Below are 56,696 nucleotides of genomic sequence, written 5' to 3' on the forward strand. Positions count from 1 at the left end.
TGCAGGAGCAGTGGCAATGAAGCGTGCCGGTCAGATTGCTCTTATGCCGTTCCCCTACACAAACCTCGCGAACAACAAGAAACGGCCGGTGTTATTGCTTCGGAAACTTAGCCAGAAAGAACGATCATGGACAGGCACAACATAGCCTGGCACAACAAGCCTGACTGCAGATGCAGAAGGTTGGGTCGGGGCTCAAAGCCTCCCTTTACAAGGGGGTGAACCTGCCTCGCTTAGTATTCACAAAGACCTACGGGAGCACCCCACACCAAACGGTCAGGTTGTTCTTTGGATTTCTAACCGACCAGACAACGCCATTGAGGTTGGTCGTTTCCAGGCTAATGAAATTGAGGGCGATACGTCGAAGTATCAGGTGCGCACCGAGGAATATCTGGAACGCAGTGGCGACTATATTAGCCAGCATGGTATTCCTACAGATGGCTGGTAGTTAGTTTTAAAAACGACGAGTCTCCCGGCCAAGCCTGACACCATAATTCCAAACTCATCAATCCGGTTGCTCTATTCCCCTAGACCAACGAAAACATCAGGCACGGCTTAGTGGCCGCGATTAAAGAATGATTCGAAGCTTAAAACACAAGGGCTTGGCCAAGTTCTTCAAGTCCGGCAGCACCGTAGGGATTCAGGCTGTTCACGCGAAGAGGCTTCGGCTTATTTTCGGTTGCACGAATTGTCCGGCAATCGCGCCGGGTCTGGTCGGTGACACTTAGTGGTAACTGGTGAGTAACTTTCCGTTTTGAAGAAGGTGATGCTGAGATAGTTAATTATGAAGATGGAAAACCAATCATTGCATAATCATCATGGACAGGCACAGCCTTAGCCAAACGCCTATAGTTGCCTGATTTTTGGTATCATGCGAAACCTAAGGCGAAACAGTACTCACTCGGGCGTTTATATGTATCCAGCTGCTGATCTTCACTGGTCAATGCGACCAAATCGCGATAGGGCGTTAATGCTTGCTCATCGTGAGGTGTCAGTTTTTGTTTATGATGCCGTTCAGCTTGAAGGACTCAACTTTACGCTACCCGAAGTGCAAACGCTGATGCAGGGAATCACCGTTGGTGGGCACCGGCTCAGTGACCAGAAAATCGCTACTAATCAGGCGGATACCTGGAAAGAGCTGTTCCGGTTGGTCAGGGAGCAGAAGTTTAAGTTAACACAAAGCTGCGCTTGTGATTTGCATCGTATTGCGGGCAAGGAGGAGGCGCTGGAGTGGGGCCGTTTTCGTTCCGGCGGCGTGCTAATCGCGGGAACAGATTATGAGCCACCGGCTGCCGGCCAGCTTGGTGGTCTTTTTGCGGGCATGGTCAGCAAGCTTTCGGACTTTGAGGATGTTTATGACCAGGCCATTCATTTATTTTTGACCACGGCTCGCTGTCAATTTTTTTACGACGTAAACAAGCGTATGGGCCGCTTTATGATGAATGGGCATCTGCTGAACTGCGGGTACCCTGCCATTAATATTCCGGCATCGCGCCAACTTGAGTTTAATGAACTGATGCTCGAGTTCTACAGTTCGGGTGACCAGGAAAAAATGAACCGGTTTGTGCGTAGTTGCATGGACGAGCGCGTTGTCCGGATTATGAAGGAATAATAGGTAGAAGATCATGGACAGGCACAGCTTGGTTTGCTGGGTGCAGCCTTTGCTTTCTTGCCCAGCGCTCTTCCATCAATCATCCCTCAATAAGCCTTTCCAGGGGCCGCCAAGACTTTCAGGTGAATCCCAATATACTGAGGCGGGGGCTTATGGATAACGGCTACCTGGAGTTACCTATAACTTCTCGGCTTACTGATCAACAAGGAACGTTATACAACTCAAGCCTCCCTATCGCTTGCGGGCGTGTGATTTACCGCTCATTGAATCTCCATATTTGGCCAGACAGAAAGTTAAGCGTCTGTTAAATTTAGTAATGATACCTTAGCTGAACGACTAGCAGAGCGTCTTCCGTGACCTTGTAGACCATGCGATCTTCTTCATTGATTCGGCGAGACCAATAGCCAGCCAGACTATGCTTTAGGGGCTCTGGTTTACCAATACCTTCGAATGGTTCGCGCTTGGTTTCCTTAACCAACTTGTTGATTCGGTTAAGAGCCTTTTTGTCGGTTTTTTGCCAGTACAGATAGTCTTCCCAGGCATTCTCGGAGAAGATGAGTTTCATTCAAGAAGTTCCTTTTCCTGCCCGCCGCCTTGCTCCAATTCTGCAACGGATTCCAATAATCGGCGGGCATTCTTCGGTGCACGCAGAAGATAAGCGGTCTCTTGTAGTGCTTCGTAGTCTTCAAGTGAGATCATGACCACGGATTGGGATTTGCTCCGGGTAATAATGATTGGCGAACGGTCTTCACAGACCTGATCCATGGTTTTTGCTAAATTGGTTCTGGCAGCTGTGTAGCTAATTGCATCCATAATATCGCTCCTGTACAGGGTGTTGGTGTTGTACAACATACCGTACATGTAAAGATTTGACAATCAGCTGCACAGCAACCGATTTTACGCCGCTCTGGGGCTCCAGACCAGCGCGTGAGTTAGGCGTTAAATTCTCCATTGGCCAGGGGAGAGCTGTTCCTCGTTTATTATAGGTTATGGACAGGCACGCTTAATCATGGGCACGCTTAATCATGTGGGATTCTCTTACGTCTGCGCCAAGGCTCGCCGCCGCGCAGGATTGATGCACAAGAAGTGTGCGCATATAATGTAAGCGTCGTTTCCCATGAGGACTGAACCCATGCACGCTGCTGAAGTTATCAAATCCATACGAAAGCCAACGAACCTATCCATAGATAGTGCTCTTCTCAAAGAGGCGAAAGTCCTGGGGATCAATGTCTCACGGTCCGCAGAGGTGGGGATCGCGGAGGCTGTGAAAGTTCATAAGCAGGAGAAGTGGCTGAAAGAAAATGCCAGAGCCCTGGCAAGCTCGAACGCATACGTTGAAGCTAATGGTTTGCCTCTCGCGCAACACCGTCAGTTCTGATGGCTCGTTTCGATGTCTTTGAAAATAAGGGTGGGGCTGGCTATCTGCTGGACGTTCAATCAGACCTCCTCAAAGGCCTGAACACTCGAGTTGTCGTGCCGCTTTTGCCTAAATCTTCGGCGCCGTTCCCCGCCCAGAGGCTGAATCCTGTATTTAACATTGAGGGTCAAGAAGTAGTAATGGCCACTCAGTACATGGCTGCTGTGCCCGAAGACGAATTGCGTTCTGGCGTTAGTAGTCTTACTGAGCAGCAGGATGAAATTTCGGGGGCGTTGGATATGCTGTTTTTGGGCTTTTGATACAAGAAATGACATGGACCAGCACTCGCCTGACAACATCGATAGAAACGATTTGGCTATTTATCTCGTTGTTTCTTCAGGAATAGCACAATAGCTGGCGGCAGGTGAGCCACGCCGATGGCTACCAGGAAGGCTGCCACGCCACCTCCTTCCTCCCCGCCCATATAAACACCGGCTACTGCCCACCCAAAGGCAATAGCTACCAGCCCAACCAGGACGTGGCCCAGCCAGCGTTGCGATGGGGTGGGGGTCTGCCGTGCCAGCTGCCAGTGGGCGTAGCCCGTAACCGCAATGACGATAAGCAGTAATACCAGCGTAAAAACAATACGCATGGGCTCCTCCATTCGGTGGTTACCGCATAATTTTCCTTCATCGAAAACTTCATTTGCACACCGGCCAGTGAAAACTTGTTGGCCATGGAGGCAGTCTTGAATTCAATGGCTCGGGCTTTGCCGTGGGTGCTCAAAACACTAGCAGGCACTTGTTCTGGCTCCATTGGCTCAGCGATCAAAGCGCCGGGTAAGTCCCCGCCAAGATACGACAGGATGTGAAACTCGTTATCAACGTGAACTTTGAGCCCTTTAGCAATCAGCTCTCTCAGAGCTCCCTCCGGAAGCAAGTTAGATAATACGGGGTGCAGCCTTTGATTTCTTGCCCAAGGCTCTTCCATCAATGCTTTTGCGCGCGAAAACGCTGGGTGAGTAATCAAGCTAAATGTGGGGCGGTTTGTGTCGTTAGTGAATTCTTCCGCAAAGCTCAGCACGTTTCGGCCGTTTTGAAATCCTGCCAGATAGCCCACCAACCTGTCATGCAAGGTTAATTTGAGTACGTTCATTTCGTCCATGCGGCGATTATCCATCAATCATCCCTCAATAAGCCCTTCCAGGGATCGTCAGACAAGCTTTTATTGGCACCTTCTCTGGTTGGGTCATTAGTCTGATCTGATGCTTTTTGCTCCAGCACGGCAATCACCGCACCAAGCTTGTCTTTGGGGATAAGCATGAGTTCGCTGCTGAGCGCCTGCGCTATGAGCTCCAAAGTGTCCAGTCTGGGGTTCCCTTTGGATTCCAGGCGCTGATATTGCTGGCGAGATATGCCGGCTCGCAACATCATGTCGCTCTGCTTTAGGTCGAGTGCCAGTCGTCGTTTTTTAAGTTGTTGAAGTACAGATGTCATAACTGTCAACTCTCTTGTTGCTTTTTTTATTGAGAGAAACATATTAGATGCTTTTTTGGTATAAGGCAATAAATGTGTTGCTTGTGTTCGAAATGGAGCAGTGTGGAGTAATCATAGACAGGCACAGCATATGGCCTTCTGCAAGCCGTGGCGGAATGGTTTCATGGCGGGTGAGTTCAAGGTTCCTGATGATTTCGATCGGATTCTGGTTGCTCAAGCAGAATCCGAGGGTTTTCTAGTACTCACTGCCGATGAACTGGTGGCCCGTTATCCAGGCCCTGTTCGGCGAGTGTGATGGAGCAACTAAGCCACGGACTCGGCTTACTGATCAACAAGGAACGTTATGCAACTTAAGCCTCCCTATCGCTTGCGGGCGAGTGATTTACCGCTCATTGAATCTCCATATTTTGCCAGCAGGAAAGTTAAGCGCCTGCTAAATTCTCCATCAGCCAGTGCTCGATTAGATACCAGCCAGATCGGTGGCATGGCAGGCCACTCTGATCCCCATAGCGTGATTGCTCGTGTGGCCAGGGGAGAGTTGTTTCTTGTTTATGATGATCTTCAGAATACAGAGCTGCTTTTGCCAGTGGTGGCCTGGCAAGCTGATGATAGCTTTCCATCACGCGGCTATTGGCGGTTTAATGGAGATTCTGTTTCACGTTTCAGTAGTATAAAAACCGCAGTTGATGCGCTGAACAGTCGCCAGATAACCCCACGCAATTTGTCGTTCGCTAGTGCTGTTGGTCGTCTTGATGCGAATAATCTGGATATGGAAATTCGGCATCATGAAGCTGAAAAAAAGAGGCACGCTGAATCAGGTGCCGACTCAAGGCCGAACCTGTCATTAGGTGCCGGCACACATATTGCGCTTTTATCGTCACCTGCTGAGCCAGCCGCGCCTGCGCCTCTAAATGTCGTGGCAGGGCTTTTTTTAGATGGCACTCTGAATAACGTTGATAATATTCAGGCTTATCGTAAACGAGTAGAGAGTGAGTGCTTGGCGCATTTACGTGATCGCCCAGAAAAGTTGAAAGAGTGCCTAGCCAGGCTGCGGCTAGTGATGGGCGAAAGCTATGCAGGCGAACCGACGAATGTGGTTAAATTATTCGACCTATATCAGGACGGCAATAGTTCTGAAGGAGCGGAAAAAACGATCACTCTTAAAGCCTATGAGCCTGGCGCTGGCACTCAATCCGGGGCTTCGGATTCATTGGAGGGAGTGGCTACCGGTTTGGGTGATAGCGGTGTGCCAGCACAGGTGAAAAGGCTTTTTTCGAAATTGGCTATCCAATTATTAGATTTGAACGCAAATCGTGCCTCCCGTGAGCTCACCATCGATCTTTTTGGCTTTAGCCGCGGGGCTGCGGCAGCCCGACATGCCGCCAACGAAATACTGAAAGGCCCTGAAGGCATGCTGGGGCAAGTCCTTGGAAGTTTTCAGGTCGGTTGGCCGCAGGCAGTTAATATCCGGTTTCTTGGGCTGTTTGATACGGTGGCCGGTATTGTTAACGTTTCAAATCTAGACATTTCACCCAGTAATGATCGCAACAGCCCGGTACAACTCTATGTTGATCAAAATCGAATTGAGCACACTGTACATTTCGTTGCTCGACACGAAAAGCGTGAAAATTTTGCGCTCAACAGTTTAAGAGGTGCCGATGGAGGCCTGCCTTCCAACGCCAGAGAAATCGCGCTGCCTGGTGCGCATTCTGATATTGGTGGCGGCTATCATGACCTGCAAACAGAAGATGTATTACTGTATCCGAGCTTGGATATCAGGGGTTCCAATGTAGGTTGGCCACAACAGACTATGGAATGGGACAATCTGAAAACGCTGAAGCAGCGTGTCGAATTGGAACGCTGGATTGGCAGTCACAGCTTACCGTTGCCCGGTGGAGCCTCCCCAGCTCTTGCCATAGAAGAAAGCCGCTCGGAGCACCCCTCACCGGACGGGACGGTGACGCTGTCGCTACGAATGGTACGGCAAATTAGAGGAGAGTATTCGCGAGTGGCGTTATGGCTTATGCATGCGCTTGCTGAAAATGCAGGTCTTCCGCTAGACAATATTGACGAAGACACAAGCGAATTGCATTTGCCTGCTGAGCTCAAGCCTATTTACGAGAGTTTTATGAAACAAATCAAGGCTGGGAGTGACGCCCCATCTTTAGGCTTTGATCAAAGTGATCTAATACGGCAGCGTTACATTCATCACTCCGATCACTACAACTTGTTGGAAGGGCTTGCGCTTGATCAAATTACCAAGTTTGAGTTTCCTTTTGACAGCTTAGCTCCATTCCGACCGGCTTCCTCCCGTGAACGCACAATTCATTTTAACTTGGTCCACGAGTAGCACCATGCGAGTTTTATCAATCTTACTATTGACCTCTCTGTTACTTACTGGTTGCAGTGCTGTTTCTTCAGAAAAAGAAGATGTTGTGAAATGGCATTTTCAGCTGGCCACACCCAAGCATTATAACGTTTGGGTGGAGCACCTGGAGCTTGAGCGATCGGGTGTCCGGCACTGGTCTCACCCTGCTGGCTCTTTAGGCTGTTGTTGGAAAGGGCCTGATGGCCCACGAGGAATAACCGGGGGTATGCAGCCGTTTCCTAACTTTATTGGAATTCAGTGGTTTTCATTTGCGGAGCAAGCGTTCTATCAGCGGCTGATTTCGATTCCTGATGATTGGCAGGATCTCATGCGCGCTCCGGCACGCTATGTTACGTCACTTGGTGAGTTTTCAGGCCCGCGTAACATCCTGACCTTGGGGTTGGCGCCGGGTGGAGAAATTGTGGTTTGGATAAAAAACCAAATCGGCAATGAAATAGAAATTGCTCGCCTTCAGGCCAATGAAATTGAAGGCGAGGCCTTTCGCTATAAAACCCGCACGAAAGATTATTTGAATAAGCATGGCGACTATCTAACGGAGCAGGGCATTCAGTTAGATGGATGGTGATGGTTTTTAGAGAAACTATGGTTGAGCTCGTCAGTGGGGAAGGCGAAGTGATACCCACTAACATTGTTGGCTGTTTGATTACCGGCGATGATCCCTTGCTGAGAGTTCGGCGGGGGGCTGCAGGTAGATATAGACGATTTGTTAGTGGAGTAGATCAATCTTGACCATAGCTACCCACCCCAAAATCACACCCCATCCGTCGCCCGCCCCTCTATCAACGGCGAGCGGCTACCCCCTTCCGCATCCATCTGAACACTAATCCTCGGCGCCGCAACGTCAATGTATCTTGCTTCCATGTTGCGTTTCAGCAGCAGGTTAAAGGCTCTGGAAACATCCCACTGATACTCCGGTTTCGTTCGCATCCGCATGCGCAACACTGGGCAGCCTTCTTCAAATGAATGTATGCCCTGCATTTCAAGCGGTGACCAGATAAGCCACCGCATATCCGGCTGTGTGCGCAGTTCCTCAGCGGTCTCTGTCATCAGGAGAATGGCGTCATCAATGGGCAGTTCACGGGGAATCCGGATTTTGAGCAGTGCGATGCCAAATTGGCGAGACATGTTGTGAATAGAGCTGATTTTGCTGAAGGTAATGTGGTGAACAATCCCTTCCAGATCCCGCAAGCGCACCGTGCGCAGGTTGAAGCCTTCTACGGTTCCCATGAAACCGTTGATTTCTACAAAGTCGCCAACGGACATAGAGTCTTCAACCACAATGAATAAGCCTGTAATCAAATCCTGAACAAGCGTCTGGGCGCCAAAGCCGACCGCTAGCCCGATAATGCCCGCACCTGCCAATAATGGGGTTACGTCGACACCCAGGGTGGATAGGCCAACCAATGAGGCAATAATCAGGATGGTTATCAGCAGGGTGTTTCGGGCAATGGGCAGAATAGTTTGTGCTCTCGCCGGGTTTATCCTCTTCTTGCGATCGCCACCGCGCATGGCTCTTTCTAGAAGCTCATCCACAAATATCCAGGTTAGGTTGGCAAGAAGCCCGGTAAGCATCACGCCGATGAGGCTGCCAGCCAGGCCTTTGCTGATCGGCGTTTTTCCTGCCAGGCCTAGAAGCGACAAATCCCATATCTGCAAGATCAGCTCAAAAAATACCAGCCATGCGGTCGTCTGTATTAAGCGGTAGCCAAATTTCACAAGCCTGCGACTGAAATTGCTAAGAGCCTGGTGGCTTGGGCGGTTTTCTTGAATGCCAATCAACCCTTGCAAGGCAAGAGTCAGGGCCAGCAGTAACGCGCAGATCATGGCTTTGCCTAACGCGGCATCGGCCTCCCCACCATTTACAAAAACAGCCACCACAGAGGCGCTGATCGCCAGCAGCATTGGTATGTGCCAAAGCCTGGCGAGCAGGGCGGTCACTTCCCGCCATACGCCTTGGTTCGCACGCTGTTTGTAAGGGCGGTTACGAATCAGGTGAGTAACCGGGCGTCGGTTTCGAACAATCAGGAAAAAGCTCAGAAGGGCGGCGATTACGCTGAAGACAAGAGCCAGCGCACTGGCCAGTTCCGAACCTAGCTGCGACGTGAGCTCGGTGGTGCCCAGTGCGTCCTCAAGGGCGAAGAGTACGCCGATTATGAACAGAGGAAGCAGCATTCGCCGGCGCAAGATCATCACGGCCGTTAGCCGGTGGCCGCTGGAGAAAATCGAAATCATTACATCAAACAGTGACGTCAGTGCCCGAGCGCTCAAGGCCGCGTAGGCCAGGATAAGTATGGTGGTTTGCCCACCTTCAGACATACCAAAGGTGGGTAACCCCATCAGCAGAGCGGTAAAGGTAATTAGCCAAGGCAAAATCCGCCGCACAAAGTGAGCGATTAGCATCCATGGCCTGGCATGCCGTGGCATTTGCAGTGGCCAGCCCTGCCATGCAAAAAATAAGCGGGCCAAGCGGGTAAGGCCATAAACGGCCGCCATCCACGCTATAAGCCCGGCAATGGTCTCCGCGAGCACGCGAAACGATGCGCTGTCTAGTAGCTTTTCGGCGGCGCTGTAGGCATTGCGAAAGTTTGTTTTCCACTTACCCAGTGGAGTGTCTGCAGAGCTGTTTGCGTTAGCGGTTTCATCGAAGAACACCGCAAGGGCACCCAGTAGCCCTTCGCCACCGGAAGCCCTTTGTGCGGCTTGTGAGGATTCTGCCTGCAACCCTTGCTGAATGGATTTGAGTTGCTTTACCAGAGATTCCCGGCTCTCATCGTCTTGCAGGGCCTGAATGGTTATCTCAAGAGACGCCCCCAGCTCCTCTGGCGACGCTTCTTCTTTTTCTGCCGGCCCTGAAAACCCGGGTATACCGGGTAGGGATAAGGGCTGGCCTTGGGCAGTGCCAACGGCTGAGAACAGCAAGGCAAAGCCAAAAAGCAGTGCGATCAACTTCAAATCTTAACCTCTTCAAACAAATCTGGCACCTGAGCGTCCCATCCAAACTTCTCGTTAATCCGCTTGCGCATTATATCACTGGCCAGCGCCTCGCCGTGGGTAACATACACTTTCTGTGGCTCAAGTGCTCCCTGCTCAAGCCACTGCAGCAGTTCATTATAGTCGCCGTGGGCGGAGAGAGAGCTCATATTGTGTATCTCGGCTTCAACTGGCCAGTACTCCCCGTGAATTTTTATAGACTCTACGCCTGCAACTAGCCTGTCGCCCCGGGTTCCCGGTGCCTGAAAGCCTGCGAACACAACGCTATTCCTGTTGTTTGGCAGCAGAGTTTTCAAATGGTGCAGAACCCGACCACCGCTGGCCATGCCACTGGCAGAGACAATCACACAGGGGGTGCGCACAGAATCCAGCTTGATGGATTCATCCACGGTGCGAACGAATTTGGTATGGCTGTCGATCACCTCACACTGGCTGGCACTCAGCTTGTGCTCTTTATGATGCTTACAAAAAATCTCTGTGGCTTTGATGGCCATGGGGCTATTGAGGTATACAGGGAGTTTGGGGATGCGCCCTTCCTTCATGATCTTGTGAATCACATAGAGCAGCATCTGCGCGCGGCCAACGGCAAAAGCGGGCATCAATACAATACCGCCGCGGCCTGCGGTGCGGGTGATAATCTCTGCCAGCTCGGTCTCCGGGTCGGTTTCCTCGTGCAGTCTGTCGCCGTAAGTGGATTCGCACACAAGCACATCGGCTTTTTTGATCGGCTCTGGCGGGCGCATGATGGGGTCGCTCTGCCGGCCTACATCACCGCTGAACACAACCGTGCGGTCATCGGCCTTATGGTGAACGTGCACGCAAGCGGAGCCCAGAATGTGCCCTGCAGGGGTAAAGGTCACTTCAAAGCCTTTCACCGGCTCAAAGGTTTCGTGGTAGTGCAACGATTCAAAGTGTTCCAAGGCTTCCCAGGCATCCTTCACACTGAAAAGGGGCTCCGGGTGTTCGTGTTTCGAGAATTTCTTGCGGAAGGCGTACCTGGCATCTTCTTCCTGCAGATGGCCTGCATCCGGAAGCAGCACCTTGCACAAATCGTGGGTGCCATGGGTGCAGTAAATCTTGCCTTTAAAGCCGTTTTTCACCAGCGCCGGCAAGTAGCCGGTGTGGTCTATGTGAGCGTGGGTAAGAACCACCGCATCGATGGTGCTGGGGTCTACAGGAAACTTCGCCCAGTTCCTGCGGCGCAAGGTTTTAACGCCCTGGTACATGCCGCAATCAACCAATACGCGGTGTTTGTCATCGGATAATAGATAGCGCGAGCCGGTTACCGTGCCGGTGCCGCCGAGGAAGCGAAGTTTCATATACGAGCACCTTTTGAGTGATTAACTTTTGAGTATTAGGTCGGAGGGCAACCACTTTTGCTTTGGAAGTCTATATCGAATCGCGACGCCAAGCTTGCAAGCCGCTTGTCTAGGGTCCATAGCCTAGCTTCAGGTGTGATTAAGGTAGACGCCAACAGTGCGATATCCACCAAACAACAGCCTAGTCCATAAAGCTGATCCCGCTCAATTAACGCCCTTACTTCATCCAGATTTGCCTGGGTTGCAGGCTGAAGTAAGCCGATATCGGCTAGGGTTTGAGTGCGCGGCGCAGGTAGTGTGCCGCAGGCAAGTTCGGCAACGATCATAGGGTGGGTGAGCGCTCTGTCAGAGAGCAATAGTTCGGTGAGCTCTGTATTGCGGTTGCGGAAGTGATCAACCCAAACGGAGGTATCAACCAGTACGTTCACGGCGTTGGGGTATTGTCAGGGCGGCGAGGGATAGCCGGCATGTCGATCTCAGAACCACCCAAGGCCGCCAAGCGTTTGGCAGCGCGAACTCTTACAAACATCTTAATCGCTTCCCGAAACAGTTCTGCTTTATCCATGCCAGGATCAGCCATGTCTAGAGCCTGCTGGTATAGCTTTTCGTCGATAGTTACGGTGGTGCGCATGGTTTTGTCTGTATCCTTATTGATGATTAAGTGCATCATTTATAGCATCAGCTTGATGCGTGTTCAATAGGTGTTATGGACAGGCACGGCCTAGCTGTGGTGCTTGCCAGTGCCTGGAGCATTTATAGGCAGACACTCTCTTGGTGTAGTAGTCAGCTAATCCTGAAGAAGTGCCTCCTATTTTGAAGTGGTGATCAGATTAGCGAGGTATCATTACCATTTATTTGTTGGAACACCGTGTTGTTTCAGGTAAGCGCCGCTCTCCTCCAAGTATTCTGGCATCAGCGGTGCGTAATCTTCTGGATTGCCTTCGATTTCGTTAGCCTGCAGTCGGGCGATTTCTATTTCGTTACCGATTTGGTTTTTTATCCAAACCACAATTTCCCCTCCCGGAGCTAGGCCTAAAGCCAAAATATTACGCGGCCCGTAAAACTCACCAAGTGAAGTCACATAGCGAGCTGGCGCCCGCATGAGTTCCTGCCACTCATCAGGAATGATTATTAACCGCTGATAAAACTTTTGCTCTGCAAAAGAAAACCACTGAATGCCAATAAAATTAGGAAATGGCTCCATGCCCCCGGTTATACCACGAGGACCATTAGGCCCCTTCCAGCAACAACCTAAAGATCCGGCAGGGTGATACCAGTGACGAACACCTGACCTTTCAAATTCTATGTTTTCTACCCACACGTCATAATGTGCTGGCGTGGCGATTTGAAAATACCAATCCACAGGTCTTTCTTTTTCTGAAGACAACGAGCTGCAGCCGCAAAGAAAAAGAGAGACCAAGGCTGATAGTGACAAGGTTTTCATGGTCTGACTTAGGCTCTCGGTTAGGATAAATGATCCGTTCACGTGAGAAGGTTGGATTGGGATCAGATTTGCGAGGTATCATTACCACCCATCTGTTGGAACACCGTGTTGTTTCAGGTAAGCGCCGCTCTCCTCCAAGTATTCTGGCATCAGCGGTGCGTAATCTTCTGGATTGCCTTCGATTTCGTTGGCCTGCAGCCGGGCGATCTCTATTTCGTTACCGATTTGGTTCATGATCCAGACCACAATTTCCCCTCCAGGCGCAAGACCAAAGGTAAGGGTATTTCGTGGAGCAAAAAACTCACCAAGTGATGTCTCGTAACGAGCGGGTGCTCGCATGAGATCCTGCCATTCTGCAGGGACGATAATTAATCGTTGATAAAACTTTTGCTCTGCAAAAGAAAACCACTGAATGCCGATAAAGTTAGGGAATGGTTCCATTCGACCAGCAATTCCCCTTGGCCCTGTTGGGCCTGTCCAGCAACAGCCCATGCTGCCAGCGGGATGATACCAGTGACGAACGCCAGACCGCTCAAACTCCAAGTGTTCCACCCACACGTCATAATGTGCGGGCGTTGCTAGTTGAAAGCGCCAAGTGACGTCATCCTCTTTTTCTGAGGAAAATGAACTGCAGCCGAAAAGTAGCAAAGAGACTAAGATTGATAGTGATAAATTTTGCATCGTATTACTCAGGCTCTCGGTTAGGATAAGCGGTTCGTTCACGTGAGGAAAATGACCGGAATGGAGCCAGGCTATCAAAAGGGAATTCAAGCTTTGTGATTTGATTAAACAACAGCCCTTCAAGCAAGTTGTAATGATCGGAGTGATGCGTGTAGCGCTGCTTAACTACGCTTGCAAGTGGTGAAGGCAGTTCTGGGCAGTCATTCATGTTAACGGTTACTTCGTTACGAAAATGCAGATATGCGGGGTTAAGATTTTCGGGAATATCGAGCCCTTTATTTACTGGAATTTGCTTTAGGGGCACTCCAGCATTTCCAGCCAGCAAATACATTAACCGCAGTGCAATGCGCGAATATTCCCCTTTAATCTGTCGTGTCATCCTCAGCGATAACGTAACTTTTCCATCCGGCGAGGGGTGTGCTGAACGCTTTTCTTCAAGAGCAAGAGTTGGAGGGCTTCCATTGGGTAGCGGCAAGCTATATTCGCCAATCCAGCCTTCAGATTTGATTTGCTTTTCCAATGCTTTCAAGTTGTCCCATTCCATAGTCTGGTGGGGCCAGCGTGTGCTGGATCCGCGGATGTCCAGGCTTGGATGAAGTAATACGTCTTCTGTTTGCACATCGTGATAACCGCCGCCAATATCGGAATGTGCACCTGGCAAGGTAATTTCTCTGAAGTTTGAAGGCAGACTTCCATCCGTATTTTTAATGCTGTCCAACGCAAAGTTAGCACGCTTTTCATGCTGCGCGACCAGGTGTGCCGCATGCTCAATCTTATTCGGGTCAACATAGAGTTGCACTGGACTGTTACGGTTGTTGCCGGGGGAAAAATCTAAAGTAGACAAGTTAACGATACCGGCAACCGTATCAAATAGCCCAAGAAAGCGGATACTTATTGATTGTGGCCATCCAACCTGTTGAGCTGCAAGAGCTTGCCCCAATTGACCTGCTTGGCCTTTCAGTATTTCATTAGCAGCGTGCCGAGCCGCTGCGGCGCCACGACTAAAACCGAATAAATCTATAGTGAGTTGATAAGTGGGGCTGCGGGAAATGGCTAGCATTATCTGGCTGGCTATTTCAGAAAAAATCCGCTGCACTTGCGCAGGAACGCCCGTATCGCCAAGGCCTGTCGCCATCCCCTCTAAAGAGTCTGAAGCTCCCGTTTTAGTGCCCGCACCAGGTTCATAAGCTTTGAGGATTACCGTGCTATCAGTACCTTTTGGAATATTGCGCTCTTGATATAAATCGAACAGTTTAACAACGTTCGTCGGCCCATTTGCATAACTCTCACCTAGCATCAACCGCAATTTTGTCTGGCACTCTTTCAGTTTTTCGGGATTGTCATGCAATGGTGCCACACACTCATCGTCCACCCGTTTAAGGTATGCCTGAACGTTGTCAACGTTATTCAAAGTGCCATCTAGAAAAAGCCCGGTCACGACTTTTAAAGGTGTAGGTGCAGACGGTTTGGTGGGTGAAGGTATAGGCGCAATATGGGTAACGATACCCAATGGTTGGTTCAGTTTTGAACCGGCTTCAGATTCTGCATATCGCTTCTGTTCAGCTTGGAAGTGCCGGATTTCCATATCCAGATTATTAAAACAAGCATGGACAGGCATAGCCTAGAAACAAGCATGCAGGGCGAGAGTTAGGGCCAGCAGTAACGCGGAAATCATGGCTTTGTCCAGAGCTGCATCAGCCTCCCCACCATTGACAAACACCGCAACCACCGAAGCGCTGATCGCCAGCAGCATCGGGATATGCCAAAGCCGGGCGAGCAGGGCAGTTACTTCTCGCCCTACACCTTGGTCCATGCGTTGTGTGTAGGGTCGGTTGCGAATCAGGTGAGTCACCGGGCGTCGGTTCCGAATAATCAGAAAAAAGCTCAGAAGGGCGGCGATTATGCTAAAGATTAAAGCCAGCGCGCTGGCGAGCAGTTTTTCCGCCGCGCTGTAGGCATTGCGAAAATGTGTTTTCCACTTGCTCAGCGGGGTATCTGTAGCACCGCTTGCGTTGGCTGTCTCATCAAAGAAAATCGCCAAGGCGCCCAGCAACCCCTTGCCACCGGAAGCCTTCTTTGCGGCTTTTGACGATTCCGCCTGTAGCCCCTGTTGAATCGACTTGAGTTGCTTTACCAGGGATTCCCGGCTCCTCGGGCGACGCTTCTTTCTTCTCTGCCGGCCCCGAAAACCCGGGTATGCCTGGAAGCGATAAGGGTTGGCCTTGGGCCGTGCCAATTGCTGAAAACAGCAAGGCAAAGCCAAAAAGCAATGCGGCTGCTCTCAAACCCCACTCGAGCAAAGCGGTAAGTTGCTGTCGGTTTAACCATTTCCGGCCCGAAAGTCTATACCAAATTGCGACCGAAAGTCCCCATAAGTCCAGTCCAGAATTCTTTGGCTGACAAAATGTTACTATTGCCCCCAGCGCGCAAAGAAGTTGTCTACACAAGGATGCAACGCATGCACTACAGCACAATGCTCCCCGATGTAATCAGAATAGCGGACGAAGCCAGTGAAAAGGTGCTTCATATCTACCAATCTGATTTCAAAGTGAGCTACAAGGAAGACGAATCGCCCATTACAGCGGCGGATGTGGCCAGCCATGAGGTCATTGTAAGAGGCCTGCGCAATATCAGCCAGGATATTCCTGTTCTCTCGGAAGAGGGCGCCCAAGCCCCTTGGGAGGAGCGCAAACAGTGGCGGCGCTTCTGGTTGGTTGACCCCATTGACGGCACCAAAGAGTTCACCCAGCGTACAGGCGAATTTACGGTGAACATAGCGCTGATTGAAGATGGTGAGCCGGTACTGGGCGTGGTCACTGCCCCATCATTAAAAGAGGCGTATTGGGGCATAAAGGGTGATGGCGCGTATAAGCGTGACCGAACAGGCCGGGAACATCGCATTAGAGTGGCCGAGTTGCCCGATACCGTTCGGGTGGTCGCCAGCAAAAACCACATGAATGATGAGACCCGCGATTTCATAAGAGCGCTTGGCCCTCACAAAACACTTCAGGCAGGCAGCTCCCTCAAATTCTGCAGAATCGCCGAAGGCCACGCAGATCTCTACCCGCGCATGGGACCTACCAGCGAATGGGATACGGCCGCAGCTCATGCTGTGTTGCTTGCGGCAGGGGGTAGTGTGAACACACTGGATGGCACAGTGTTGCGCTATGGCAAGGAGGATGTGCTTAACCCTTATTTCATTGCAGCGGGAAACTGGTACATTCCCCGCCCATGACTTGGTACGCACTTCAACACAAGCCTGCACAAGGCGATCGGGCTCTGGCACACCTGCAGAATCAGGATATTGCCTGCTTCTACCCGAAAGTACAGGTAGAGAAAATTAAAGCCGGAAAGCGTACCCAAAAGCTGGAGCCGTTGTTTCCCGGCTACCTGTTTATAAATCTGGAGCAAACAGACCCAGCTTGGGCGAAGCTGCGCTCTACCCGTGGCGTGCTGCGCATTGTCAGTTTTGCCAACAAGCCCGCGGCGATTGCAGATGTCGTAATCGAACACATCAAAGCCAGTATGGGCAAAGTGGCGGAGCGGGGCGGTATTAAAGCAGGGCAGGCGTTAGAGTTAGACGAAGGCCCGTTCAAAGGCCTAGGGGCAATTTTCCAAGCTTATGATGGCGAAGAACGCGCCATTGTGCTCATCAGCTTTATGCAGAAACAACAGCGGGTGAGTGTGCCGGTGTCGGCAATTCGGTCTTAAGCTAAACGTAGGTCTGGGTGCATTTAGAGCTATCAAATGTATGGGGGCTGACCCCATATTGAGCCTTTTACAAAAGTTTACGTTGGTAACTCATTGATTATTTGCATGCAAAAGTAATTGTCACTTGTTTGTCACGCAGCTTCTAGTAGAATCCCTCGCTGCTTCGGAATAGTAATTTTTTCAGAAACCTGACAGGGATCGCGTTAGGGCCTTCCTTTTTTGGCTTTCTTCCCTGCACTAAAAAAGTAAATCGTATGCCCTTAACGCACTGGACTCGGGTCGGTGGGGCGGTAGCGTGCCTGGTCGGCATTGTTACCACCACCGCCACTTATGCCTCCCCTTGGATTGAACCCGGCGACAGCCGTGCGCGTTTTGCCCTGCAGAAGCTGGCAGACCGCGGCCATTTCGACCGTACGGTATCCACCTGGCCGGTGATGTGGAGCACGGTGGCGCAAGACATCAATCCCAGCGTTACCTCAGACCCAACCGCCACCGCAGGCGCTATGGCCTATCTGAATGCCGAACAGCAGGCACAGTTCCGTTCTGGCACCAAAACTGAACTCACCCTGGCAGGCAGTACCGAGCAGCCCCTGGTACAAGGCTTCGGCAATGCGCGGCAGGAAGAAGGCCAGGCCACGCTGGACTGGCAATGGCAGGGCGAACACTTTGCCGTCGGCCTGTCGCCCACCTTAGTGGCCAACCCCACCGACGACGAACAATACCGCTACGACGGCAGCTACCTGGCCGGTACACTTGGCAACTGGGTGCTGGGCGCTGGCGCCATCGAGCGCTGGTGGGGCCCGGGCTGGCAGTCCAGCCTGATCCTGTCCAACAACGCCCGGCCTATGCCCGCCGTATGGCTCAACCGCAAGCGGGACCTGGCGCCATCCTCCAAATGGCTCAGCTGGATCGGCCCCTGGAACCTCACCGTGTTCGCCGGCCAGTATCAGGACAAGCGCACCATAGACAACGCCAAACTCATCGGCATGCGCTTCACCTTCCGCCCGATACAAGGCCTGGATATCGGCCTGTCCCGCGCCATTCAGATGGGTGGCGAAGGGCGCCCGGAAGACGCCTCCACACTCTGGAACGCCCTCATCGGCAAAGACAACGGCCAGCTCGGCCCGAATAAAGAACCCGGCAACCAGCTTGGCAGTGTAGATGTGCGCTACGGCTTCGCGTTGGGCAACCAATCCATGGGCCTGTACGCCCAGATGATGGGCGAAGACGAAGCCGGTGCCTTCCCCGCCCGCAAATCCTGGCTGCTGGGCACAGACTGGACCACTGGCCTGTTCAACACAGACCAGCAGTGGTTCCTGGAATACAGCAACACCACCGCCGATGACTTCCTGGGCGATGCCATGCCTAACGTAAGCTACGAACACAGCATCTATAACACCGGCTACCGTCACTATGGTCGCAACATGGCCAGCAGCTTCGACAGCGATGCGGAATCCGTCACCCTGGGTGCTTTCCAGTTCTTTGACAATGGCACCGAACTCTCCGCCTCAGTAAGCTACGCCGAGCTTAATGCGGACGGCGCTATGCGGGCAGCCATGCCCGATCAGGGCACCCGCTACTTTATCCCGGCCACCAGCCAGAAGCTTGGCATCCTGAACCTGGGCTACGGCACCAACATACTGAACGGCCGGCTGCAGCTGAACGCACAAGGCACCGACAAGAAAATAAAACTGCCATCAGGCGAGCAAGACCAGTGGTCTGCAAGCGCCAGATGGACCTACCGATTCTAACGCACCTGAAATGGAAACCTCGCACCGGATGAAATCGTTAATCACACTGGTAATGGTACTTAGCCTTGGCGGTTGCGCCATGATTCCCGGCGCCCATATACCCTCTGGCAGCTCCGGCTGGAAAGCCAGCGACGACAACCAGCCTGCAGACCTGGAAGAGATGGTTAACATTCACACCATCACCCCCAAACTGCTCCAGGAACAAATGGCCAAGCCGGAAACTACGCCGGTGTTCAACCACCAGCTGGAACTGGAAATCCAGGATTACGACTACACCGTAAACCGGGGCGACATACTCAACATCACCGTATGGGACCACCCGGAACTCACCATTCCCGCCGGTTCAGACCGAAGCCCGTCTGAAGCAGGCAACTGGGTGCACAGCGATGGCACCATCTTTTACCCCTACGTGGGCGAAATCAAAGTCGCCGGATTAAAAGTCACCGAAATCCGCGACATCCTGCGCAAAGAACTCGCCAAATACATTGCCTCGCCACAGGTAGACGTAACCGTGGCCTCGTTCCGCTCTAAGCGCGTGTACATGACTGGCGAACTGAACAAACCCGGCACCCAGCCCATCACCAACGTACCGCTTACCCTGCTGGAAGCCGTCAGCAACGCTGGCGGCCTAAACGATGCGGCAGACTGGACGAACGTAACCCTCACCCGCAACGGCGAAACCAAACGCTACTCCCTGCGGGACCTGTACCGCCAGGGCGACACCCGGGAAAACCTCCTGCTGCGCCCCAACGACATCATCCACGTGGCCCGTAACGACGCCGCCAAAATCTTTGTGCTGGGCGAAGTGGGCAAACCCACCAGCCTGAACATCGGCCGCTCCGACATCACCCTGGCAGAAGCCCTGGCCGATGCCGGCGGCTTCGCCCAAGCCACCGCCGATGCCAGTGGCATCTTCGTACTGCGCCAGGCCGCCGAAGGCAGCGACAAAATTGCCGATGTGTACCAGCTGCACGCCCGCAACGCCACCGCCCTGGTACTGGCAGACCAGTTCACCCTGCAAGCGCGGGACATCGTATACGTAACCGCCGCACCCATCGCCCGCTGGAACCGCCTGATCGCACAAATCCTGCCAAGCATGCAGACCTTGTACTACGGCTCCATCACCGAACGTGAACTGACCAACTAAACACAACACCGCATGTTCAACAACATCCTCATCGTATGCGTAGGCAACATATGCCGCAGCCCCATGGCAGAATATCTGCTTCGGGCCCGGCTGCCTGAAGGAACCAACAAACACGTACACTCGGCGGGCATCGGCGCACTGGTCGATAAACCCGCCGACGACACCGCCTTAGAGTTGATGCAAGAGCAGGGCATAGACGCAAGCCTCCACCGGGCCCGGCAAGTAACACAAGAGATGCTGGCCAGTGCCGACCTGATACTGGCCATGGAAGACGGCCACCTGAAGCGCCTGCACGAAATCGCCCCGCAAATCCGCGGCCGCGCCTTCCTGCTGGGCAAATGGCAGAACAACCAGCCGGTACCAGACCCCTACCGGCAACAGCGCCCCGCCTTCGAACACGCCTACAAACTGATCGACCAAGCCTGCGACAGCTGGCTCAAATACCTGGGTAACTGAATTACATGACAGACAACACAACAACCAGCATCGCAACCACACAAGACGACGAAATAGACCTGCTGGCCCTGATCGGCACCCTGTGGGACGGCAAATGGCTGATTGCCGCCGTAACCGTAGTGTTCACCGCCATCGGCGTGTTCTACGCCCTGATCCAACCGCCGGTATACCGCGCCAACGCCCTGATCCAGGTAGAAGAGAAAACAGGCGGCCTGCCGGGCATGGAAGACCTGGGCGGCCTGCTGGAAACCACCTCCAGCGCCAGCACTGAAATCGAACTGATCAAAAGCCGTCGGGTACTGGGCCAGGTAGTGGACAACCTGAACCTGGACATCGTTACCAGCCCGGATTATTTCCCCGTAGTAGGCGCCACCCTGGCCCGCCGCTTCAGTGGCGAACCCGGCGAGCTGGCCCAACCCAAATGGGGCGAAGGCTACGCCTGGGGCGGTGAAAAACTCACCATCACCCGCATGGACGTACCGGGCGGGTCCGGCGCCTTCACACTGGTAGCCGGCGGCAACAACAGCTGGCAGCTGTTTAACGAAGACGAAGAGCTGGTACTGGAAGGCCAAACCGACACCCCGGCAGACGCCAACGGCTACGGCCTGATGGTTGCCGAACTCATTGCCCGCCCCGGCACCCGCTTCAACGTAAGCAAACGCAGCCAATACGCCGCCACCATGGACCTGCAAAGGGGCGTATCCGCTAGCGAAAAAGGCAAAGGCTCCGGCATCATCGAGCTGGCCTACGAACACACCAACCCCGCTATGGCCGAACAGGTGCTGGCCGAAGTGGGCCAGAACTACGTCCGACAGAACGTAGAACGGGCCAGCGCCGAAGCCGCCCAGTCCCTGGAATTCTTGCGAAGAACCCTGCCGGAAGTAAAGCAGGAACTGGAAGCCGCCGAAGAGAAGTTCAATAACTACCAGGTGCAGGAAGAAACCATCGACATCAGCGCCGAAGCCTCGGCAGTGCTGGACCAGATCGTCAACCTGGAAGCCCAGATCTCTCAGCTGGAATTCCAGCGCGCCGAAATTGAACAACGCTTTCAGCCCACCCACCCGCGCTACCGGGCCTGGGCCTCACAAATGGCGGAACTCAAAGGCCGCCGCGCCGAACTGGACGCCCGCATCGGCCGCCTGCCAGAAACCCAGCAAGAACTGGTACGCCTGCGCCGTGATGTGGAAGTGGGCAACAAAATCTACCTGCAAATGCTCTCTAACATCCAGCAACTGGACATCGCCCGGGCCGGCACCGTGGGCAACGTACGGGTAGTGGACGACGCCGTGGTAAACACCCAGGCCCCGGTAAAACCCAAGCGCGCCCTGATCGCCGCCGTAGCCCTGCTGCTGGGCGGTATGATTGGCACCGGCATCGTACTGGTGCGGGCCATGCTGAACCGCGGCATCGAGAACCCGGACGACATCGAAAAGCTCGGCCTGCCGGTATACGCCACCGTGCCGCTGTCTGACACCCAGGAACAGATGGCCAAAAAGAAACGGGGCCGAAAGGAACACACATCCGGACTTCTGGCCGTTGCCAACCCCGCAGATCTAGCGGTTGAAAGCCTGCGCAGCCTGCGCACCAGCTTGCACTTCGGCATGATGGACGCCCGCAACAACATCCTGATGATCTCCGGCCCCAGCCCTGGCGTGGGCAAAACCTTTGTCTCCGTCAACCTGGCCGCCGTCATGGCCATGGCCAACCAACGGGTGCTGCTGGTGGATGCTGATATGCGCCGCGGCTTCTCCCACGATGTCTTCGGCGTAAGCAACCACAAAGGCCTGTCGGACCTTTTGGCCGGCAAAGTAACAGTAGAAGAAGCCACCGAACACAGCGGCGTAGAAGGCCTGGACTTCATCAGCCGCGGCACCGTACCGCCTAACCCGTCTGAACTGCTGATGAGCAAACGCTTTGACGAGTTCCTGAAACAAGCCAGCGCCAACTACGACCTGGTCATCGTAGACACCCCGCCTATCCTTGCCGTAACCGACCCAGCCATCGTAGGCAAGCATGCAGGCACCACCATGCTGGTCGCACGCTTTGGCACTAACCCCGCTAAAGAGCTGGAACTCACCAAACGCCGCTTTGAACAAAACGGCATAGAAGTGAAGGGTGTGATCTTTAACGCCGTAGAAAAGAAAGCCTCTAACTATGGCTATGGCGGCTACGGTTACTACAACTACGCCTACAAGTCCGCGAAGTAAGCAGGCTACAAAGGGGGCGAACCCCTCGAGGTCAGACCCCACCCAAGGCCAGCGACAAACATTCGCACAATTGTTGACGGCACAACCTCACACCGCCATCATCTTGTTTAACAAAGCTATTATCCGAGGAGAATAAAGGCCATGGCAGGCTTTCCAAAACAGTGGCCCGAGTGTTGCCCGCCTGATGATGCACCGCCGGCCGAAGGCGTTGTGTACCGAATTTGCCGAGAGAATCCGCCAGCCCCAGGAGACTTCCAGTCCCATGCCGAGCTCGGTAAGTCATCAAAAGGCGACCCTTGCATGCGGCACGGCTTGTCGGTTTTTCGTGACATTTCAGAGGCTCAACACCTGACGGGTATTTTTCCAAAGCTGGGCAAGTTGATTTTTCGTGGTGAGTTGACGGCCGAACACGGTAAGATCAAGCCTACACCGGCGAAGCTAAGGCCATCACATGTGACCTGGTGGCCATTTGAAGAAGTTGAACGCGCCGCCGCCTTCACAGTCAGCAGCGAGGGTTAACAATGGACTGGCAAATCAAAGGTCTTACTTGTGACCCCAGTAATTTTCAAAACATTGAAATTCTCGATGTTTTAATAGACGTTGACGGCCCACGACTGTTCACCGCTGAAACCGGGTTGTGTACAGCTTTGGTTATGCTGGTAGACGAAGATGACCAGCGTGCTCGCTATTTGGTGGCACCTACCAACGATGAAATTGTCAGCCAGCTTGAAAACGGCATTGTCACCGTCCGAAAAGCGGTAGACCAACCTCTAGTATGGGTGTTGGAGGCTAATCATGCGCTGGAGCCCCAAAACGCCTGGCGAACAACCCTGAGTGGCTTGCCTGAATCCGTGTTGCCAGAGAAAGAGCGAATGCTTTGGCCTCACCTGCAACCGGCATTTCGTTTACGCGCCATCGGCGAGGGGCTATCAGCTGGCACGGTGCCTTCCAGCGTAATCCGGCAAGTCGTTGAGGGGGCCAGCACCGCTTTAAGAAAAGCCGCTGCCCACGTGTACAAAGAGCCCGCCAAACAAGGCCGTGTTAGTAATTCCAGAAAGCGTTTGTACGATCTGCCCGTGCAACACTTTGCCTACAACAGCTTCGAAGTGGCGTTCAGTCTTCCTGAAGAATCGCAGGAGTGCCTGCTGCAAGACGACGCAGATGCGGAAATGCATCAAATTGGCAGTGCCCTGGCACATGCTATTCGCCGTTCAGAAGGCAGCGACGATAACGATTCCGAGCTTGAAACTCTTGAAATTGAGCTTCTGGAAGCGCTTGAAAAACTGGTACCACCGTTGTCAGGCATTGTTACAGAGTTTGAGGTGGGCGGAACCATTTTAGGGAAAGGCGATGAAACCTATCGGCTTGGCCGAGAAACATCCAAACGCGTAAAAAGAGTGCTTCAGGCCGTGAGAACAAAAGAAGAAAAAATCACCACTCTGGAAGGCCTGGTATCGGAAATGGACCGCGACAATTTCACGTTCACTCTTCGCCAAACCTCCGATCACAAAGACCACGTATGTTCGTTTTCGGCTGAGATCTTTGATGAAGTGATGGCCGCGTTTGTTAACGAAAGCCGAGTGGCAATCAGTGGGCGAGAAACGCTGAAAAATGGCAACATCGATGTCTCCATTTTTAACGAAGTAGGCGGCGATTCCACCCAGGTGTGAAGTTGGAAACGATAGAACAAGACCAGCACTTCAAAGCGCTGAAGACGACCTTGGTGGAGGAAATCAGTCGTCTGCTCGGCACCAGTACCAAACTGGCAGAATCCGTTATTGATAAGGCACTTGCTGGAGAGCCAAAAAGCTACGACTGGATGTGGAATGAATCGCCAACGTCAGCTGAGAAATACGAAGAAAAGCTATACAACCTTCAGCGAGTGCACGTTTCATTCTGATTGGAAGGTTACCCACGCTTGGAATATCAGAAACACAGGCCCGCTTTTTGACCAGTGTTGCTTCAAGCAAAGAGTTGAACTCACCGCCGATGAACTCGGCAGAAGCCCGTTAATGGAATACACGTCGGTGTTTTCCCGCTGTGACCTAAACGAGCTTGTGTTAACCGATATGGTTCTGGATATCCCGCTATTTGATCCGGCAAAGAAAAAGGACACAAGGCTTGCTAGCCTTGACCTAAAAAGTTGTACCTTTGAAGAGCGGGTTGTAATCAGCAAGCTGAAAGGCGCGGCGGCGGTTGTTTTGCGGTCAACCGTCTTCAACGAAAAGTTTACGTTGATTGGCGGCCAGTGCCGAAAATTCGTTGCAGTTGATACCAATTTCGAAAAACTAGCAGATTTCTACGAGTCACAGTTCCATGAATTCCACATGGAGAAATCGATATTCCGCGATTTCGCCGGGTTCGAGAAATGCGCGTTCGGGATCGATAAGTCTGGGCCTGTAACCCCTATTACGCTTCGGTACGTAACCTTTTACAGTTTCATCAACTTCCGCGAAGCTAGGTTTAATCAGGCGCTGGACCTGCGAGCTACCAACCGCCAGCACGAACCAAACTTTCTGGACGCTGCCTTCAGCCCCGCAGCCCTGAACAAGACCGACAGAGAAACCTTCCGCATCATCAAACACTCCTTTGATGCAGTGGGCAACCGAATAGAAGCCAACAAATACTTCGCCCACGAGATGCAGGCCTACCGGCGGCACCGGCAAACGAACTCGCCAACGGCTTTTTACCACTCCGATCGCTATTGAGTGAGGAGCTGCAACCGCTGGCATTCTGGGTGTTGATTGCCATGGTGGTGATTTCTACCTTGACCTGGCATGTGCTGGTGGCGGTTCGGCGGCATGCGCGGCGGTAACCGGCTACAACGCTCAGTCTGACCAATACCCACGATATTCATTAAACTAACACCCTTGTCTCCACCCATACGTAGCAAGAAGCACCAGCGAGTATTAGCCCCCAGTGAGCCTGAAGCAGCAAGCCATCACCGGCGTAAAATGGAATTTTGTACAGCAATTCAGCGTACAAATCATAAACTTCGGTGTTCAAGTCATACTGGCCAGGCTGCTGATGCCGGAAATGTTCGGCCTGATTGCCATGGTCATCGTGTTTATCTCCATCGGCACAGCGCTGATGGACAGCGGCATGACCAGCTCGCTCATCCGTACCAAAGAGCCAGACCAGACAGATTATTCCACTGTATTTGTCACAAACCTGATCGTAAGCTTTGCAGTCTATGGCGTGGTCTTCCTGTCTGCGCCCTATATCGCCGCCTTCTACAATCAGGACGTACTCACCGACATAATCCGCTTGCTCGCGCTAAGCTTCGTCATCCGGGCCTTCGTCGCAGTACATGTAGCAAAGCTCACCAAGGAAATGAACTTCAAGCTGCAAATGCAGCTGCAAATCCCCGCAACAATCATGTCGGGTATTGTTGGCGTTACCATGGCGTACATGGGCTATGGAGTGTGGAGCCTGGTGTGGCTCAATCTCGCGCAGGCGATTGTGTTTACCGTCCAGAACTGGGTGTTCATACCCTGGAAACCGTCGTTGGTTTTCGACAAAGAGCGCTTCAAGTACCACTTCAAGTTTGGGTACAAGCTAACGCTATCGAGCCTTATCGACACCGTATACAACGACGCATACCGAATCGTGATCGGTAAATTCTACTCTCCGGCTCAGGTTGGTTACTTTCACCAGGCTGAAACCTTGCGCTTGTTCCCCGTGAACCAACTTAGCGCGGTGCTGGGGAAGGTTACGTACCCGTACTTTTCGAATATTGACAACGATGCGGCCCTAAAAAGCGCATATAGAAAAACCATGAAACTGGTAATGTTCGTCACTCTTCCTGTCATGTTGTCGTTAATTTTAGTGGCGGAAGAAGGCTTTCGTTTTGTGTTCGGTGAAAAATGGCTACCCGCAGTTCCCTATTTCCAATTACTAGCTTTGGCATCTATCATACGGCCGGTCAGTTCATATAATTTGAATATTCTGAAAGTAAAAGGCCGTAGTGACTTATTTCTCCTGGTCGAGATCATAAAGAAAATCATAGGTGTTTTGTTCTTAGTGATTGGGCTGTCGTTCGATGTGATCGGTCTTGTTATTTCTTTAGTTGCATTTTCGTTCGCTTCCTATCTCATAAACTCAATCTATAGTGGGAAGTTGATAAGCTATAGGTTACTGGAACAGGTTAAAGATCTAGCGGTTGTCGTAGCAATTGGCATATCAACCTTTGCGTCTCTCTCTTTGGCTAAGAGTTATCTGGATCAATTTTTGAGCTCAGACATCATCTCAATTCTGATCTTTGGAACACTTCTACCGATACTATACGCTGGACTCTGTGTTCTCCTCGATAGAGAGCTAAAGAACATTGTTTGGAGCTTAAGAAAGTGAGTGTTTTTACTTCAGATATTCTATTCACTGGCTTCTACGGTCAAAAAAATACGGGTGATGATGCCTTTGTTGAGGTTGCGGCTTGGGGTGCTAAGCAGTATTGGCAAGTAGAGCGACCGACCTTCCTGGCACGAAAAAACAGTCTTCCCATAACACAGAACACGATGAAAGGCTACCCTTTCACTCTCCCAAGGAGTTACCACCTCCAGAATCAGTTACTGCTTAGAAACACGAAATGCCTAATCTCCGCTGGTGGCTCAACCATACATAGCAGGCTCGCAAAAAGGAATATCAAAGCTATGGCCACACAGCTGAAGCGGAATGGGGCAAACTTAAAGCTGGGCGCGATTGGCGTATCAATCGGGCCCTTTAAGAATACAGAGGATGAGAAAGCGGTAGCCGAATACCTGAAACACCTAGATTTCCTAGCTGTTCGTGATCAGCAGTCGTTCGAGTATGTCGAGCAGCTTGATCTTCCCTATAAGCCGGTGAATGCCTTTGACCTAGCCGCTTTGTTGCCTGAAATCTACACCTCAAAACCCGATGCTCAACGAGAGGATGAGCGAAAGGTGATTGGTATTAGTGTCTGTCCGTATGAAAGTATTAGTAATCCAGGTGCAATTGCTAATGAACACAAGCGCCACAGAATGCTCTGTGAGCTTTTGGCTGATATCCAAAAGAAGCATAATGTGCACTTCAAGTTTTTGGAAATCAACGGCCATGCACGTATCGGCGACTTAGAGCTGACGAAACGAACGATAGCAGACGCAAAGCTGAAAAATTTTGAGATAGTCCCTTATCAAAGGCAGACGATGGCCATGTGGAACGAAGTGAAGAGCTGTGACTTTATGATCTCAACTCGTTTACATGCTGCAATATTTGCCTGCTTTGCTGGCGTGCCTTTTGTACTTAATGAATATCATAGAAAGTGCGCTGATTTTCTGAATACGGTCGGATATCACGAAAGTTACCGAATTTATGATAGTGAGTATTCAATAGAAGAAACTTCAAACATGATAGTTGATGCAGTTAGCCAGAAAAAGTTTATAGAGCCGTCAATGAAGGAATCCGTGAGATCCAAGGCCCGGCTCAATTTCACTGGGGTGGAACTTTAAAATGTTCTCAGTCGTCATCCCCCTCTACAACAAAGAACTCAGCATCCGAAACACCATCCAGTCGGTGCTTAATCAAACCTGCCAGGATTTCGAGATTGTTGTTGTCAACGACGGTTCCACCGACAACAGTGCTGCGGTGGTTGAAGCTATCGTAGATGACCGGATTCGGCTTATTCACCAGAAAAACCAGGGCGTTTCCGCTGCGCGGAACCGGGGTATAGAGGAAGCTCGTTGCGAGTGGATTGCCTTTTTGGATGGTGATGACCTGTGGGATAAGGCGCATCTTCAAGAGATTTCATTAATGATGCAGAAGTTCCCGGACGACAAGGTTTTTGTGACGTCGTTTGAGTACTCAGATAAGCGGGCGATGTTCAGGCACCCCCGTAGCGAGCCGATTTTTAAGGTACAGAATTACTTTAAAGAAGCTATGAAGGAAAGCTTGATGTGGACCAGTATTGTGGTGGTTCATAAGAGCTGCGTTGAGGTGGTTGGCGGGTTTAACGAAAAACTGAATCGTGGTGAGGATTTGGATCTTTGGGCTCGGTTGGCAAGGGAGTATCAAGTTATTAAAAGTGAGAAAGTCACCGCAGTGTACCGAGTGGAGGCCGAGAATCGTAGCGTCAGTTCTTTCGATACCAGCAAGAGCCGTGTTTTTAACTACAACTTCCGTGACTCGAAGTCGCCTGATGAAACACTCTACTACAAGAATCAAATAACTAATGCGCTTAGATCCTATCTTATTTCCCGAAGAATTAGCCTCTTTGTGAAGCTATACGCAACGCACTACAGATATGTTTCTTTATTAAGTATCCTAAAGTTGAAGAAGTCATGAGAATATTAATTACCGGCGATCTGGTAGTCAGTCAACAATATAGTGCCAGCGAAAAGATTGGGGAAGATCTGGTTGAGTATTTTGCCGGATCCGATTTGAATATTGTCAATCTCGAAGCGCCAGTAACAAACTGCGAATCAAAGATAATCAAAACAGGCCCCCACCTTAAGGCTAATCGAGAGAGTACACTCGATGTTTTCAGGCATCTGAATGTATCAATAGCGGCCTTGGCCAATAATCATATCAAGGACTACGACGAACAAGGTGTCTTGGATACCATCGCGTTCTGCCGAGATAGCAATATTGATACGATGGGGGCCGGGAAGAATTACGAAGAGGCGGCAGAGACAAAAGTTGTCCAAACACCCGAAGGCAGTGTAGCGATTATCAATATCGCTGAAAACGAGTGGGCCAGTGCAGACGAAGCATCGGGCGGCGCTAATGGAATGTGCCTGATAAAAGACACAAAGAAAATCCAGGACGCAAGGCGCCATCATAATTTTGTGATTGTTATTGTCCATGGCGGCCATGAGTACTACAACCTCCCCAGCCCTCGAATGCAGAAGCAGTACCGATTCTATGTCGAGCAAGGTGCTGACTTGGTCGTTGGGCACCATACGCACTGTATAAGTGGCAATGAGGTGTACCAAGGCTCGCCTATTTTTTACAGTCTTGGCAACTTCCTTTTTACCAAGGAAAGCGTGCATCCGGATTGGTACACAGGTTTGGTGTTAGAAGTTGATATCTCAGATGGCAAGCTCCGTACCAGCGTTAAACCTGTCCACCAGAAGCCGAATACTTTCGAACTAGGTTTTTTGGAAGACTGTGCAGAGGTCAATCGCCGCATTGATGAGTACAGTGAGATTCTTCAGGACCGAGTTCGTTTAGAACAAGCCTGGCATGAGTTTGTGAAGCAACGTCAGCGCAGTTACCTTGGCTATTGGTCGGTAAAAGTTTTTATCAAGAATCGGTACATCAATGCGCTATTAAATCGTCTAGGGTTCCGGCTCACCACAACTCGCGCATTAAGCTATTTCCTAAATCTGATGCGATGTGAGGCCCATGCAGACCTCTCCCGAGCTGTCATCAAAGAAAACTTAAAGCCATGAAAATTGCCATCCACCACCGCCCCGGAAGCTTCTCTGACCGCTGGATCGCCTATTGCGAAAAGACAAGCATTCCCTACAAACTCGTCAACGCCTTTGACAGCGACTTAGTTGAACAGCTGAGCGATTGCGATGCTTTCATGTGGCACCACCATCACGCGGTGTATAAAGACGTGGTAGCAGCCAAGAAGGTCCTGTTCGCGCTGGAGCACGCCGGAATTAAGGTGTTCCCGGATTTCAAAACCGGTTGGCACTTTGACGACAAGGTGGCTCAGAAGTATTTGCTGGAAGCCATCGGAGCGCCGTTGGTACCGAGCTATGTGTTCTACGACAAGCAAGAAGCGCTTGCGTGGGCCAAGGCTACAATCTATCCCAAGGTCTTCAAGCTCAAGGGCGGTGCTGGCGCGGCAAACGTTCGGCTGGTTCGCTCAGAAGGAGAGGCAAGAAAACTGATCGCTAAAGCTTTCGGGAATGGCTTCCCGCAGTATGATCGCTTAGCAGCGCTGAAGGAGCGGTTCCGAAAGTTTCGACAAAAACAGGCTTCTCTGTTCTATGTGCTAAAGGGTGTGGGGCGTTTGCTGTATACCACAGACTTTGCCAAGCAGCAGCCTAATGAAAGAGGGTATATTTATTTCCAAGACTTCATACCTAAAAATAAATCGGATACCCGTATTGTCGTTGTAGCTGGTAAGTATGCAGCCGGCGAAAGGCGTTTGGTCCGTGAGGGCGATTTTAGAGCATCGGGAAGTGGGCTATACAATTACCAAGATATCCCAGAAACGCAAGTGGCCTTGGCTTTCAGTATTGCAAAGAAGCTGAAATTACAATCCGTTGCATTTGACTTTATTAAAGATAATGGGCGAGATTTAATTGTTGAATTGAGCTATGGGTTTGGAACGGAAGGTATTTTGAAAGCGGCAGGGTACTGGGACAGCGAACTAAATTGGTATGTGGGTGAATTTAATCCACAAGAGTGGATGGTGGAGTTGATTCTTCAAAAGCAACCTCGCTGTTTCTAATATTCAGAAAAGAGGTAGCGTCTATTCGACACATCGCACTTCGCCAACCACCAGCCCAACGAAAGAGGGTATGTGTACTTTCAGGACTTCGTGCCGGGCAACAATTCTGACCTGCGGGTGATTGTTATTGGGAGCAGGGCCTTCGCCGTTAAACGGTTCGTTAGAGAGAATGATTTCCGGGCGTCGGGTAGTGGGGCTATAGAGTTTAGCCGGGAAGCTATGGATGAGCGGTGTGTGGCATTGGCGTTTGAGGTTAACAAGAAGCTTAGTGCCCAGGTAGTGGCTTATGACTTTGTTTACGACGAAGCGGGGAACCCTTTGATTGTGGAGATTTGTTATGGGTGTGCTGTGGAGTTTTATGATCCTTGCCCGGGGTATTGGGATGAGGGATTGAATTGGGTTGAGGGTGGGTTTGTTCCTCAGGAGTGGATGGTGGATATGCTATTGCGCGGTGGAAAAATACAAGTTGATATTAATGTTAATTATTTAGTTCGTTAATTATTGGCTGTCTCAGAACTAGTGAGCGATAGCTCATAAATGTCAAGGTTGATAGAGTTTGATTTGGTGTGGTTTGAGTTATTTAGATAATTCGAAATTGGTTTTTTATAGTCAGAGCTTTTCATGGTTCTTATAGTCGGTGTTTCATTAATTGTTTTAATGGGGGCTCTGGTTCCAAGGAAGGAGCAGGCGCCTTTCTTGTTTTTTAGTTTTTTTTTCCTGCTTTTTTTGTCTGCATTTCGAGCTTTGACTGTCGGTACTGATACCGTTCATTACGAACACTACTTCTTGGAAATTGCTTCCGGTACTGAATGGTTGCGACATGCTATTGAGCCAGGTTGGGTGTTTATAAATGAATTGGTGATACAGTTAGGTGGTGATTTTAGAGATGTGTTGGTTTTGGCGACGCTTTTGACTGTTGCTCCTGTTTTCTACGTGGCGTCCCGCTACAGTAAGAATCCAATGTTTACGATATTTCTTTACTGTACTTTATATTTTTATTGGTATTCATTTAACATAACAAGGCAGTCAATAGCTGTTGGTTTTGTTTTAGTTGGGGTGATGTTTTTTGTTCATGGAAGGTCTCTTGCTTTCTCTCTTTTTGTTTTACTGGCATCGATGTTTCATTATTCGGCATTGTTTTCGCTGATATTTCTTTTCGCGAAAAAAGTTCCGAATAAGAGGTTTCATCTGGTTTTGTTGGTGTTCGTTTCGATGCTCCTAGGACTAATAGGGGTTGATTTGATTATTAGTTTGATAGGTCAAACTGGATATAAAAATTATATTTATAGCTACGGATCGGGCAATGTTTCCGGGAATTTATATTATCTGTTGATTCTTAATTCCTTTTTTGTTTTTGTTGTTTTTTTTGTTAAAAGTGTAAGTGTGGAAGTTAAATTATTCTTTGTTTTTGTGCTTGTTCAGAATTTGTTGGTCAGAATTCCTTTTGGGGATCGACTTGTTCTGTATTTTTCAATGATTCAAGTGGTGTTTTTCCCCTATTTTCTTGGCAATATTAGATCTAAGGACGCTTATTTGAAGATTGTTGTGAGTTTTGTTGTAGTGGTTTATGCGTTTGTGATTCTTTACCAAAAGCTTGGTGCTGGCCAAATACTGCCATACAAGAATGTGCTTCTTATATAGTCTCTAGTTATTGTATGTCGTTATGTTGTAGTAAACCCTCAGCTTTTCCCTGTTAAGTTCTCGCTAAAACTTGGAATTTGATAATCACTGACCAGTTGTGGAGAAATTCTAATGCCTTCATACAAGTCTCTTACCGGGATTCTGTCGAGCAAATCTAGGACTTGGTTAATCACCGGAGTCGCCGGCTTCATAGGCTCCAGCCTCCTCGAACACCTCCTGAAGCTCAACCAACGGGTAGTAGGCCTGGACAACTTCGCCACCGGCCACCAAAGCAATCTGGATGAAGTCCAGTCTCTGGTTTCACCAGAGCAGTGGTCCCGCTTCACCTTCATCGAAGGCGATATCCGAAATCTGGAACACTGTCAGCAGGCCTGCGAAGGTGTGGATTACGTGCTGCACCAGGCCGCGCTGGGTTCGGTGCCTCGGTCTTTGAATGACCCCATCACCACCAATGCCGCCAATATTACCGGTTTTCTGAACATGCTGGTGGCAGCGCGGGATGCGGGGGTGAAGAGTTTCACGTATGCGGCGTCCAGCTCTACCTATGGCGACCACCCGGCGTTGCCGAAGGTGGAGGAGAACATTGGCAAGCCATTGTCGCCTTATGCGGTCACCAAGTATGTGAATGAGCTGTATGCGGAGGTGTTCGCCCGCAGTTACGGCTTCAAGGCCATTGGCCTGCGTTACTTCAATGTGTTCGGCAAGCGGCAGGACCCGGACGGTGCCTATGCCGCGGTTATCCCGAAATGGACCGCCGCCATGGTGCGGGGTGAGGATGTGTTCATCAACGGGGATGGCGAAACCAGCCGGGATTTCTGTTTTATCGAGAATGCGGTGCAGGCCAACCTGCTGGCGGCCACGGCGGAGGATTCTGCCAAAAACGAGGTATACAACGTGGCGGTGGGTGACCGCACCACTCTGAATGATCTGTTCGCCGCGCTGAAGAGTGCCCTGGCGGAGAATGGTGTGGTGTATGACAAAGAGCCGGTGTACCGGGATTTCCGGCCGGGGGATGTTCGGCATTCCCAGGCGGATATTGGTAAGGCGGCGAGTAAGCTTGGGTATGCGCCGGAGTTTAGGATTCGTGAGGGGATTGCTAAGGCTATGCCTTGGTATTTGGAGAACTGAAGTGGTTACGCCTGTTTGGTGACTGGCGCTGGCTTGTGTAGGGAGTCTGACCCGTGGGGTCAGACCCCTTTGTAGATTCAGGCTAAGAATATTTTTAATCTTTAATGGACTAACATCATGAAAAAAATTGCTGTTATCGGCCTGGGCTACGTAGGCCTGCCCCTTGCCGTTGCCTTTGGCGAAAAACGCCCGGTTGTGGGTTTTGATATCAACGCCAAGCGCATTGCCGAGCTGAAGCAAGGCGAGGACTTCACCCGTGAGGTTTCTTCTGAGGAACTGGCAGCAGCTTCGCAGCTGTCGTTCACCGATTCGCTGGATGACATTGCAGGCTGCTCAGTGTTCATCGTCACTGTGCCCACACCCATTGATGATTTCAAAACGCCGGATCTCACGCCGTTGGTGAAGGCTAGCGAAAGTGTGGGCAAGGTGCTTAAATCCGGCGATATTGTGATTTACGAATCCACCGTGTACCCGGGTGCCACCGAAGAGGTGTGTGTGCCGGTGCTGGAGCGGGTGTCTGGCCTTAAGTTTAACGAGGACTTCTACGCCGGTTACAGCCCGGAGCGGATTAACCCGGGGGATAAGGAACACCGGGTGACCACCATCATGAAGGTCACCTCCGGCTCTACCCCCGCCATTGCCGAGGAAGTGGATGCCCTGTACGCAGATATCATCACCGCCGGTACCCATAAGGCCAGTTCCATCAAAGTGGCGGAAGCGGCCAAGGTGATCGAGAACACCCAGCGAGATCTGAACATTGCGCTGATGAACGAGCTGGCCATGATCTTCGCCAAGCTAGGCATTGATACCCACGAAGTACTGGCTGCTGCTGGTACCAAGTGGAACTTCCTGCCGTTCAAGCCCGGCCTGGTGGGCGGCCACTGCATTGGGGTAGACCCGTACTACCTCACCCACAAAGCCCAGGCCATTGGCTACCACCCGGAAATCATCCTGGCGGGCCGCCGCACGAACGATGGCATGGGCCCCTATGTGGCGTCGGAACTGGTAAAAGCGATGATCAAAGCCGGCCACACCATCGCCAATGCCCGGGTGCTGGTAATGGGCTTTACCTTCAAGGAAAACTGCCCGGATTTGCGCAACACCCGGGTGATTGACGTGGTGAAAGAACTGCAGGACTTTGGCTGCCAGGTAGACGTAACCGACTGCTGGGCAGATAGCGCCGAGGCGGAGCATGAATACGGCATCAGCCTGACGGATAAGCCGGAGCAGGGCAGCTACAGCGGTGTGATTGTAGCGGTGCCCCATAAAGAATACGCGGCCATGAGTGCCGGTGATCTGCGGGGTTACCTCAAGGCTGAGGGTGTGTTGCTTGACCTGAAGGGGGTGTTGCCTTTGGGTGAGGCGGATTTGCGGTTGTAACCGGAGTTAGGGATGAGGATTCTCTGTGTAATTGACAGCCTTGGCTCTGGGGGAGCGCAGCGCCAGCTTGTGAACTTGGCTATAGCCTTCAAGGCTGAGGGCCACGATGTTGAATTTTTGGTCTATCACTCACAGCCTTTTTTTTATGAAGAACTGGAACGACACGATATTAGGGTAATGGAAGTTCTGGAAAGCAATTACTTGAAGCGAGTCATTAAGATGCGCTCGGTCATAAGGTCCGGCGGTTATGATTCGGTTCTTTCTTTTCTGGAAGCCGCATCTTTCATCTGCACATTGGCTGGCTTTCCGTTTCGCCGATGGAGGCTTGTCGTTGGTGAGCGGAGTGCAAATCCATCGATTCTGACTTCATTTAAGTTACGGTTTTACCGTTTTTTTCATCTCTTCGTCGATGCGGTTGTTGCTAACTCGCATGCGAACTTGAATATGATAAAAGAAGCAAATCCTCTAATTCCTAGGAAGAAACTTAAGGTTCTCTATAATTTGATTGATTTTGATCGCTTCGAGTTTAAAGAAGATGGTTATATTTTTAGGAGAAGCGGAAAGTTCAATCTTTTGGTTGTAGCAAGCCATCAGCATTTGAAGAATCTCAGCGGGCTAGTTGAAGCTGTTAATCTCCTTTCTGCCGACGAAAAGTCCCAGCTAATTGTCAACTGGTACGGTGGGGATCGCTCAGATAACTCTAAGCGTGAGGCAATGGAGAAAATTGAAGAGTATGGCCTCAATGATTTGTTTTTTTTTCATCACCCAACTTCCAAAATAGAAGAGAAGGTTAATCAGGCAGATGCGCTTGGACTGTTCAGCTTCTATGAAGGGTTTCCGAATGTGGTATGTGAGGCGATGGCTAACTCAAAGCCCGTGATCTCATCAAATGTATCAGATGTTTCCTTGTTTTTAGGTCCAGAATACACTTTCAGTCCTCATGATTCTTCTAGTCTGAGTGATATTCTTAAGAGGGTTTTGGCAATGGATAAGGAAGAGCTAGAGTCTGCCGGAAGGAAGAACCTAGAGGTTGCTAGGTATAGTTTCGAGCCTGAGAAAATTGTTAAATCTTACCTCTCTCTTTTAGCCGGACAATAGTATGAGTGTATTGGTGTTGGGCTATTTTGGTTATGTAAATAATCAATTAGATGGCCAGACAGTAAAGACAAGAAGTATTTTTTCTCTAGTTCGTGGGAAAATTGATGGCGATGTCTATTATTTCGATACTCAGGAGTTCAAGGTATCTAAGCTAAGAATCTTCCTGTTGGTGCGCCTTCTGATGAAGGTTAAGGTTTTGATTTATCTTCCCGCGCAGGGAAACCTAAAGTATGTTTTCCCTTTTATTTATTTCCTTTCTAAAATATTGGGTTTCAAAATTAACTATGCTGTTGTTGGTGGTTGGTTGGTAGAATTTTTGAAGGATAAGCCCATTCATCGTTATATGCTTTCAAGAATCCATCGTATTTTTGCTGAAACGGAGACGGTTTATCGAGGACTGCAATGTTTGGGGTTCTCGAACGTGTCAAAGCTACATAATTTCAGGCTGACCGAATACCCGGAGGTTTTTGGTGGTGAATCTGATGGCGACGCCCTTAAGCTCTGTTACATGGGGAGGGTTAACCCATTAAAAGGTGTGGATACTATATTCAAACTGGAAAAAGAGTTAAAGCGTGCCGGGCTCGGGGGAGCTGTAGCTATTGATCTATACGGACCTATTTCCCCTGATTACCAAGAAAGGTTTTTCAGGATTCTAAAGGGATCATCGGTGAATTATTTTGGGCCCATTGAGCCAGATTGCATTTATGATGTCCTAAGGGGCTATGATCTAATGCTGTTTCCGACTAAGTTCTATACGGAGGGCTTTCCTGGAAGCATCTTGGATGCATATATATGTGGCGTTCCCGTAGTTGCGACCGAGTGGCTAAATGCGCATGAGTTTGTGGAGGATGGGCGGACAGGGTTTGTTGTAAATTTTGATAATGAAGAAGAATTTATTTCTACGGTATTAAAGGTCGTAACAAAGCCCGAAACTTTGCTTATTTTGAAGGAAGGTGCGCTCAAAAAGCGCGATGAGTATAGTTCGGAGAAAGCTTGGAATATTATAAGTGGTGAAGTTGTAAATTAATCATTTCATAGTTTATGTTTTTTGCAATATTTTTTGTTTTGATTGGTTTTGTATTATTGAAGCTGATTGATTTCTACTTTCGTATTTGTAAATTTAAATTATTTAAGGAGACTCTGAATAAGTCTCCAAAATCAGCGATAATACGGCGATCGTCAACCGCATAGGATCGTTGCCACCATGGATCAGATCACCTTCTCCGAAGCCGAGTACCAGACCAAGAAGCGTAAAACCCGCCGCGAGATCTTTCTGGAACGGATGGACAAGCTGATTCCGTGGAAGCAGTTGGAAAAGAAGGTAGCCCGTTATTACCCCAAGGGCCAGAACGGACGGCCTCCCTATCCTTTGTCTGCCAGACGAAACAACGATCCTTAAGTTCCGTCATTTTCTGGAGCAGCATGGTCTCGGCAAGGTGCTGTTCAAAGAGGCGAACAAGCACCTGGAGAAAAACGGCCTGATGCTGCGTGAAGGCAGCATTGTTGATGCCACCATCATCTCTGCACCCAGCTCCACAAAGAACAGTTCTGGCAATCGTGACCGAATCGTCGGACCGCCAGAGATGCACCAAACCCGAAAAGGTAACGAATGGCACTTCGGCATGAAGATGCACATTGGTGTCGACGACACTCTGGGCCTGATCCATAGCATCGATACCACCGAAGCCAACGTTCATGACATTGTGCCCTCCGGTAAATTGCTGCACGGCGAAGAACGTCGAGTCTTTGGTGATGCCGGCTACCTCGGCATACAAAAGCGAGGCGAGCACACGCACCGTAAGAATGTGTCTTGGTTCATCGCCAAGCGCCCGGGTTCACGGAAGGCCCTTAATGCTGACAAGCTGAAAGCCGAGAAAATCAAAGCCAGCATCCGCTCAAAAGTGGAACATCCGTTCCGGTACATCAAGCAGGTGTTCGGCTACAACAAGGTTCGCTATCGCGGGCTGTCGAAAAACACCTGCTGGCATAGGGCCAGTGTGCCTATTTTCGGCCAAAATGGCGGAAAATAGGCGAAAATATACAAATAACGGGGAAATAGTGTCTGATTCCTCGGTTTTTTGCCGGCTCATGCCGATGCTGGTGAAAATTGGCGGTTATTCAGACCTTCCTTAAAATTAAGCTTTTAAAAAGCTATTCTGAGGTTAATGTTTTGAAAATAATCTACCTTCACCAATACTACACCTCCCCAGAAATGGCCGGCGGCACCCGCTCCTACGAAATGGCCCGCCGCATGGTAGCTGCCGGCCACGAAGTACATATGGTCACCAGCTATCGCGAGCAGGATGACAGCCGGCAAGGTTGGTTCCAGACTAATGAAGCCGGTATCCAGGTGCACTGGTACCCTGTGCCGTACTCCAACCACATGAGCTTTTTTCAGCGCTTGAAGGCTTTCTTCTCTTTTGCTTTAGCAGCTCGGAAAAAAGCGCTTCAGTTAGATGCCGATATTATTTTTGCAACCAGTACGCCACTGACTATCGCCTTGCCCGCAGTTCCCGCTTCCCGTAAGAAAAAGATTCCCATGGTGTTCGAGGTGCGGGATCTCTGGCCGGAAATGCCGATTGCGGTTGGAGCGCTGAAAAATCCGCTACTCAGGTTTGCTGCTCATCGGCTTGAGCATTGGGCCTACCACAATGCGGAAGCCGTGGTGGCGCTTTCTCCTGGCATGAAGGAGGGCGTATTGCGCACGGGGTATCCTGCCGAGAAAGTTGCAGTGATTCCCAATAGCAGCGACAACGCGGAGTTTCAGTACAACGCAGAAGCCGGCGCAAGATTTCGGGCACAGCGTGAGTGGCTGGGTGAGAGGCCTTTGCTGGTCTACACCGGTACCTTTGGGCCAACCAATGGCGTTGGCTATATGGTGCCGGTTGCGCAGGAGTTGCTTCGCCTGAATTCAGATGTTCGCATTCTTTTGGTGGGTGAGGGTAAGGAAAAGTCAGGGATAATCGAGCAGGCTGAACAAGCCGGTGTGCTGGGTAAGAATCTGTTTATCGAGGGAATGCTCCCGAAAAGAGACATTCCGGCACTGTTAAGTGCGGCTGATATGGCTTCTGCACTGTTTATCGATCTTCCAGAGATGCGACCAAATTCCGCAAACAAGTTTTTTGATGCTCTGGCTTCTGGCACGCCGGTAATGCTCAATTATGGCGGCTGGATGCATGAAATGGTCAATGCTAAAGGTTGTGGTCTTGCCATGTGGCGCGAATCTGCTGCCGACGTGGCCGAAGAATTGGATAAAAAGCTTAATGACAAGGAATGGTTGGCGCAGGCTGGAAAGTCTGCAAGGCTGCTGGCAGAAGAACACTTTGATCGTGACCTGCTTGCGAACCAACTAATACAGGTTTTGCAGGCAGCTGCTGATGGTCGGGCTGAGTTGGCGACGCAGATTGCGCCGGGTGAATATCGCTTTTAATTCTGGCTATGGGTGCTGAATTCTGATGATTAAAAGGTTGTTTGATATTGCCGCGGCTGGGGGTGGGCTTCTATTGCTTGCTCCCGTTATTGCTGTGGTTGCCATTTTGATCCGCCGCAAACTCGGCTCCCCCGTATTCTTCCGCCAAACCCGCCCAGGCCTGAACGGCAAACCGTTCAAGATGGTGAAATTCCGCACCATGCTGGACGCCATGGACAAACACGGCAACCCTCTACCGGATGATCAGCGCATGACGCCGTTCGGCAGCTTTCTGCGCGCCACCAGCCTGGATGAGTTGCCGGAGCTGTGGAATGTGCTCAAGGGCGATATGAGCTTGGTGGGCCCCCGGCCGCTGTTGATGGAATACCTGCCGCTGTATTCGCAGGAACAGTATCGCCGCCATGACGCGCGACCCGGAGTGACCGGTTGGGCACAGGTGAATGGCCGTAATGCGATCTCTTGGGAAGACAAGTTCCGGCTGGATGTGTGGTATGTGGACAATCAGTCGCTTGGGCTGGATGTGAAGATTCTGTTCCTTACGGTGAAGAAGGTGCTGGTTCGGGATGGGATTAGTGGGGAGGGTGAGGTGACTATGTCTAAGTTCACCGGGAGCAAAGACTGATGCGCCTTGCGATTCTCGGTGCCAGTGGCCACGGCAAGGTGGTAGCCGATGCTGCCGGGCTGGCGGGCTGGGATGAGGTGGTGTTTTTTGATGATGCCTGGCCGGGGCTGACACAGAACGGGCCATGGGCGGTTGTTGGCGACACCGCTGCGTTGTTGAAAGATGTTAAGGGCTTTGATGGCGTTGTGGTTGCCATTGGTAATAACCGGATTCGCCAGGCAAAGCAGCGTGAGTTGGCGGCCTCTGGAGCGCAAATCGTTTCGGTAATTCACCCGGCTTCGGTCATCAGTGAGTATGCGATGGTTGGTGCGGGCTCGGTTGTTTTCGCCAATGCCGTGATCAACGCCTGTGCGGATGTTGGTGAAGGCTGCATCGTTAATACGGGTGCCATAGTGGAACATGACTGCATGCTGGGTGAGTTTGCCCACGTAAGCCCGAATTCAGTTCTGGCGGGTGGTGTAAAAATCGGGGCTTTGTCCTGGCTTGGTGCATGCGCTTCGGTGCGTCAGTTGATTGAGGTGGGTAATGGTGCTGTGGTTGGCATGGGCGCTGTTGTGACCAAGGATGTGCCGCCGGGGGTTACGGTGGTGGGCAATCCGGCCCGGGTGTTGGGGGCATCTATTTAAGTTCTAATGTCTAAACTAGGCTTGCTGAATCTATCGACGATTGATCAGCTGAAACGAATGCTGAAGGTTGCTGATCCTGATTCCGGCTATGTACACCCCGGCTATCAGGCCATGGGGCTGCACGTAGACGATATGGAGGCTCAACATGCCATCGGCAATCGTCAGGGGGAGGTTCTGGAAACCTGGGAAGGGATTGGCTTTAAGAAAAAGCGACGGAAAGGTGCATTTAAGGCCAGTGGTCTGAAGATTGTTGAAACGGCACAGCTAAACTGGACTCGGTTTAATTTGCCGTCAAAGCCGGAAAAGCTTCGGGACAGGCTGAATTCTGAGTTGGATAATGTTCGGTTTCGGATGACTTATACGCCGCCGGCGTGACTGCCGGATGACACGGACATTCGCGGACAAGACAAAAGGACATCCTGTATGGCCAGCAAGAGCGTTTTATTGACTTCACCGCGAAGAAAAAGCTTGCCATGCGTGCAGGTGAAACCGGCAAGGCGGTAAGGGTGGCTCCGGATGCATTCCAGGAGGTGATCGCCAAGATTGCCGCCTGGTTGGCTTGGTAAGCCTTACTTGCTTTGTCTGTGTGGGTCCGTGAGTGTCCGTGGCTAGAAAAAGGGTTTCCTATTAACTCCAGGGAGGGAGATGTAGGCGCTGGCGGTTGGTATTTGGCGCTGGCAGAAGGGGGAAGGGTGGGGTCATACCCCTGCGGGGTAGGACCTGAGTATTCAGAATGAGGCCGCAGGCTTGCCCTTCATTTAGCCAAAACGCTATGATCTTAGGTGAGACCTTGATGAGGTGTAGTGACATGAGCCAATCCAAAACGAAACGTTTGGCGTTCAAAGTCCGGCAAGCCGTGGGTTCTATGGCGATAGAGGGTATTCAGGTGTCGCGAGAGGCTGAAGCCAGGATGCTTAAAGTGGCCGCAGGCCGTGTGTCGGGTAAAACCGTTCGTCAAAAACTGGTGGAACAGTACACTCGCCCAGCCAGCTGATTAGTCCATGGATGGTTATGAGCATTATGATCTTCAGGATGAAGATCCCTACCTTATCGAAGGCTCTACCTGCCTGAAGAACCTCTTGGGTATTACCAACACTGCTGAGTTGAACGAGGCTGAAGCCGCCATTAGTGCTGCTGCGATGGCTGAGCTGATTGCAAGGCCTGTGGCCCCGACCTTTGGTTTGAAGCATCTGTGTGAGATTCATTTCCGCCTGTTTGGCGATGTATACGATTGGGCCGGCCATCTGCGTAGTACCGAAATTTCCAAGGGAGGGATGCTATTTCTACCCTATGGTGTGATTCCGCAGGTCGCAGACGAGTTGTTTTCTGAACTGCATGCAGAGGACCTTCTTCGGGGCTTACCTAAGGAAGAGTTTGCTTTCAGGGCCGCATACTACTTGGGACGTATCAACATGGTTCACCCTTTCCGTGAGGGTAATGGGCGTACTCAGAGGATTTTTCTTGACCAACTGGCGGAGCTGTCAGATTACGCTTTCGAGTGGAGTGCCGTTTCAGGGGAGCAAATGGCCATTGCCTGTAGATCTGCTAGGCAAAAACTTCCAGATTATTCTCGGCTTGAGCGGTTGCTGGCGCTGAATATTGTTCATTTGGCTTGATTCCCGCCGAGCTGAATACCAGGTCCTTTACCTGAAGGCCGGTGACTGGCGTAGGCAGAAGGGTGGGGTCATACCCCTGTGGGGTACGACCCCTTTGTAGCCTGGATGGTTTGGTAAGTCGGAAAGTATGCTATTCTGCACCAGTAGTATGATTTTTGGGGTGGGGTGCTTTATGACAACTGTTCGCAAGACAATCACTTTGACAGATACCCAGAGCAACTGGGTTAAGTCTCGGATTGCTCGTGGTGATTTCACAAACGATAGTGAATACTTTCGTGATTTGATCCGCAGGGATCAGGAGCGCAGTGCCGGGCTGGAGCAATTACGGGCAGCGCTGCTAGAGGGAGAAGAAAGCGGCTTTAGTAATCGCACACTGGAGGAGATTCGTCGGGCAGCCAGGGAGAGGCTAATTGAGGATGGCAAATTACAGGCTTAGTGAGCAGGCCGCTGAGGATTTCGAGTCTATTTATTACCGAGTAGATGACTGTGGCGTGTTTATCGTCCGTATTCTGCGTAGTCAGGATGTTGGGGCGGCTCTCGAATAGTGGAGGTTTTGCTGGGAAGAGCAGGGATATACCCGTCTTTTGGTGACCGGCGCTGGCAGAAGGGTGGGGTCATACCCCTGCGGGGTACGACCCCTTTGTAGCCTGGTTGGTTTGGTAAGCCTTACTTGCTTTGTCCGTGAGTGTCCGTGGCCGAAAAGGAACTCCAATTAACTCCAAGGAACAGGAGGCACTATGAAAAACATCATCATTTGTTCAGACGGAACCTGGCAATCGCCGGAATCCGACACATCCACCCACGTTCTGCGCCTGGCTGAGGGCATTGCCCCGGAAGATGCGGGCGGTGGAGCCGGTACTGCATGAGAGCGTGCGGCGGCGGTGGGAGGATGATTCGGTGCCGTACAAAAGCCCTGGCTTGGCGGAGTTGGTTGGGCGTTTGGGGTGGGGTGGTGTGGCTTTGGTGGCAAACAATCTTTCATCTTTTTCTTAAACAAAATACAGAGTAACCATGCTGAACGGACCTTTTTCCCCGTGGCCTTCTTTTTCTGATGAAGAGGCCAATGCAGTACGCGATGTTCTTCTCTCCAATAAGGTGAATTACTGGACAGGCCAGGAGTGCCGGGAGTTTGAGCGGGAGTTTGCAACCTTTGCCGACGCTGACTATGCCATTGCCCTTGCAAATGGCACGGTCGCCCTGGACTTGGCTTTGAAAGGGCTGGGTATAGGAGACGGGGATGAGGTGGTGGTTACGCCGCGTACCTTCCTGGCGTCTGCTTCCAGTATTGTCACCGCCGGGGCGGTGCCGGTGTTTGCGGAGGTTTGCCCGGAGTCCCAGAACATTACGCCGGACACCGTGCGCCAGGTGATTACCCCCCGCACCCGGGCCATTGTGTGCGTGCACCTGGCCGGCTGGCCCTGTGACATGGACGGCTTTATGGCGCTGGCGGAGGAGTTCGGGCTGTATGTGATTGAAGACTGCGCCCAGGCCCACGGTGCGCGCTATAAGGGGCGTTCGGTGGGGTCGATTGGCCATGTGGGCTGCTGGTCTTTCTGCCAGGATAAGATCATGACCACCGGCGGTGAAGGTGGCATGGTGACGACGAATGATCGTGACCTTTGGTCAAGCATGTGGTCATTCAAGGACCATGGCAAAAGCTGGAACGCGGTGTATGAACGTGAGCACGCGCCGGGCTTTCGCTGGCTTCATGAGAGCTTTGGCACCAACTGGCGGATGACGGAAATGCAGGGTGTGATTGGTCGCATCCAACTTCAGCGCATGCCTCAGTGGCACAAAGCACGCACCGAACATATTGAACAAATCTGGGCATGTGCCCGGGAAATGCCCGGCCTGCGCGTTCCGGATATTCCTGAAGGGCTGCAGCACGGAGCTTACAAATGTTATGTGTTCGTTAACCCGGAGGAGTTGGCAGAGGGCTGGACCCGGGACCGGATTTTGAACGAGGTGGTTGCAGCAGGTGTTCCTTGCTTCTCTGGTTCTTGTTCTGAAGTCTATCTGGAGAAGGCCTTTGATGGCACGAATTGGCGGCCAAGTGAGCCTTTGCCCGTAGCCCGTGAGTTGGGTGAGACCAGCTTGATGTTTTTGGTACACCCGACATTGACTGAGCAGGAAATTCAGAAAACGTGCTCCGTCTTAGCTGAAGTAATGTATCGGGCCGCAAAGTAATCAGTTTCAGTAGCTTTTGTGAAAATTGCCATTCTTGGTGCCGGCTAATTGGGCTTGGGCCTCTGCAAGACAGTTCTATTTGCCCTATGCAATGAAGTGGCGGCTCTGGACGTAAGTCCACAGCAAGTAGATATGTTGAACAACGGCCATAGCCCAGCTGCAGATGAGGAGGTATCTGATTTCCTGGCTGATAGAGACAGGCACTTGCCAGTTGCTGAAGAAACAAATAACCAGGAGTTTTGAATGAACGGAGTTCGCAAAGCAGTTATCCCGGTCGCGGGCTTGGGCACACGCATGTTGCCAGCTACCAAGGCTATCCCCAAGGAAATGTTGCCAATTGTCGACAAGCCGCTGATTCAGTATGTGGTAAACGAGTGCATCGCAGCAGGTATCAAGGAAATCGTGCTGGTGACTCACGCCAGTAAGAATTCCATTGAGAACCACTTCGACACCAGTTTTGAGCTGGAATCCATGTTGGAGAAGCGGGTTAAGCGCCAACTGTTGGAAGAGGTTCAATCCATTTGCCCGGCCGACGTCACCTTGTTACACGTTCGCCAGGGCGAAGCCAAAGGTCTCGGTCACGCCATCAGCTGCGCCCGTCCGGCCGTGGGTAATGAACCGTTTGCCGTGGTGTTGCCGGATGTGTTGATTGATGATCACGAATCCGACCTATCCTGCGACAACCTTGCGGCCATGGTAAGACGCTTTAACGAGTCTGGCGCCAGCCAGGTGTTGGTGGAGCCGGTGCCCATGGAGAAGGTGCCCAGCTATGGTGTGGTGGATACCAACGGCTCGGAGTTGCAAGCGGGCAAGTCGGCGGCCATGACCGCTATTGTTGAAAAGCCGTCGGTGGATCAGGCCCCCTCAAATCTCTCTGTGGTTGGCCGCTATGTATTGTCCGACCGTATCTGGGATTTGCTGGAAAAGACCCCGCCGGGAGCCGGTAACGAGATTCAACTAACGGACACCATTGGAATGTTGATGGACGAGGAGCCGGTAGAGGCGTTCCATATCCAAGGGCGTTCGCACGATTGCGGTAACAAGCAGGGGTATATGCAGACCTTTGTAACCTACGGCTGCCGGCATACGGAGTTGGGCGGCGCCTTTTCGGAGTTTGTGGCAAGCTTGCGATAAAGATACTTTTTGCCATTACCCCTCTCTCCACTCTTCGCAGTCTTCTCCCCCAATTTGAGAAAGTACCAACTCTGGCTCTAGCGTCGTAGCTTCAAAAGGAAAAAGATGTCTGAAATTAGCAAGGTCCTAGCTGCCTATACTGAACGCACCCCGAACCCCGGTGAGGTCTCAGAGAAAGTCGTGTTTGGCACATCTGGCCACCGGGGTTGTTCGCTGAAAGGTAGTTTCAATCGCGATCATATTCTGGCCATTACCCAGGCGGTAGTGGGTTGGCGTCGCAGGCAAGGTATTACCGGGCCTCTGTATGTGGGTAAAGATACTCACGCGCTTTCCGGGCCGGCGATGGAGTCAGTACGGGAAGTGCTTTCAGGAAACAGTGTATCTATGCGCGTGGACTCGGCTGGAGGGTATACGCCGACACCATTGGTGTCCCATGCAATTTTGCGCCATAACGCGACTGGAACAGCAGAACAGGCGGATGGGTTGATTATTACTCCGTCCCACAACCCGCCGGAAGACGGCGGCATCAAGTACAACGGCCCAGACGGAGGGCCGGCGAATACGGATGCCACGAGCTGGATTGAAAATCGCGCCAACGAGTTGCTGGCGGCTGGCCTGGCCGAGGTTCGCACCGCATCCTGGTCCATTGCGGTGGCAGAAGCCGAGAATTGGGATTACGTGAGCGAGTACGTGAGAACCCTGGGTGAGGTCGTGGACATGCCCGCCATTGCCCAAAGCGGCCTGAAACTGGGTGTGGACCCTATGGGTGGCTCAGCACTGGCCGTATGGGAAGCCGTGGCTGCGCACTATGGTCTGCAGCTGGAAGTGGTTAACCGCACTGTGGATCCAGCGTTTGCTTTCATGCCGCCGGATCATGACGGAAAGATTCGCATGGACTGCTCCAGCCCTGCGGCTATGGCCAATCTGTTAAAAATTAAAGATCGGTTCGACCTGGCGTTCGGCAATGATCCGGATGCCGACCGCCATGGCATTGTTGATACCGCTGGATTAATGAACCCGAACCATTACCTGGCGGTATGCGTGGACTACTTGCTGAAGCACCGCAAACAGTTGCCGGCTAGCTTGGCCATTGGAAAAACCCTGGTTTCGTCGTCGATGATTGATCGGGTTGTGACCGCTAATAGCCGGGAACTGTATGAAGTGCCGGTGGGGTTCAAATGGTTTGTGGAAGGCCTGCACCAGAGCCAACTGGCCTTTGGGGGTGAAGAAAGTGCCGGGGCCAGTTTCCTGACCTTTGATGGTAAACCCTGGAGTACCGACAAAGACGGCATCATCCTGTGCCTGTTGGCAGCGGAGATTACGGCTAAAACCGGCAAGCTGCCCAGTGAGTATTATCAGGTGCTGACAGAGCAGCATGGTGCCCCGCATTACCAACGCAAAGACTTTGCCGCCACGGCGGAGCAGAAACAGCGCCTGAAAGCCTTAAAGTCGGAAGACGTACCGTTTGCTGAGTTAGCCGGCGACCCGGTGCAGGGCGTGTTCACCGAAGCGCCCGGCAACGGTGCAGCGATTGGAGGCCTGAAGATCACCACAAAAAATGGTTGGTTTGCAGCACGCCCCAGTGGCACCGAGGACCTCTGCAAGATTTATGCGGAGAGTTTTGTGGGGCAAGAGCATCTTCAGCGTATTTTTGAGCAGGCAGAAGGGCTGCTTTAATCGTTTCTTCTCTCCAGGGTCGCTATTACAATGCGCTTTCCTGTTGACCCCGATAGACGAATTTTAATCTATTAGTCTGAAGGCAGTTTTATGACACGGAAATACCTGGTTACAGGTGCCGCTGGTTTCATAGGCATGTACACGGCCAAGCGCTTGTTGGAACAAGGTCATGAGGTTGTAGGCTTGGATAACCTCAATGACTATTACGAGCCGGAACTGAAAAGCTACCGTTTAAATCAACTGATACCTTATGAGAACTTCACATTTGTAGAGTTGGATCTGGCAAATCGTGAAGGTATGGCGGCTCTTTTTGCAGCAGAGAAGTTTGACCGGGTTATTCACCTGGCGGCCCAGGCAGGTGTGCGCTACTCCATCGAAAACCCTTTCGCCTATGTTGATAGCAACCTGGTAGGCATGATGACCGTGCTGGAAGGCTGCCGCCATAACAAGGTGGAGCACTTGATATATGCATCCTCCAGTTCGGTATACGGAATGAATGACAAAATTCCGTTTGCTGAAGAGGACCAGGTAGATAACCCTGTGTCACTTTATGCTGCCACTAAAAAGTCCAATGAATTGATGGCTCATAGCTATGCCAAGCTTTATAAGCTGCCTGTAACCGGTCTGCGCTTTTTTACCGTCTATGGGCCAGCGGGCCGCCCTGATATGGCGCCCTGGTTGTTTACCGAGGCCATTTTGCAAGATAAACCAATCAAAGTGTTCAATCATGGCAAAATGATGCGCGACTTCACTTACATAGACGATATCGTTGAAGGGGTGGTTCGCATTCAGGACGAAGCGCCAACCGGTAGCATTCCATACAATCTGTTTAACATAGGAAACAACGAACCCATTCAGCTCTCACGTTTTATTCAGGCCATCGAAAAGGCTACCGGCAAAACCGCTGACAAAATCATGCTGGATATGCAACCGGGCGATGTCGAGCGCACGTATGCGGATAGCGGTCGGTTGGAAGAGGCTGTCGGGTACAAGCCAGAAACCGAGATAGAACTGGGCATTGAACGATTTGTTGAATGGTATAAAGCATACAAAGAAAACAAGGAACACTGATGAAAATTGCCATCGCCGGAACCGGCTACGTAGGTCTCTCCAACGCTGTACTCCTGGCCCAGCACAACGAAGTGGTGGCGCTGGACATTGATCCTGGCAAAGTCGACCTGCTGAACAGCGGCAAAAGCCCGATTGTGGATGCAGACATTTCCGACTTCCTCGCCAACAGGCAGTTGAACTTTACCGCCACGCTGAACAAAGAGCTGGCTTATCAGGGTGCGGATTACGTGGTGATTGCCACACCCACGGATTACGACCCGAAAACCAATTACTTTGACACCAGCACGGTTGAATCTGTCATCCAGGACGTGATGGCCATTAACCCCCAGGCGGTGATGGTGATCAAATCCACGGTGCCCGTGGGCTATACCGCTGAGGTGTGCGAGCGGTTTGAGACCAACAACGTTATCTTCTCGCCGGAGTTCCTGCGGGAAGGCAAGGCGCTGCATGACAACCTTTACCCCTCGCGCATTATTGTGGGCGAGCGTTCCGAGCGGGCCGAGGTGTTCGCCGGGTTGTTAAGGCAGGGTGCGGTTAAAGACGATGCGCAGGTTCTGTTCACTTACAGCACCGAGGCCGAGGCCATCAAGCTGTTCTCCAACACTTACCTAGCCATGCGCGTGGCCTACTTCAATGAGCTGGATACTTACGCTGCCCGCCACGGGTTGAACACTGGCCAGATTATCACGGGCGTTGGCCTGGACCCGCGTATTGGTGACCACTACAACAACCCGTCGTTTGGTTATGGTGGCTACTGCCTGCCGAAAGACACCAAGCAACTGCTGGCCAATTACGAAGAGGTGCCCAACAACCTGATCCGCGCCATTGTCGATGCCAACCGTACCCGCAAGGATTTCATTGCCGACGACATTTTGAGCCGTAAGCCGCAGGTGGTGGGTGTGTACCGGCTGATTATGAAAACCGGCTCTGATAACTTCCGCGCCAGTGCCATGCAGGGCGTGATGAAGCGCATCAAGGCGAAGGGTGTTGAGGTTATTGTGTATGAGCCTGTTCTGGAGGAGGAAGAGTTCTTTAACTCCCGGGTAGTGAAGGATCTGGAGGCGTTCAAGGCCGAGACCGATGTGATTCTGGCCAATCGGCAGGCGGAAGAATTGGCGGATGTGAAAGATAAAGTTTATACGCGGGATTTGTTTGGGAGTGATTGATTCCCTTCTGAGATGAAACCCAGAGCTACAGTTCTTTCATGAATTAGCATTTATTTAATAGGCTGTGTATACCGGGTGATAGGGTAAATTTTCCGGATGGCACGGCTGACAATGCTGAGCGGGTTTGCAAAGCGTATTCAGAGGCCATTCAGGCGGCGGGGCGGTTGGACTTGCAGTTGTTGGGTATTGGCTCCAATGGTCATATTGGATCTGATGAGCTGTGTGGCTTGGTTGCGGGATGGAGTGCCCTGATTAAACGGGCTTAATACTTTTGAGGGATTAAAAAATATGTTCAAGCAGTTTCTGACGCTGCCACGCTTTCAGAAGCGCATCGTTTCTGTTTTGGTAGATGCGCTAGCGCTTTCTTTTGCCCTATGGGCATCGTTTGCATTGCGCTTAGAGCAGAGTCTCTGGTTACCTAACCAGGGGCAATTGATGGTGACTGCACTCACGGTTGTTTGCACTCTCGGCGTGTTCGTTCGCCTTGGCCTGTATCGCGCAGTTGTGCGCTACATGAGCGACCGAGCCTTCCTAACCATAATCATGGGTGTTGGGGCTTCCGCTCTGTTACTGATCATTCTCGGCTACAGCCTCCAGGTACCGGTTCCACGCTCGGTTCCGATCATTTATGCCGCTTTGGCATTCATCTTCGTGGGCGGCAGCCGAATGAGTGTGCGCATGCTGGTGCATCACACCTCTAATCGGGGCAAGGAGTGGGTGGCCATTGTGGGTGCCGGTGAAACCGGTGCCCAGCTTGTCAAAGCGTTGCAAGAGGGCACAGAGTACCATCCCGTGGTACTTATCGGTTTGTTGCCTGCCAACCACAAAGCCCTTATTGCGGGGGTGCCCGTGCTTGCCCTGGATCAACTTGAGGAGGCTGTGCGCATCCACGGTGTAAAGCGTTTGTTGCTGGCACTGGATGCGGATAAGCAGGTTGATCGTCGGCAATTACTTAATCGCCTGGAGTCTTTGAAACTGCCTGTTCAAACAGTTCCCTCCATGAGTGAGCTGGTGGCGGGCCAGGCGCGGATTAACGATATTCGCGATTTGGAAATCGAAGACCTGCTGGGCCGGGATCCGGTTCGGCCAGATAACGCCCAGGTGGCTGCTAGTCTTTATAACAAAGCGGTGATGGTAACCGGCGCGGGTGGCTCCATTGGTTCCGAGCTCTGTCGTCAGATTATTCACCATCGGCCCAAAGTTCTGGTTCTGTTTGAGCAATCTGAGTACTCCCTCTACGCCATTGAGCGGGAGCTGCAAGCGATTAACCGGGTTGATGGGCTTAACGTGGAGATCCATCCCCTTCTGGGTAGTGTGGTTCATCGTCGCCGGTGTGAAACGGTCATGCGTAGTTTCGGTATTCAAACGGTTTACCACGCAGCCGCCTACAAGCACGTACCCCTTGTTGAGCATAATGTGATTGAAGGCGTTCAGAACAATACCTTTGGTACACTGCACGCGGCGGAGGCTGCTATTACGGCGGGTGTGGAGCGGTTTGTTTTGATCTCTACCGATAAAGCCGTTCGTCCTACCAACGTAATGGGCGCGAGCAAGCGTATGGCGGAGCTGGTGCTGCAGGGGTTGGCGCAGCGGCAGAACAAAACGATTTTCTCCATGGTTCGGTTTGGCAATGTGTTGGGTTCCTCCGGCTCGGTGGTGCCTTTGTTCCGTGATCAGATCCGCGATGGCGGGCCGATTACGGTTACCCATCAGGACATCATTCGCTACTTTATGACCATTCCAGAAGCCAGCCAGCTGGTGTTGCAGGCTGGCAGCATGGGGCGTGACGGTGAGGTGTTTGTGCTGGATATGGGCGAGCCGGTGAAGATTGCGGATTTAGCCCGCAAGATGATTCACCTGATGGGGCTTGTGGAGAAAACGCCAGATCAGCCGGAGGGCGACATTGAAGTGGTTTTCACTGGGTTACGGCCAGGCGAAAAACTGTTTGAGGAGTTGTTGGTTGGTGATGATCCTCAAGGTACTTCCCACCCACGCATTATGATGGCGCGAGAGGTGTCTATGCCGTGGGAGGAATTGGAAATTGTATTAGACCAGCTTAGGCGGGCTAGCCAGGAGTTCAACTGTAAGCAGATCGTTGAAACCCTGAAAAGCGCCCCAACTGGGTTTACGCCGAATGGCAATGTGGCCGATCTTGTTTGGTGCAACGGCGGCCATGATGTAACGGCTGCTCATGAGAACACTGGGAAGGTGCATCGCCTCCCGGTTTGATTAACGCTTTCAACAAGGACTGTTGAATATGATAAACATAACCCACCACGGCGCCACCACTGGCGTCACTGGTTCCTGCCACGAACTAACTCTCCATTGTGAGCCCCACGCTCCCGCTGGCATTCTGATTGACTGCGGCCTGTTCCAGGGCAAGGAAAAAGGCGACAGCGCTACCTCTTCTGATCTCTCCGTTGATTTTCCCATTGAGCATATTCGCGCTTTGGTTGTGACGCACGTGCACATTGATCACGTGGGCCGTATTCCGTATTTATTAGCGGCGGGGTTTGAGGGGCCGATTATCTGTTCGGAACCCTCCGCTATTATGCTTCCGGAAATTCTGGAAGATGCCCTGAGGATTGGCTTTACCCGAGACAGGGCACTGATTGAGCGGGTGCTTGGGTTGATCCGTTCCCGGCTTGTGCCTGTGCCTTATGGGCAGTGGCATGAGGTGTTTGCGGAGACTGAGGATTTGCTCTGTGTTCGTTTTCAGCGGGCCGGGCATATTTTGGGTTCGGCGTATGTTGAGTGCGAGGCGGTTTCCGGTGGCGAGCGGGAGCGTGTGGTATTTAGTGGCGATTTGGGCGCGCCCCATGCACCTTTGCTGCAGGAGCCAACATCGCCGGAGCGGGCAGATCGTTTGGTGATTGAGAGCACCTATGGCGACAAGGATCACGAGAGCCGGGAAGCACGGCGCTATCGCTTGAAAGCGATTCTGGAGAATGCGCTGGCAGACGGTGGCACTGTGTTGATTCCTGCATTCAGCATTGGGCGTACTCAAGAGTTGTTGTATGAGATTGAAGGGCTGATCCATGAATTTCAGGGCCAGTCTGTGGCGGATGGCTTGGTTTGGGATGATTTGGAAATTGTGGTGGATTCGCCCCTAGCGGCGAAGTTCACAGATATCTATCGCAAGCTGAAGCCGTTCTGGGATTCAGAAGCGGCGGATTTGGTGCGTCAGGGCCGGCACCCGCTTTCGTTTGAGCAGTTAACGGTGATCGACTCCCACGAGGATCATTTGAATGCCGTTGAATACCTTGCTCGCTCTCATCGGCCTTGTGTGGTGCTGGCGGGTTCTGGCATGTGCGCTGGGGGCCGGGTGGTTAATTACCTTAAGGCGATGCTTGGTGAAGCCCGAAATGATGTGTTGTTTGTGGGCTATCAGGCAGCGGGAACGCCAGGGCGGGATATTCTTACTTATGGCTCCCGGGGAGGCTGGGTAGAACTTGATAAGGAGCGGTTTGATATACGCGCTAGGGTGCATCAGGTGGGTGGCTATTCTGCCCATGCTGGGCAATCGGATTTAATCCGCTTTATTGAAGGTATTCCCAAAAAGCCGTCTGAGATCCGTATTGTGCACGGGGATGAACCGGCAAAGTTGGCATTTAAGCAATGCCTGGTTGAGTTGAATTATCCGAGCATATTGATACCCAATTAAGAAGATATTTAAACGAAACTATTGATTTATTAAAGCCTGGTAAATGAATAGTCTTTGCCATATGTAATTTGATGATTTATTATCTCCATGGATTTTGGCAAGCTCTTGAGCTGTTTAACACGGTTTAAGTTTTAGAAGCCACATGTTAACCGCAGATAAAATAAGGTTTCAATTCCATGGCAAAGATTAACGATTACTACCAGAAGAAGCAGCTTATGGAAAAGCTTGCAGCCGAGATTAATCAACTGGAGCAAGATCAAGCCCTGAAGCACGAGCTGGCATTTGAGAACAGCATTCGTGAGCTGATGGCAGAGTATGATAAGTCTCCGAAGCACGTACTTCAGATTCTGGCAGCGATTGATCCTTCCATTGTAGGAGCCAAGGCTGAAAGCGGCACTGGCACCCGTGCCAAGCGCCCTATGAAAACCTATAAGAATCCGCACACAGGTGACGAAGTTCAAACCCGTGGTGGCAACCACAAGGTTCTGAACGAGTGGCGTCAAAAGCACGGCAAAGAAGCGGTGCAGAGCTGGCAGCAAGACTGATCAGCCGAAACTAAAAAAGGGCCAGATGAGAGAATCATCTGGCCCTTTTTTGTTCGTACAGAAGGTTATTCAGATACAACCACGCAGTTTCTTCCGCTTTTCTTTGCGGCATACAGTGCTTCGTCTGCTTGCTGCATCCACTTCATATGGTTTTTTGGTTTGTCGGTTAGTTGTGCAATACCTACACTCACGGTATAGCGAACAGGCGCAGCGGAGGTTTGAACCACGCTTTGTTCAATGGTCTCCCTTATTCGCTCACATATTATGCGAGCGCCTTCTGCATCGGTTTCCGGCAATACAATTCCAAACTCTTCACCGCCATAACGGCCAATGCTGTCGGATTGCCGTAAATTACTTCTAGCGGTATCAGCGGTATGTTTGATAACTTCATCCCCGGCCAAGTGGCCGTGGTTGTCGTTCACTTTTTTGAAGAAGTCGATATCAAACATCACAAGGCTGGTTGCCTGGCCATAGCGGCGGAATCGTTCAAACTCTGCATCTACCAGGTTCTCCCATGTGCCACGGTTGAGCAGGCCGGTTAGCCGATCGGTCATGCTGAGTTTGGCTAGCTGCTCGTTGGCTCGTTCCAAGGCCCGCTTGCCCGTGGCAATGTCGGTTACGTCGTATACCATAAGGCATACTTTCTCGACCTGCCCGGTACTGCCTGTAAGCGGGCTGATGGTGAGGTTTTGGAACATGTAATCTTCGGTTCCGGTAATAGGGCGCGTATTGCGGAACTGGAACAGGTAGGGGCGTTGTTCCCAGGAAGTAAATGCCCGGGTATTCAACAATGCCACTGCGTCCACTTTGCGGGTAAGCCAGGCCTCCGGGATGTCGGGGAATAGCTCAAACAGCACCCGGTTTCGGATTTTACTGGCGGTGATGCCGCTGTGGTTCTCCATAAAGCCGTTCCAGGCCTGCACCCGAAAATCCAGATCCAGCACTACCAGGCCAACCTCAACGGATTCCAGCATGCTAACCAGCCAGTGGAACGATTGGGATTCAAGTTCGTTTATCGCCACGGTTTAATCCACCAGGTATTGAAGACGTTGTTCAAGGAAGGGCACAGAATCTTCCGTGAGCAGCACCAGCATGTCGCATTGTATGTTCCTATCCTCCAGCGTATAGCTGATTTCAATACACAAAAGTTGCTCGTTCCGGGAGTTTTGATGTTCCAGCAACTCGGTAATCTGCTGGTGCTGGCCCAGTACGCTGGGATGACCAAGCCCGAGTTGGAGATCCAGTTGATCGCCAATACCTTTGAGAAAGGCGCCAAACAGGATGCTGGACATGTCCATCAACACTTCCACGTTTACGGATTCGCCCTCTAGGGTATCGTAGTGGAGAAGTTCGGCCATTTCCCGAAAGCTGGCGTCTGCAAACAGCAGCAGCGCTTCGCCGGCAATACCCGCACCGGTGAAACCTTGGCACACGGCGGAGTAGGTATCACTGTTGTGGGCGGCAGAAATGGCCATGTGGAGTTCGGAGTTGGCAATAAAGTCGACTTTCGGGATGGGCTGCTTCACGAATACCCGCAGCAGCCGTGCAAGCAGATCAGACGAGCGCCCCATGGCGACGTTGGAGATTTCCTGCAGGTAGTCGTTCAGTGAGACAGAAATTTCTCGCGCCTGGGATTCGTCGCCGGGGTTGAGTTCACCATCGTTTAGAGCAGTACTTTCAAGATCACCAGGGCGGTAGAAGCCGTAATCCGCAAGCAGGCCGAGAACAACCCCGATGTCTGTGGGCTTTTTTATAAAATCGATGGCGCCCAACTTGCGTACCCGCTCTTGGGCTTCTGGCTGTATGTCGCCAGAAACCACAATGGTCATGATGGGCAGGTCTTCCGCACGTATGTGTTCCAGAACCTCGTAGCCGTCCATTTGTGGCATGTTGAGGTCGAGAAACATCAAGTCGGCCTGCTGCGCGCGCAGCATTTCAAGGGCTTCCACGCCGTTATTGGCAAACAGAATTTGGTCCGCTAACCCAGTGGGTAGGGTCCGGGCCATCTGTTTTCTGGCAAGTGCGGAGTCGTCGCAGATGAGTATGCGGGTGGTCATAATTATGGCCGGCAGGGAATGACTAACGATTCCCGGATTATAACAGCAAGCTTGCATGTGTACACGTAAACGACACCTTTTTGTAGCTTAAAGCAGTTGTAGTGTAACGTTTTGTTGTTCGGGTTTGTGACTAGGCTCACTCTATAGCCCGAGATGCCTCCGTTATAGTGTATGTGTAGAAAATAAAACGGCTTTAAACCCTTAATCCGAGACATTGCTATGAGACATCACGCGTATGGATACGCTGCCCTCATCACGTTCTGCCTAGGTATGGTGCCTGTTGCCCAAGCTGAACTGGAACCCATTTCCGAATCGGCTATGGGTGATGTAACAGGGCAGGCCTTTATGCAGGTTGAGAATATTACCGGGGCGGCTCACGAATTCACGCGCATGACATTGGGCATGGATGTAGACACCCGTGTGAACATTGACGATGTGCAGGTTGGCCAGATTGGTGGCGGTACAGATTTTTCCGCCCAGCATGTAGCCCTGGGCCATATTGCTCGTGTTGATGGTGAGCAGTTTAACGGCGTTACCTACAATGCTGGCGATGCTATTCCCTTCGAAGCACGAAAACCTTATATCGAACTGGCTGAGGACAGCGCTGGGCTAGCGGGTTTTCGCATGGGCTTTGAGCAGGCCCGGGGTTCGGTTTCTTCTCATACCACGAGCTT

General features: G+C 51.5%; 60 protein-coding genes and 1 pseudogene (1 of these 61 running past the window's edge). 47 read left to right on the forward strand and 14 right to left on the reverse strand.

What is annotated here, in order from left to right:
- Positions 1-313: 313 nt before the first annotated feature.
- Entirely contained in the window at positions 314-445 is a 132-nt protein-coding gene (locus ACTH3S_RS04805) for a hypothetical protein (RefSeq protein WP_441807948.1), read from the forward strand.
- Between the two features lie 495 nt (positions 446-940).
- On the forward strand, positions 941-1,609 hold the full coding sequence (locus ACTH3S_RS04810) for a Fic family protein (protein WP_441807892.1): 669 nt from the start codon (positions 941-943) through the stop codon (positions 1,607-1,609).
- A gap of 310 nt (positions 1,610-1,919) precedes the next feature.
- On the opposite strand, the gene ACTH3S_RS04815 is transcribed toward ACTH3S_RS04810, so the two are convergent.
- Positions 1,920-2,174, reverse strand: coding sequence for a Txe/YoeB family addiction module toxin (locus tag ACTH3S_RS04815; protein WP_441807893.1), 255 nt, complete (start codon positions 2,172-2,174; stop codon positions 1,920-1,922).
- Complete coding sequence (locus ACTH3S_RS04820; RefSeq protein WP_018402812.1) at positions 2,171-2,422, reverse strand: type II toxin-antitoxin system Phd/YefM family antitoxin; 252 nt, start codon at positions 2,420-2,422, stop codon at positions 2,171-2,173. Before ACTH3S_RS04820 ends, ACTH3S_RS04815 begins: the two co-directional genes overlap by 4 nt.
- Positions 2,423-2,741: 319 nt before the next feature.
- Between ACTH3S_RS04820 and ACTH3S_RS04825 the strand changes: the two genes are divergently transcribed.
- Entirely contained in the window at positions 2,742-2,987 is a 246-nt protein-coding gene (locus tag ACTH3S_RS04825) for a type II toxin-antitoxin system CcdA family antitoxin (RefSeq protein WP_441807894.1), read from the forward strand.
- Positions 2,987-3,286, forward strand: a complete 300-nt coding sequence (locus ACTH3S_RS04830) for a CcdB family protein (protein ID WP_441807895.1) — start codon at positions 2,987-2,989, stop codon at positions 3,284-3,286. The genes ACTH3S_RS04825 and ACTH3S_RS04830 overlap by 1 nt, the downstream gene beginning before the upstream one ends.
- A gap of 199 nt (positions 3,287-3,485) precedes the next feature.
- Here ACTH3S_RS04830 and ACTH3S_RS04835 read toward each other — a convergent pair whose 3' ends face one another.
- Complete coding sequence (locus tag ACTH3S_RS04835; RefSeq protein WP_441807896.1) at positions 3,486-4,145, reverse strand: HipA N-terminal domain-containing protein; 660 nt, start codon at positions 4,143-4,145, stop codon at positions 3,486-3,488.
- The gene (locus ACTH3S_RS04840; protein WP_441807897.1) at positions 4,145-4,462 is read right to left on the reverse strand and encodes a helix-turn-helix domain-containing protein; all 318 of its coding nucleotides are present in this window, start codon (positions 4,460-4,462) and stop codon (positions 4,145-4,147) included. The genes ACTH3S_RS04835 and ACTH3S_RS04840 overlap by 1 nt, the downstream gene beginning before the upstream one ends.
- A 163-nt stretch (positions 4,463-4,625) precedes the next feature.
- Here ACTH3S_RS04840 and ACTH3S_RS04845 point away from each other — a divergent pair, with 163 nt between their 5' ends.
- The 3 genes from ACTH3S_RS04845 to ACTH3S_RS04855 are packed head-to-tail and all read left to right on the forward strand — an operon-like array spanning position 4,626 to position 7,416.
- The gene (locus ACTH3S_RS04845) at positions 4,626-4,757 is read left to right on the forward strand and encodes a hypothetical protein (protein WP_441807898.1); all 132 of its coding nucleotides are present in this window, start codon (positions 4,626-4,628) and stop codon (positions 4,755-4,757) included.
- Between the two features lie 48 nt (positions 4,758-4,805).
- Complete coding sequence (locus tag ACTH3S_RS04850; protein WP_441807899.1) at positions 4,806-6,812, forward strand: phospholipase effector Tle1 domain-containing protein; 2,007 nt, start codon at positions 4,806-4,808, stop codon at positions 6,810-6,812.
- Positions 6,775-7,416 carry a DUF2931 family protein gene (locus ACTH3S_RS04855; RefSeq protein ID WP_441807900.1) on the forward strand — a complete coding sequence of 214 codons (642 nt, stop codon included), beginning with the start codon at positions 6,775-6,777 and terminating at the stop codon, positions 7,414-7,416. The genes ACTH3S_RS04850 and ACTH3S_RS04855 overlap by 38 nt, the downstream gene beginning before the upstream one ends.
- A 185-nt stretch (positions 7,417-7,601) precedes the next feature.
- Here ACTH3S_RS04855 and ACTH3S_RS04860 read toward each other — a convergent pair whose 3' ends face one another.
- The 8 genes from ACTH3S_RS04860 to ACTH3S_RS04895 all read right to left on the reverse strand — a co-directional run bounded on the left by ACTH3S_RS04860 (position 7,602) and on the right by ACTH3S_RS04895 (position 15,522).
- On the reverse strand, positions 7,602-9,803 hold the full coding sequence (locus tag ACTH3S_RS04860; RefSeq protein WP_441807901.1) for a mechanosensitive ion channel domain-containing protein: 2,202 nt from the start codon (positions 9,801-9,803) through the stop codon (positions 7,602-7,604).
- On the reverse strand, positions 9,800-11,161 hold the full coding sequence (locus tag ACTH3S_RS04865; RefSeq protein WP_441807902.1) for an MBL fold metallo-hydrolase: 1,362 nt from the start codon (positions 11,159-11,161) through the stop codon (positions 9,800-9,802). Before ACTH3S_RS04865 ends, ACTH3S_RS04860 begins: the two co-directional genes overlap by 4 nt.
- Before the next feature lie 35 nt (positions 11,162-11,196).
- The gene (locus ACTH3S_RS04870) at positions 11,197-11,589 is read right to left on the reverse strand and encodes a type II toxin-antitoxin system VapC family toxin (protein ID WP_441807903.1); all 393 of its coding nucleotides are present in this window, start codon (positions 11,587-11,589) and stop codon (positions 11,197-11,199) included.
- Positions 11,586-11,792 (reverse strand): type II toxin-antitoxin system VapB family antitoxin, encoded by a 207-nt coding sequence (locus tag ACTH3S_RS04875; RefSeq protein ID WP_441807949.1) that lies wholly within the window; start codon positions 11,790-11,792, stop codon positions 11,586-11,588. The genes ACTH3S_RS04870 and ACTH3S_RS04875 overlap by 4 nt, the downstream gene beginning before the upstream one ends.
- Before the next feature lie 213 nt (positions 11,793-12,005).
- Positions 12,006-12,605, reverse strand: coding sequence for a DUF2931 family protein (locus tag ACTH3S_RS04880; RefSeq protein ID WP_441807904.1), 600 nt, complete (start codon positions 12,603-12,605; stop codon positions 12,006-12,008).
- A gap of 81 nt (positions 12,606-12,686) precedes the next feature.
- The gene (locus ACTH3S_RS04885; protein ID WP_441807905.1) at positions 12,687-13,286 is read right to left on the reverse strand and encodes a DUF2931 family protein; all 600 of its coding nucleotides are present in this window, start codon (positions 13,284-13,286) and stop codon (positions 12,687-12,689) included.
- Positions 13,287-13,290: 4 nt separating this feature from the next.
- A complete protein-coding gene (locus ACTH3S_RS04890; RefSeq protein WP_441807906.1) occupies positions 13,291-14,904 on the reverse strand; it encodes a phospholipase effector Tle1 domain-containing protein in 1,614 nt (537 codons plus the stop codon).
- A gap of 3 nt (positions 14,905-14,907) precedes the next feature.
- A complete protein-coding gene (locus ACTH3S_RS04895; RefSeq protein WP_441807907.1) occupies positions 14,908-15,522 on the reverse strand; it encodes a hypothetical protein in 615 nt (204 codons plus the stop codon).
- 222 nt (positions 15,523-15,744) lie between these two features.
- On the opposite strand from ACTH3S_RS04895, the gene cysQ reads away from it, so the two are divergent.
- From cysQ to ACTH3S_RS05090, 39 genes and pseudogenes are all read left to right on the forward strand, one after another.
- Positions 15,745-16,521 carry a 3'(2'),5'-bisphosphate nucleotidase CysQ gene (gene cysQ / locus ACTH3S_RS04900; RefSeq protein ID WP_441807908.1) on the forward strand — a complete coding sequence of 259 codons (777 nt, stop codon included), beginning with the start codon at positions 15,745-15,747 and terminating at the stop codon, positions 16,519-16,521.
- On the forward strand, positions 16,518-16,997 hold the full coding sequence (gene rfaH, locus ACTH3S_RS04905) for a transcription/translation regulatory transformer protein RfaH (protein ID WP_441807909.1): 480 nt from the start codon (positions 16,518-16,520) through the stop codon (positions 16,995-16,997). Before cysQ ends, rfaH begins: the two co-directional genes overlap by 4 nt.
- A 254-nt stretch (positions 16,998-17,251) precedes the next feature.
- Positions 17,252-18,748, forward strand: a complete 1,497-nt coding sequence (locus tag ACTH3S_RS04910) for a capsule assembly Wzi family protein (protein WP_441807910.1) — start codon at positions 17,252-17,254, stop codon at positions 18,746-18,748.
- A gap of 28 nt (positions 18,749-18,776) precedes the next feature.
- Positions 18,777-19,895 carry a polysaccharide export protein gene (locus ACTH3S_RS04915; RefSeq protein ID WP_441807911.1) on the forward strand — a complete coding sequence of 373 codons (1,119 nt, stop codon included), beginning with the start codon at positions 18,777-18,779 and terminating at the stop codon, positions 19,893-19,895.
- A 12-nt stretch (positions 19,896-19,907) separates the two neighbouring features.
- Entirely contained in the window at positions 19,908-20,351 is a 444-nt protein-coding gene (locus ACTH3S_RS04920) for a low molecular weight protein-tyrosine-phosphatase (protein WP_441807912.1), read from the forward strand.
- A gap of 5 nt (positions 20,352-20,356) precedes the next feature.
- A complete protein-coding gene (locus ACTH3S_RS04925; protein WP_441807913.1) occupies positions 20,357-22,558 on the forward strand; it encodes a polysaccharide biosynthesis tyrosine autokinase in 2,202 nt (733 codons plus the stop codon).
- A gap of 141 nt (positions 22,559-22,699) precedes the next feature.
- Positions 22,700-23,077 (forward strand): hypothetical protein, encoded by a 378-nt coding sequence (locus ACTH3S_RS04930; RefSeq protein ID WP_441807914.1) that lies wholly within the window; start codon positions 22,700-22,702, stop codon positions 23,075-23,077.
- A gap of 2 nt (positions 23,078-23,079) precedes the next feature.
- Complete coding sequence (locus ACTH3S_RS04935) at positions 23,080-24,228, forward strand: hypothetical protein (protein WP_441807915.1); 1,149 nt, start codon at positions 23,080-23,082, stop codon at positions 24,226-24,228.
- Between the two features lie 2 nt (positions 24,229-24,230).
- Complete coding sequence (locus ACTH3S_RS04940) at positions 24,231-24,458, forward strand: hypothetical protein (RefSeq protein ID WP_441807916.1); 228 nt, start codon at positions 24,231-24,233, stop codon at positions 24,456-24,458.
- A gap of 112 nt (positions 24,459-24,570) precedes the next feature.
- A complete protein-coding gene (locus ACTH3S_RS04945) occupies positions 24,571-25,266 on the forward strand; it encodes a hypothetical protein (RefSeq protein ID WP_441807917.1) in 696 nt (231 codons plus the stop codon).
- A gap of 211 nt (positions 25,267-25,477) precedes the next feature.
- Positions 25,478-26,908, forward strand: a complete 1,431-nt coding sequence (locus tag ACTH3S_RS04950; RefSeq protein ID WP_441807918.1) for a lipopolysaccharide biosynthesis protein — start codon at positions 25,478-25,480, stop codon at positions 26,906-26,908.
- The gene (locus ACTH3S_RS04955) at positions 26,890-28,023 is read left to right on the forward strand and encodes a polysaccharide pyruvyl transferase family protein (protein ID WP_441807919.1); all 1,134 of its coding nucleotides are present in this window, start codon (positions 26,890-26,892) and stop codon (positions 28,021-28,023) included. Before ACTH3S_RS04950 ends, ACTH3S_RS04955 begins: the two co-directional genes overlap by 19 nt.
- A gap of 1 nt (position 28,024) precedes the next feature.
- Positions 28,025-28,855 (forward strand): glycosyltransferase family 2 protein, encoded by an 831-nt coding sequence (locus ACTH3S_RS04960; RefSeq protein ID WP_441807920.1) that lies wholly within the window; start codon positions 28,025-28,027, stop codon positions 28,853-28,855.
- Positions 28,852-29,964 (forward strand): CapA family protein, encoded by a 1,113-nt coding sequence (locus ACTH3S_RS04965; protein WP_441807921.1) that lies wholly within the window; start codon positions 28,852-28,854, stop codon positions 29,962-29,964. Before ACTH3S_RS04960 ends, ACTH3S_RS04965 begins: the two co-directional genes overlap by 4 nt.
- The gene (locus tag ACTH3S_RS04970) at positions 29,961-30,980 is read left to right on the forward strand and encodes an ATP-grasp domain-containing protein (protein WP_441807922.1); all 1,020 of its coding nucleotides are present in this window, start codon (positions 29,961-29,963) and stop codon (positions 30,978-30,980) included. The genes ACTH3S_RS04965 and ACTH3S_RS04970 overlap by 4 nt, the downstream gene beginning before the upstream one ends.
- Before the next feature lie 72 nt (positions 30,981-31,052).
- Positions 31,053-31,478 (forward strand): hypothetical protein, encoded by a 426-nt coding sequence (locus ACTH3S_RS04975; protein WP_441807923.1) that lies wholly within the window; start codon positions 31,053-31,055, stop codon positions 31,476-31,478.
- A 123-nt stretch (positions 31,479-31,601) separates the two neighbouring features.
- A complete protein-coding gene (locus ACTH3S_RS04980; RefSeq protein WP_441807924.1) occupies positions 31,602-32,621 on the forward strand; it encodes an EpsG family protein in 1,020 nt (339 codons plus the stop codon).
- A gap of 111 nt (positions 32,622-32,732) precedes the next feature.
- The gene (locus ACTH3S_RS04985) at positions 32,733-33,749 is read left to right on the forward strand and encodes an NAD-dependent epimerase/dehydratase family protein (protein ID WP_441807925.1); all 1,017 of its coding nucleotides are present in this window, start codon (positions 32,733-32,735) and stop codon (positions 33,747-33,749) included.
- Positions 33,750-33,866: 117 nt separating this feature from the next.
- The gene (tviB, locus tag ACTH3S_RS04990) at positions 33,867-35,129 is read left to right on the forward strand and encodes a Vi polysaccharide biosynthesis UDP-N-acetylglucosamine C-6 dehydrogenase TviB (protein ID WP_441807926.1); all 1,263 of its coding nucleotides are present in this window, start codon (positions 33,867-33,869) and stop codon (positions 35,127-35,129) included.
- A 12-nt stretch (positions 35,130-35,141) separates the two neighbouring features.
- Positions 35,142-36,227 carry a glycosyltransferase gene (locus ACTH3S_RS04995; RefSeq protein ID WP_441807927.1) on the forward strand — a complete coding sequence of 362 codons (1,086 nt, stop codon included), beginning with the start codon at positions 35,142-35,144 and terminating at the stop codon, positions 36,225-36,227.
- 1 nt (position 36,228) lies between these two features.
- Positions 36,229-37,254 (forward strand): glycosyltransferase family 4 protein, encoded by a 1,026-nt coding sequence (locus tag ACTH3S_RS05000; protein WP_441807928.1) that lies wholly within the window; start codon positions 36,229-36,231, stop codon positions 37,252-37,254.
- Positions 37,255-37,431: 177 nt separating this feature from the next.
- A complete protein-coding gene (locus ACTH3S_RS05005) occupies positions 37,432-37,626 on the forward strand; it encodes a hypothetical protein (RefSeq protein ID WP_441807929.1) in 195 nt (64 codons plus the stop codon).
- Between the two features lie 13 nt (positions 37,627-37,639).
- Positions 37,640-38,206 (forward strand): annotated as a pseudogene (locus ACTH3S_RS05010) (IS5 family transposase); the annotation flags it as partial.
- A gap of 191 nt (positions 38,207-38,397) precedes the next feature.
- A complete protein-coding gene (locus tag ACTH3S_RS05015; RefSeq protein WP_441807930.1) occupies positions 38,398-39,657 on the forward strand; it encodes a glycosyltransferase family 4 protein in 1,260 nt (419 codons plus the stop codon).
- 25 nt (positions 39,658-39,682) lie between these two features.
- A complete protein-coding gene (locus tag ACTH3S_RS05020; protein ID WP_441807931.1) occupies positions 39,683-40,279 on the forward strand; it encodes a sugar transferase in 597 nt (198 codons plus the stop codon).
- On the forward strand, positions 40,276-40,905 hold the full coding sequence (locus ACTH3S_RS05025) for an acetyltransferase (RefSeq protein WP_441807950.1): 630 nt from the start codon (positions 40,276-40,278) through the stop codon (positions 40,903-40,905). Before ACTH3S_RS05020 ends, ACTH3S_RS05025 begins: the two co-directional genes overlap by 4 nt.
- Before the next feature lie 6 nt (positions 40,906-40,911).
- Entirely contained in the window at positions 40,912-41,280 is a 369-nt protein-coding gene (locus tag ACTH3S_RS05030) for a hypothetical protein (RefSeq protein ID WP_441807932.1), read from the forward strand.
- A gap of 433 nt (positions 41,281-41,713) precedes the next feature.
- Complete coding sequence (locus ACTH3S_RS05035) at positions 41,714-41,899, forward strand: hypothetical protein (RefSeq protein WP_441807933.1); 186 nt, start codon at positions 41,714-41,716, stop codon at positions 41,897-41,899.
- A 7-nt stretch (positions 41,900-41,906) separates the two neighbouring features.
- Complete coding sequence (locus ACTH3S_RS05040; protein ID WP_441807934.1) at positions 41,907-42,521, forward strand: Fic/DOC family protein; 615 nt, start codon at positions 41,907-41,909, stop codon at positions 42,519-42,521.
- Positions 42,522-42,693: 172 nt separating this feature from the next.
- Positions 42,694-42,957: a type II toxin-antitoxin system ParD family antitoxin gene (locus ACTH3S_RS05045; protein ID WP_319634650.1), complete on the forward strand. Its 264-nt coding sequence runs from the start codon at positions 42,694-42,696 to the stop codon at positions 42,955-42,957.
- A gap of 301 nt (positions 42,958-43,258) precedes the next feature.
- Positions 43,259-43,387, forward strand: coding sequence for a phospholipase effector Tle1 domain-containing protein (locus tag ACTH3S_RS05050; RefSeq protein ID WP_441807935.1), 129 nt, complete (start codon positions 43,259-43,261; stop codon positions 43,385-43,387).
- Positions 43,388-43,532: 145 nt separating this feature from the next.
- On the forward strand, positions 43,533-44,708 hold the full coding sequence (locus ACTH3S_RS05055; protein ID WP_441807936.1) for a DegT/DnrJ/EryC1/StrS family aminotransferase: 1,176 nt from the start codon (positions 43,533-43,535) through the stop codon (positions 44,706-44,708).
- Between the two features lie 243 nt (positions 44,709-44,951).
- Positions 44,952-45,842: a UTP--glucose-1-phosphate uridylyltransferase GalU gene (gene galU, locus ACTH3S_RS05060; RefSeq protein ID WP_441807937.1), complete on the forward strand. Its 891-nt coding sequence runs from the start codon at positions 44,952-44,954 to the stop codon at positions 45,840-45,842.
- 105 nt (positions 45,843-45,947) lie between these two features.
- On the forward strand, positions 45,948-47,519 hold the full coding sequence (pgm, locus tag ACTH3S_RS05065) for a phosphoglucomutase (alpha-D-glucose-1,6-bisphosphate-dependent) (protein ID WP_441807938.1): 1,572 nt from the start codon (positions 45,948-45,950) through the stop codon (positions 47,517-47,519).
- Positions 47,520-47,609: 90 nt separating this feature from the next.
- Positions 47,610-48,590, forward strand: a complete 981-nt coding sequence (locus ACTH3S_RS05070; RefSeq protein WP_441807939.1) for an NAD-dependent epimerase — start codon at positions 47,610-47,612, stop codon at positions 48,588-48,590.
- Positions 48,590-49,756: a nucleotide sugar dehydrogenase gene (locus tag ACTH3S_RS05075; protein ID WP_441807940.1), complete on the forward strand. Its 1,167-nt coding sequence runs from the start codon at positions 48,590-48,592 to the stop codon at positions 49,754-49,756. The genes ACTH3S_RS05070 and ACTH3S_RS05075 overlap by 1 nt, the downstream gene beginning before the upstream one ends.
- A 288-nt stretch (positions 49,757-50,044) precedes the next feature.
- Positions 50,045-51,985 (forward strand): polysaccharide biosynthesis protein, encoded by a 1,941-nt coding sequence (locus tag ACTH3S_RS05080; RefSeq protein ID WP_441807941.1) that lies wholly within the window; start codon positions 50,045-50,047, stop codon positions 51,983-51,985.
- Between the two features lie 28 nt (positions 51,986-52,013).
- Entirely contained in the window at positions 52,014-53,420 is a 1,407-nt protein-coding gene (locus tag ACTH3S_RS05085; RefSeq protein ID WP_441807942.1) for an MBL fold metallo-hydrolase RNA specificity domain-containing protein, read from the forward strand.
- A 176-nt stretch (positions 53,421-53,596) separates the two neighbouring features.
- Positions 53,597-53,965: a histone-like nucleoid-structuring protein, MvaT/MvaU family gene (locus tag ACTH3S_RS05090; RefSeq protein WP_441807943.1), complete on the forward strand. Its 369-nt coding sequence runs from the start codon at positions 53,597-53,599 to the stop codon at positions 53,963-53,965.
- Positions 53,966-54,030: 65 nt separating this feature from the next.
- On the opposite strand, the gene ACTH3S_RS05095 is transcribed toward ACTH3S_RS05090, so the two are convergent.
- Together ACTH3S_RS05095 and ACTH3S_RS05100 are read right to left on the reverse strand one after the other, a co-directional pair.
- Positions 54,031-54,939, reverse strand: a complete 909-nt coding sequence (locus ACTH3S_RS05095) for a diguanylate cyclase (RefSeq protein ID WP_441807951.1) — start codon at positions 54,937-54,939, stop codon at positions 54,031-54,033.
- A gap of 51 nt (positions 54,940-54,990) precedes the next feature.
- Positions 54,991-56,022 (reverse strand): response regulator, encoded by a 1,032-nt coding sequence (locus ACTH3S_RS05100; protein WP_441807944.1) that lies wholly within the window; start codon positions 56,020-56,022, stop codon positions 54,991-54,993.
- 219 nt (positions 56,023-56,241) lie between these two features.
- Here ACTH3S_RS05100 and ACTH3S_RS05105 point away from each other — a divergent pair, with 219 nt between their 5' ends.
- On the forward strand, positions 56,242-56,696 hold the 5' portion of the coding sequence (locus tag ACTH3S_RS05105) for a hypothetical protein (RefSeq protein WP_441807945.1). Its footprint extends 397 nt past the window's final position; only the first 455 of its 852 coding nucleotides appear in the window; its start codon is at positions 56,242-56,244; the stop codon falls past the right edge of the window.

Source organism: Marinobacter sp., assembly GCF_052094685.1.
GTDB lineage: Bacteria > Pseudomonadota > Gammaproteobacteria > Pseudomonadales > Oleiphilaceae > Marinobacter.

Bases quoted from the DNA above. Each gene is read 5' to 3' on its own strand.
- ACTH3S_RS04810 (WP_441807892.1), top strand. From the start codon at position 941: ATGCGACCAAATCGCGATAGGGCGTTAATGCTTGCTCATCGTGAGGTG.
- ACTH3S_RS04815 (WP_441807893.1), bottom strand. From the start codon at position 2,174: ATGAAACTCATCTTCTCCGAGAATGCCTGGGAAGACTATCTGTACTGG.
- ACTH3S_RS04820 (WP_018402812.1), bottom strand. From the start codon at position 2,422: ATGGATGCAATTAGCTACACAGCTGCCAGAACCAATTTAGCAAAAACC.
- ACTH3S_RS04825 (WP_441807894.1), top strand. From the start codon at position 2,742: ATGCACGCTGCTGAAGTTATCAAATCCATACGAAAGCCAACGAACCTA.
- ACTH3S_RS04830 (WP_441807895.1), top strand. From the start codon at position 2,987: ATGGCTCGTTTCGATGTCTTTGAAAATAAGGGTGGGGCTGGCTATCTG.
- ACTH3S_RS04835 (WP_441807896.1), bottom strand. From the start codon at position 4,145: ATGGATAATCGCCGCATGGACGAAATGAACGTACTCAAATTAACCTTG.
- ACTH3S_RS04840 (WP_441807897.1), bottom strand. From the start codon at position 4,462: ATGACATCTGTACTTCAACAACTTAAAAAACGACGACTGGCACTCGAC.
- ACTH3S_RS04845 (WP_441807898.1), top strand. From the start codon at position 4,626: ATGGCGGGTGAGTTCAAGGTTCCTGATGATTTCGATCGGATTCTGGTT.
- ACTH3S_RS04850 (WP_441807899.1), top strand. From the start codon at position 4,806: ATGCAACTTAAGCCTCCCTATCGCTTGCGGGCGAGTGATTTACCGCTC.
- ACTH3S_RS04865 (WP_441807902.1), bottom strand. From the start codon at position 11,161: ATGAAACTTCGCTTCCTCGGCGGCACCGGCACGGTAACCGGCTCGCGC.
- ACTH3S_RS04875 (WP_441807949.1), bottom strand. From the start codon at position 11,792: ATGCGCACCACCGTAACTATCGACGAAAAGCTATACCAGCAGGCTCTA.
- ACTH3S_RS04880 (WP_441807904.1), bottom strand. From the start codon at position 12,605: ATGAAAACCTTGTCACTATCAGCCTTGGTCTCTCTTTTTCTTTGCGGC.
- ACTH3S_RS04885 (WP_441807905.1), bottom strand. From the start codon at position 13,286: ATGCAAAATTTATCACTATCAATCTTAGTCTCTTTGCTACTTTTCGGC.
- ACTH3S_RS04890 (WP_441807906.1), bottom strand. From the start codon at position 14,904: ATGCCTGTCCATGCTTGTTTTAATAATCTGGATATGGAAATCCGGCAC.
- cysQ (WP_441807908.1), top strand. From the start codon at position 15,745: ATGCACTACAGCACAATGCTCCCCGATGTAATCAGAATAGCGGACGAA.
- rfaH (WP_441807909.1), top strand. From the start codon at position 16,518: ATGACTTGGTACGCACTTCAACACAAGCCTGCACAAGGCGATCGGGCT.
- ACTH3S_RS04910 (WP_441807910.1), top strand. From the start codon at position 17,252: ATGCCCTTAACGCACTGGACTCGGGTCGGTGGGGCGGTAGCGTGCCTG.
- ACTH3S_RS04915 (WP_441807911.1), top strand. From the start codon at position 18,777: ATGAAATCGTTAATCACACTGGTAATGGTACTTAGCCTTGGCGGTTGC.
- ACTH3S_RS04920 (WP_441807912.1), top strand. From the start codon at position 19,908: ATGTTCAACAACATCCTCATCGTATGCGTAGGCAACATATGCCGCAGC.
- ACTH3S_RS04925 (WP_441807913.1), top strand. From the start codon at position 20,357: ATGACAGACAACACAACAACCAGCATCGCAACCACACAAGACGACGAA.
- ACTH3S_RS04930 (WP_441807914.1), top strand. From the start codon at position 22,700: ATGGCAGGCTTTCCAAAACAGTGGCCCGAGTGTTGCCCGCCTGATGAT.
- ACTH3S_RS04935 (WP_441807915.1), top strand. From the start codon at position 23,080: ATGGACTGGCAAATCAAAGGTCTTACTTGTGACCCCAGTAATTTTCAA.
- ACTH3S_RS04945 (WP_441807917.1), top strand. From the start codon at position 24,571: ATGGAATACACGTCGGTGTTTTCCCGCTGTGACCTAAACGAGCTTGTG.
- ACTH3S_RS04960 (WP_441807920.1), top strand. From the start codon at position 28,025: ATGTTCTCAGTCGTCATCCCCCTCTACAACAAAGAACTCAGCATCCGA.
- ACTH3S_RS04965 (WP_441807921.1), top strand. From the start codon at position 28,852: ATGAGAATATTAATTACCGGCGATCTGGTAGTCAGTCAACAATATAGT.
- ACTH3S_RS04970 (WP_441807922.1), top strand. From the start codon at position 29,961: ATGAAAATTGCCATCCACCACCGCCCCGGAAGCTTCTCTGACCGCTGG.
- ACTH3S_RS04980 (WP_441807924.1), top strand. From the start codon at position 31,602: ATGGTTCTTATAGTCGGTGTTTCATTAATTGTTTTAATGGGGGCTCTG.
- ACTH3S_RS04985 (WP_441807925.1), top strand. From the start codon at position 32,733: ATGCCTTCATACAAGTCTCTTACCGGGATTCTGTCGAGCAAATCTAGG.
- tviB (WP_441807926.1), top strand. From the start codon at position 33,867: ATGAAAAAAATTGCTGTTATCGGCCTGGGCTACGTAGGCCTGCCCCTT.
- ACTH3S_RS04995 (WP_441807927.1), top strand. From the start codon at position 35,142: ATGAGGATTCTCTGTGTAATTGACAGCCTTGGCTCTGGGGGAGCGCAG.
- ACTH3S_RS05000 (WP_441807928.1), top strand. From the start codon at position 36,229: ATGAGTGTATTGGTGTTGGGCTATTTTGGTTATGTAAATAATCAATTA.
- ACTH3S_RS05005 (WP_441807929.1), top strand. From the start codon at position 37,432: ATGGATCAGATCACCTTCTCCGAAGCCGAGTACCAGACCAAGAAGCGT.
- ACTH3S_RS05020 (WP_441807931.1), top strand. From the start codon at position 39,683: ATGATTAAAAGGTTGTTTGATATTGCCGCGGCTGGGGGTGGGCTTCTA.
- ACTH3S_RS05030 (WP_441807932.1), top strand. From the start codon at position 40,912: ATGTCTAAACTAGGCTTGCTGAATCTATCGACGATTGATCAGCTGAAA.
- ACTH3S_RS05035 (WP_441807933.1), top strand. From the start codon at position 41,714: ATGAGCCAATCCAAAACGAAACGTTTGGCGTTCAAAGTCCGGCAAGCC.
- ACTH3S_RS05040 (WP_441807934.1), top strand. From the start codon at position 41,907: ATGGATGGTTATGAGCATTATGATCTTCAGGATGAAGATCCCTACCTT.
- ACTH3S_RS05045 (WP_319634650.1), top strand. From the start codon at position 42,694: ATGACAACTGTTCGCAAGACAATCACTTTGACAGATACCCAGAGCAAC.
- ACTH3S_RS05050 (WP_441807935.1), top strand. From the start codon at position 43,259: ATGAAAAACATCATCATTTGTTCAGACGGAACCTGGCAATCGCCGGAA.
- ACTH3S_RS05055 (WP_441807936.1), top strand. From the start codon at position 43,533: ATGCTGAACGGACCTTTTTCCCCGTGGCCTTCTTTTTCTGATGAAGAG.
- galU (WP_441807937.1), top strand. From the start codon at position 44,952: ATGAACGGAGTTCGCAAAGCAGTTATCCCGGTCGCGGGCTTGGGCACA.
- pgm (WP_441807938.1), top strand. From the start codon at position 45,948: ATGTCTGAAATTAGCAAGGTCCTAGCTGCCTATACTGAACGCACCCCG.
- ACTH3S_RS05070 (WP_441807939.1), top strand. From the start codon at position 47,610: ATGACACGGAAATACCTGGTTACAGGTGCCGCTGGTTTCATAGGCATG.
- ACTH3S_RS05075 (WP_441807940.1), top strand. From the start codon at position 48,590: ATGAAAATTGCCATCGCCGGAACCGGCTACGTAGGTCTCTCCAACGCT.
- ACTH3S_RS05080 (WP_441807941.1), top strand. From the start codon at position 50,045: ATGTTCAAGCAGTTTCTGACGCTGCCACGCTTTCAGAAGCGCATCGTT.
- ACTH3S_RS05085 (WP_441807942.1), top strand. From the start codon at position 52,014: ATGATAAACATAACCCACCACGGCGCCACCACTGGCGTCACTGGTTCC.
- ACTH3S_RS05090 (WP_441807943.1), top strand. From the start codon at position 53,597: ATGGCAAAGATTAACGATTACTACCAGAAGAAGCAGCTTATGGAAAAG.
- ACTH3S_RS05095 (WP_441807951.1), bottom strand. From the start codon at position 54,939: ATGCTGGAATCCGTTGAGGTTGGCCTGGTAGTGCTGGATCTGGATTTT.
- ACTH3S_RS05100 (WP_441807944.1), bottom strand. From the start codon at position 56,022: ATGACCACCCGCATACTCATCTGCGACGACTCCGCACTTGCCAGAAAA.